Genomic DNA, 56884 nt, shown 5'->3' with positions numbered 1-56884 from the left:
GCAGCGCCGTGTCGATCGCCAGCCCGCGTGCAGACAGGCCATACCACTGGCCCTTGCCAACGATGCGGAAATAGCTCGCACCGAGCAGAGTCATCACCTCGTCCTGCTTGTCCTTCTTGTTCAGCGGATAGAGCACCTTGAAACCGGCGAAGCCCAGACCTTCCAGCGCAGCGGGATCGACCTCGACGCCGTCGAACTGGAACATGGCCGGGTCATAGCGGATCTCGCGGACGTCCGTCGCGGTGATCTCGTTGATGCGTACCGGTGTGTCGAAGTGCATGCCCTGATGGTAGAACTGCAGGTGGAACGGTGTATTGGCATCCTTCCAGTAGGCATGTTCGGGGTCGAAGCGCAGCCGTTGGTAATCGGCAAAGGCCATTCGGCGAAACTCTTCCGGCAGGTTGCTCGCCGGTTCCTCATAGCCGCGGGACGCCAGTTCCTGCGCCTGCTTGGCCACATCATCCAGGCTGAACGCCAGCGCACTGCCGGCCATCAGCATGTACAACCCACCTGCCAGCCCTGCCAGCATGCGCGCCGGATGGGTACCCGTCTTCCGTTGAAAAATGCGTAACACACCGCCTCCGAATTACACGTTTGTACAGAGTTCGCTCTGCTTCGCTGTGGTGAACCACCCGAGCCCAGCCGCTGTGCCGCGCGCGACAGGTGCGACGGCGTTGCCGGACTGCAGGCGTTTCTCCATACAGAAATTTTCTTACAACAGCTCGAAGCGCTCGCTCTGCACGGTCCGCGAATCGAGCCCCAGCTGCACTTCGAATTCACCTGGCTCGGCCACATAGTCGAGCCGGGCGTCGTGGAACCTGAGGTCGTCCTCGCCCAGAGTGAAGCGCACCACCCGCGTCTCGCCCGGCTCGAGCCGGATTTTTTCGAAGCGTTTGAGCTCCTTCACCGGTCGCACACTGGAGCCGACCAGGTCCTGCAGATAAAGCTGCACGACGGTCGCGCCGGCGCGCGCTCCGCTGTTCTTTACCGTTACGCTGACCTCCAGGCGCTGCCCCCGTTTCAATTCGCGCTTGGAAAGTTGCGGTTTGGACAGTTCGAACTCGGTATAGCTCAGGCCGTAGCCGAATGGGTACAGCGCGCCGTTGGGCTCTTCGAAATATTGCGAGGTGTAGTTGCCCGGACGCCCCTCGACATAGGGGCGGCCCAACCGTGGATGGTTGTAGTAGGTGGGAATCTGCCCCACCGAACGCGGAAAGGAGATCGGCAACTTGCCCGAAGGGTTGTGCGCGCCGAACAGCACATCGGCGATGGCATTGCCGCCCTCGGTTCCGGTGAACCAGGTTTCCAGCAGCGCATCGGCATGCTCCCTGACCCACCCCAGCTGCAGCGGGCGACCATTCATCAGCACCACCACCAGTGGCTTGCCGGTGGCGACCAGGGCTTCGAGCAGCGCCTGCTGGCTGGCCGGCAAGGTCAGACTGGTCCGGCTGGACGATTCGTGGGACATGCCACGGGCCTCGCCCAGAGCCGCGACGATCACATCGGCCTCGCGCGCCGCACGCACCGCTTCGTCGATCATCGCCTGCGGCGGACGCGGGTCCTGGACCACCTCCGGGCGGTCCCAGTTGAGGAAGTTCAGGTACTTGATCATGCCGGCATCGTCGGTGACGTTGGCGCCGCGCGCGTGGATGATCCGGCCGTCCTTGCCAAGCGCTCGTTCGAGGCCCTGGCGCAGCGTCACGGCCTGCGCTGCCACGCCGGCTGCCGACCAGCTGCCGAGCATGTCGACGGGGGAATCGGCCAGCGGCCCGACCAGCGCGATGCGTGCATCCCTGCGCAGTGGCAGCGTCTGCCCGCGGTTTTCCAGCAGCACCAGGGACTCGCGCGCGACCTGGCGTGCCGCCTCGCGGTGCAGGCGGCTTTCGGCGTTGACCTCGGCGGGGTCGTCCACCGCCCGGCCGATGCGGCGATAGGGATCATGGAACAGACCCAGGTCGTACTTGGCGCCGAGCACACGGCCGACCGCCTGGTCGATCAGCTCGAGGGGCACTTCGCCGCGTTCGACCAGGCCGGGCAGTTCCTGCAGATAGAGCGAGTCGTGCATGCTCAGGTCGATGCCGGCCTCGATCGCCAGGCGCGCGGCCTCGCGGCCATCACGAGCCACGCCATGGCGCAGCAATTCGTCGATAGCGCCGTGATCGCTGATGGTCAGCCCGCGAAAGCCCCAGTCGTCGCGCAACAGATCACGCAACAGCCAGCGGTTGGCACTGGCCGGCACGCCGTTGACGGTGTTCAGCGCCACCATCACGCCACCGGCGCCGGCGTCCACCGCCGCACGGTAGGGCGGCAGGTAATCCTGGTACATGCGCTGCGGGCTCATGTCGACCACGTTGTAATCACGCCCGCCCTCCACCGCACCGTACAGGGCGAAGTGCTTGACGCTGGCCATCACGCTGTCCGCGGCGCTCAGGCGCTCGCCCTGATAGGCGCGCACCAGCGTGCCGGCGATCTGCGAGACCAGGTACGGATCTTCGCCGAAGCCCTCGGACGTCCGCCCCCAGCGCGGGTCGCGGGTGATGTCCACCATGGGCGCGAAGGTCAGATCGAGGCCGTCGGCACTGGCCTCGATGGCCGAAACCCGACCGCTCAGGGCGATGGCGTCGAGGTCCCAGCTTGAAGCCAGGGCCAGGCTGATGGGGAAGATGGTGCGATGGCCATGAACCACGTCATAGGCGAAGAAGATCGGAATGCCCAGTCGGCTGCGCAAGGCCGCCTCCTGCATGGGGCGGTTGTCGGCTCGGGTCACCGAATTGAAGGTGGCACCGATGCGGCCGGCCGCGATCTCCTCGACGATGCGCTCGCGCGGCATATCGCCACCAATGCTGATCAGCCGCAGCTGGCCGATCTTCTCCGCCAGAGTCATGCGCTCGAGCAGGGTCTCGATCAGTGCCTGTCGGTCGTCCAGCGGCAGGGCCGGCGGCGCCGCGCAGGCGAACGGACTCATCGCGCCGGCAAGCAGGACAAACGGCAACAGCCTTTTCATCATCACAACCCCATTCTCGTTTCAACCGACCAGCCACACACAGGCACACCCATCGCGCAGGTCACGGACCGTACGCAATGCGCCCTTGAATTCGTCTTAGAGTTCGATGGTGCCGTCGAGGTAGAGCACCGCCTGCCCGGCCACCATCACACGGTCCGCTTCGACCCGGCAGTGCAGGATGCCCGTGCGCGCCGATGCCTGCAGCGCCACCAGTTCGTTGCGCCCCAGCCGCTCGGCCCAGTACGGCGCGAGCCCGGCATGGATGGAACCGGTGACCGGGTCCTCGGCGCCGCCATTGGCCGGCCAGAAATAGCGGGAGGCGAAATCCTGCTCGCGCCCTGGCGCGGTCACCACCACATCCAGCGGTGCCAGCGTGCGCAACGCCTGCAGATCTGGCGCCAGCGCGCGCACCTGCTGCTCGTCGCGGTAGACGGCGAACCATGCCTGGCGATTGCGCAGCACCGCTTCCGGCGCGAGCCCGAGCCCCTGCAGCAACGCGGCCGGCGGCTCGGCGACCGGCTCCGGCGCGCGATTGGGAAAACTCATTTCCAGCAGCCCGTCAGCACGCCGCTGCACGGCCAGATCGCCCACGGCAGCGGCACGAAAGGTCAGCGGCGCGCGGGCCAGCCCCTGTTCCAGCAGCACGAAGGCGCTGGCCAGCGTGGCATGGCCACAGAAATCGATTTCGGTGAGCGGCGAGAACCAGCGGATGTGAAAGGCCCCGTCCGCCTCGCGAACGAAAAAGGCCGTCTCGGAAAGGTTGTTTTCGGCGGCGATGGCTTGCATCAGCTCGTCCGGCAGCCAGGCTTGCAAGGGTATCACCGCCGCGGGATTGCCCCGGAAACGTTCAGCGGTGAAAGCATCGACCTGGAACATCCGCAATTTCATGGTTTGCACCCTGTGCACGGTCAAGCGACCGCCGCCTACTCTAACGGGTCTGACGGGGTGCTAGCCAGTGGCGCGTGAGGGTCGCAACGCCGCCACCGCCGCGGCCTGCACGGGAATGCCCGGCAGGCGGCGTCAACCGAGGGCGAATGGCAGCAGCAGCGCGATCAGAATGCCCAGCAGGCTCATGCCCAGCGCAGCGAAGGCGCCGCACTCATCACCCTCCTCCAGCGCCCTTGCGGTACCGATGGCATGGGCGTTGAGGCCGTAACTCAGGCCCCGCGCCGCGGGATGCTCGACCCCGGCCCAGCGCAGCAGCAGCGGTCCCAACGCGGTGCCGATGACGCCGGTCAGCATGACGAACACTGCCGCCAGTGAAGCCAGGCCGCCGAGCCGCTCGGCCACCAGCATGGCGATGGGCATGGTCGCGGACTTTGGCGCCAGGCTCATCAGCACCGGCAGCTCTGCGCCCAATGCCCAGGCGATCGCCAGCGTCAGAACCACACTGAGCACGCCGCCGACCGCCAAGGTGATGACGATCGGCCAGAACAGCTGCTGGATACGCTTGAGATGTCGATGCAGCGGCACCGCCAGCGCCACGGTGGCAGGCCCCAGCGGCATGGCGACCAGCGCAGCGCCGTCGCGGTAGCGCGCATAGTCGAGGTCCACCAGGGTCAGTGTGCCGACCACCAGCAGCATGCCCACCATGACCGGTTGCAGCACCAGCCAGCCGCTGCGGCGATACAGCATCAGCGCCAGCTGAAAGGCGATCAAAGTCAGCGCCACGGCAAACAGCGGATGGACCACCACCGCCGCCCAGGCGGTGCGCCAATCGAATACGGTCATGCCTGATCCTCCCGCTGGCGATCGAGTCGGCGGATCAGCCGCTGCATCAGCCAGCCGCAGAACGGCACCGTGATCAGCAGCGACAAAACCAGGCCGGCGGCGATCGCTGGCAGATCATCCAGCAGTGCGCCAGCGCTGGTCATGATGCCGGCGGCCGGCACGATCAGCAGCAGCGGCAGATACTGCAGCAGCAAGGCCGCGGTCTTCTCCAGAGACTCCGGAATGCTGCGGCGCAGCAGCAGCAGGCCGAACAGCAACAGCATGCCGATGATCGGCCCCGGCAATGCCGGCAGCAGCACCAGGTTGATCAGATTGCCGAGCAGCTGCAGCAGCACGAGCCAGGTCAGGCCTTGGAGAATCATCGGCGATGCTCCCGCGGCAGCATTGGATGAATCATGCGTTGGCTCCTCTTCATTCGGCAAAAGGCCTCGACTATCGCCGGCCTGGCGGCAACAGAACAGCATCAGATGCAGACAAAAAAAGCGGATCAGCCGATCCCGACAGCTTCCGCTGATGCAGGTCAACGCCTAGCGATGCCTACGTTCCGACAGCGCTGCCGCGCCCGATCTGATCCGTATTTAGCCGTCACATCTGAGTCTGTTATGCATGAGCCTCGACGGGGATCATCCGCCTCGCCTGAACTGCCTATGGGGCGAAAGCCAATGACCGACCGCATACCCGCGCGGATCATCGAAACCGTTGATCCCAGCCAGCCGATCCGCCTGACGCCCGCCCAGAGCGGCGGGCCCATCCACACGCGCAGTTTCAGCGGACGTTTCCGCAACCTGCGCCTGTTGGGCGGCGCCCTGCTGATGCTGCTCTACTTCGGCACCGTCTGGCTGAACTGGAACGGGCGCCAGGCGGTGCTGTGGGACCTGGACCGGCAGCAGTTCCACATCTTCGGCGCCACCTTCTGGCCGCAGGATTTCATCCTGCTCTCGGCGATCCTAATCATCGCCGCGTTCGGCCTGTTCTTCATCACCGTGCTGGCCGGGCGCATCTGGTGCGGCTACGCCTGCCCGCAGAGCACCTGGACCTGGATGTTCATGTGGGTGGAAAAGATCACTGAAGGCGACCGCCTGCAGCGCATCAAGCTCGATGCTGCACGCTGGTCCGCCGCCAAGCTGCTGCGCCGTGCCGCCAAGCACACGCTGTGGCTGGCCATCAGCCTGGCCACGGCGCTGGCCTTCGTCGGCTATTTCACCCCGGTACGCGAGCTGGTGGCCGACCTTGCCCGCTTCGAGGTCGGCGCCACCACCGCCTTCTGGCTGCTGTTCTTCACCGCCGCGACCTACATCAATGCCGGCTGGCTGCGTGAGCAGGTGTGCCTGCACATGTGCCCCTACTCGCGCTTCCAGAGCGTGATGTTCGACGCCGACACCCTTCTCGTCTCGTACGACACAGCCCGCGGCGAGAATCGCGGCGCGCGGCGCAAGGGCAGTGATCCGCGAGCCCAGGGCCTCGGTGACTGCGTCGACTGCACGCTGTGCGTGCAGGTCTGCCCCACCGGCATCGACATCCGCGACGGCCTGCAGCTGGACTGCATCAGCTGCGGCGCCTGCATCGACGTCTGCGACAGCGTCATGGACCGGATGGGTTACGCCCGCGGCCTGCTGCGCTACACCTCCGAACGTGCGCTCAAGGGCGGCATCACCCGCCTCTTGCGTCCGCGGCTGGTCGGTTATGCGGTGGCGATGACGGCGATGATCGCCGCCTTCATCTGGGCACTGGATGCGCGGCCGCAGCTGCAGTTGGACGTGACCCGCGACCGCACGCTGTACCGCGAGAACATGCAGGGCCAGATCGAGAACATGTATCGCCTCAAGCTGATCAACAAGACGCAGCAGCCGCGCCGCTACGCGCTGGCATTGGACGGCGGCCCCTTCGAGCTGCAGGGCCCGCGCGAGATCGCGCTGGCTCCGGGCGAAATCGCCGATCTGCCGGTCAGCGTGGCACTGCTCGACAACGCCCGCGACTTCAGCCGCGAGCTGCGCTTCGAGGTCAGCGACCTGGTCAAGCCGGACAGTCGGGTGAGCACACCGAGCACCTTCGTCGCCCCCATCGCGGCGCTACGCCAGTAGACTGGCCATGCCCAACCGCCACGGCCCGGACACGATGAAGCGCTACGAGAAATTCGCCGATGAGATTGCCGAACTGATCCGCAGCGGCGTGCTCGCCCCCGGGGAAAAGGTACCCTCGGTGCGCCACGCCAGCCGCACCTATGGCGTCAGCCCGTCCACCGTGTTCCAGGCCTACTACCTGCTGGAAGACCGCGGGCTGATCCAGGCGCGGGCGCGTTCGGGCTATTTCGTTCGCGAACATGCCAAGCGCCCGCTGCACGAACCAGACATCAGCACCCGCCCGGCGGAAACCACCGAGGTGGGCGTCAGCGAGCTAGTCTTCTCCGTGCTCGCCTCGCTGCGCGATCCGGCCACCGTACCCTTCGGTTCGGCCTTTCCCAGCCCCGAGCTGTTTCCCCTGCAACGGCTCGCACGCTCGATGGCGCAAAGCGTGCGCGACATGCCGGCACGCGAAGTGATCGCCGAGATGACCGCGGGCAACCCGGACCTGCGCCGGCAGATCGCCCTGCGCTACATGGTCAGCGGCGTGATGCTGCCGATGGACGAGCTGGTGATCACCACAGGTGCGATGGAAGCGCTGAACCTCTGCCTGCAGGTGGTGACGGAGCCGGGTGACCTGGTGGCGATCGAGTCGCCGGCGTTCTACGCCACGCTGCAGGTGCTGGAACGGCTCAAGCTCAAAGCGGTGGAGATTCCCGTCCACCCGCGCGAAGGCATCGATCTGGAGATTCTCGCCGATCGCCTGGCGCACCTGCCGATCAAGGCCTGCTGGTTCATGAGCAGCCTGCAGAACCCCCTGGGCGCGAGCATGGGCGAGGCGAAGAAGCAGCAGCTCTACAATCTGCTGCAGCGCCATCAGGTGCCGCTGATCGAGGACGACGTCTACGCCGAGCTGTACTTCACCCGCGAGCCGCCCAAGCCGGTGAAGAGCCATGATCGCGAAGGCCTGGTGATGCATTGCGGTTCGTTTTCCAAGAGCCTGGCGCCCGGCTACCGGGTCGGCTGGGTCGCCGGCGGCCGCTACGCCGAGCAGATCACCCGGCTGAAGCTGATGACCACCATTTCCCCTTCCGTGCCGGCACAAGCCGCCATTGCCGACTATCTGCAGCATGGCGGCTACGACCGCCACTTGCGCAAGCTGCGCCACGCACTGGAGATGCAGCAGGGCGCGATGCTCGCCTCCGCCGCGCGCCATTTCCCGGCGAGCACGCGGGTTACGCGCCCTTCTGGGGGCTACTTTCTCTGGTTCGAATTTCCCGAGCAGGTGGACTCGCTGCAGCTGCTGCAACTGGCGCTGGCCCAGGGCATCAGCCTGGCCCCGGGGCCGATCTTCTCGGCCACCCAGCGCTTTCGCAACTGCGCGCGGCTGAACCATGGCCATCCATGGGACACCCGCAGTGAGCAGGCGATGGAGCTGCTGGGCAGGATGCTGAAGTCCTTCTGAGGGCCTGACTCAGGCGCAATCCACCGGTAGCTGCCCGCGGCCGCTCTTCATCAGGTACATGCGCTCATCGGCCTGCTTGAGCAGCTGCGCCTCCACTTCGCCGTCCTCCGGGTAGAGGGCGATACCAATGCTCATGCCGATCTCCAGGCTGTGTCCGGCAATCGGCAACGGCGCCTCAAAGGCGTCGCGGATCTTGGCCACCACCCGCTGGGCGTCCTCCGCGTCGATGATGCTTTCCAGCAATACCACGAACTCGTCACCGCCCAGCCGCGCCACCGTATCGGTGTCCCGCACGCAACCGCCGAGGCGTTCGGCGACGGTCTGCAGCAGCTGATCACCGCCGCCATGCCCGTAGGTGTCGTTGACCTGCTTGAATCGGTCCAGGTCCAGGTAGAGCAAGGCGATGCGCCCGCCGTTGCGCCGCACCCGTGCCAGCGCCGTGCTCAGTCGATCGCGGAAGCAGGCGCGGTTCGGCAGACCGGTGAGTTCGTCGTACTGCGCCATGCGCTCCAGACGCGCATAGAGCTGCTTGCGCTCGATTGCCGTGACCACCTGGGTGGAAACGAACTGAAACAGCTCCTGATCCTTCTCGGTGTAGGGCGCCGCGGTGCTCTTGAGCAACAGCACGCCGATCACGCCCTCGCTCGAGTTGAGCGGCACACCCAACCACCAGGCGTGGAGATCCCCGTCACCGAGCGGGAGCGCCAGCGCACGCATCGAGTCGGCGTTGAAGCGCAACGCTTGTGCGCCATGCAGAACGGAAAAGCACAGAGACGCCGCGGGCTCCGCCGGCAGAGCAGTCGAGTCGAGAGCCAGCGCCTGGTAGGGATAGGCGAGTTCGCCGCTGGCAGCATTGCGGATGGCGACGATGAAATCGTCCACCGGCAGCAGCTGCGCAATGGTCTGATGAATCTGCTGATACAGCGCGGCCAGATCTTTCGCGCCATGCGCCGCTTCGGAAATGGAATAGAGCGCCGCCTGCATCGCTTCGGATTGCTTGCGCTGGGTGATGTCGCGCGCCACGCCGATGCGCAGTTTGTTATCGGTCGACCAGCAGGCCGACCACATGATGTGCACTACGCCGCCGTCCTTGCGCACGTAACGGTTCTCGAAGTGCAGCAGCGGCTGATCGGCCATGGCCGAGCGGGCCGCGGCCATGGTCCGTTCACGGTCTTCGGGATAGACCATCTCGATCATCCGCTTGCCGAGCATCTCCTGCGGCGTATAGCCGAAGATGCGTTCACACGCGGCGCTGGCGTAAACGAAGTTGCCTTGCGCATCGACGACGCAGATCGCGTCCAGCAGCAGATCGACGACCCTTGCCAGGGGCGCGCAGCTATCTGTCTTCACGGCGGCGAACCTACTCGGCCATTGGGCACGGGCCGGGCGATCGACACTTCGTGAATCGAGTGATCGCCCATTGCCCTGCTTCAAGCATCGCCCATATTTCCCCTGGCCGTGCTGATTTTTTCAGCCCTCCATCTCACTGCACCCAGTGCGGGTAGTAGCCGAGCGATGCCTGGGTGTCGGCATCGCGCAACGTCGCAATGCCTTGCGCACCGCCGACGTCCTGCTCGGGGCGGTCGCCGCGGAAGAAAAAGCGACGACCATTGGCAAGGGTCAGGTACAGGCCAACCGCGCCGTGTCCGGCCAGCGGTACCAGCACCAGCTGTCCGTCGCCGAACAGGTCCAGGCTCTGCGCGTGCCCGAAATAAGGCCGTGGATCGAACTGCAGGGGCTGCCAGTCGATCGGATGGCGGAACTGGCTCGGCAGTACCGCTGGTGGCGTCGCCGTCTGCAGGTAGTCGAGACTGTCCGGACTGGCGAGCACCGGCACGCCCGGAAAGTCGACCAATCCGGAGGCATGCTCCCAGCGCACGCAGCCCAGCACGATGCGGTCGATCGCCAGCCCATCCCGCTCCAGCTGGTCGCGTACCGGCTGTACCTCGCCGTAGCGCTTGGTTCGCCACGGCAGTTCGGCGTCCAGCTGCTCGTCGATCTGCCGCCCCAACCCGGTGCCGAACAGCAGACGGGTACCTCGATGTTCGATCAGGATGGCGATGTGCTGGGTCTGTGGCTGAGGCTGCCAACCGCCGCGGCGCAGCAGGAAGTCGCCACTCTCGCTCTGCGCCGTCCTCACCAGACTGAAGCGCAACCCTTCCGCTACGGCGTTGGCCGACGTCACTGCCGCCAGCAGCGCAAGCAACAGCAATGCGCCGAGCCGCCGGATGCGCCCACCGAGCGTCCACACCTTATGTGCGTTCATGGCGGCTATAACCCCGGCATGCCGGCATAGCCGGGCAACGCGCGAATGCGCGCGAACCACGCCTGCAGCGCCGGATATGCCTGCAGATCGAGCCCGCCATCGCTTCCGAGCGCAACGTTCGGGTAGACGGCGATATCGGCGATGGTCGGCGCGCTCGTCTGCGCCAGCCAGGCGTGCTGCGCGAGATGCCGTTCGAGCAAGCGCAAGGCGCTGGCGGCACGCGCCTGGGCCAGCGACTCGTCGATGGGCCGGCCGAACAGCTTGCCCAGACGCAGGGTAGCCGGACCGTGCTGCACCTCGTTGGCAGCGAAGCTCAGCCAACTGGCGATGCGGCCCTGGGTCTCGGCGTCCTGCGGGTACCAATCAGGGGCATAACGCTGGGCCAGATAGACCAGGATCGCCTGGGAGTCTCCCAGTCGAAATTCGCCGTCTTCGAGCACCGGAATCTGCCCGCGCGGGTTGATCTCGCGAAACGGCGGCTGCTTGTGCTCGCCGGCCAGCAGGTTCACCGGCACCCGCTCGACCGGCTGGCCGATCAGGCTCAGGAACAGGCGAACCTTGTGGCAATTGCCGGACAGCGTCAGGTCATGGAGCTTCATGGTGTTGACCTCTGCGATGGGTGTGACTGGATAATAGACAGACCTGTCTGTACACTGCAAGCACCACGAAGGAACGACAGCTGGAGCGAGCGACGAGCGCTCCCGCATAATGGTCGAACCGCAGGAGGTATCCATGGCATCGAACAAGCGCGACCAGCTGCTCAACACCGCAGAGAATCTGTTCTATCGCGAGGGTTATCACGCCACCGGCATCGACCGCATCCTGGCCGAGTCCGGCGTGGCCAAGATGACCCTGTACAAGCACTTCAAGTCCAAAGACGAGCTGATTCTCGCCGTGCTGGACGCCCGTCACGAACTGATGCTGACGCGCCTGCGGGAACGGGCCGCCAGGCTGCCGCCGCGCGAAGCGCTACTGGGCATTTTCGATGGGCTGCACGGGATGATTCACGGCAACGATGCGTTCTGCGGCTGCCTGTTCATCAACGCTGCGGCGGAGTATCACGATCGGGATCATCCGATCCATCGTCGCTCGTCGGCCTACAAGGCGGAGTTGCTCGACTATCTGCGCGAGCTGCTGGAACGTCTGAACGCACCGCAGCCGCTGCAGCTGGCGCGGCAGCTGCAATACCTGCTCGAAGGGGCGTTGAGCATGGCGCACATCGAGGGGCCCGGCGAGCAGGCCCTGAACGCCAAGGCCGCCGCCGAATGCCTGCTGAACGCAGCAGGCATCTGAGCGCGCCTGTCGGGCGCGCCCGATAGGCGCCGTCAGTGGGCGCTGGCCTCGCCTTCGCGAACTCGGAACCAGGCCGCGTACAGCGCCGGCAGGAAGAGCAGCGTCAGCGCGGTGGCGACGATCAGCCCGCCCATGATCGCCACCGCCATCGGCCCGAAGAAGATGCTGCGCGATAGCGGGATCATCGCCAGTACCGACGCCAGCGCGGTGAGCACGATGGGCCGGAAGCGGCGCACGGTGGCCTCGACGATGGCGCTGAAGCGCGCCTGCCCGGCACCGATGTCCTGCTCGATCTGATCCACCAGGATCACCGAGTTGCGCATGATCATTCCCGACAGCGCGATGGTACCGAGCATCGCCACGAAGCCGAACGGCTGGCCGAACAGCAGCAGGAACAATGCAACACCGATGATGCCCAGCGGCGCGGTGAGAAAGACCATGGCCGAGCGCGAGAAGCTCTTGAGCTGGGCCATCAGCAGGGTCATCACGACGATGACGAACAGCGGCAGGCCGGCGTTCACCGAACGCTGGCCGCGCTCGGAATCCTCCACCGTGCCGCCGACCTCCAACAGATACCCGCCAGGCAACTGCGCACGGACGTCCGCCAGGGTCGGCTCGATCTGCCGCACCAGTGCCGCCGGCTGCTCGTCGCCGTAGACATCGGCGCGTACGGTGACCGTTGGCAGGCGGTTGCGGTGCCAGATCACACCTTCCTCGAAGCCGTACTCCAGCGTCGCCACCTGCGACAGCGGTACGCTGCGGCCGCTCTCGGTGGGAATCGCCAGACTCGGCAGCATGGACAGCTCGAGCCGTTCACGCTCAGTGCCGCGCAAGAGGATCTCGATCAGCTCGTTGTCTTCACGGAACTGGCTGACACTGTTGCCGATGAAGGTTCGCCGCAGGAAGCCGGACAGCTCCGCGGTGCTCACGCCCAGCGCACGGGCGCGATCCTGATCGACGTTCAGGCGCACCATCTTGCTTGGCTCCTGCCAGTCCAGATGGACGTTGGCCACGTGCGGGTTCTCGCCCACCTTGGCGGCGACCTGCCGCGCCAGCCCGCGCACCACATCAATGTGCTCGCCGGTGACACGGAACTGCACCGGGTAACCCACCGGCGGGCCATTCTCCAGCCGCGTCACGCGGCCGCGCAGGCTCGGGAAGTCCTCGCGCATGCGCTCGATCAGCCAGCTGCGCAATGCCTCGCGGGACTCGATGCTGTCGGCCAGCACAACGAACTGGGCGAAGCTGGTCGCCGGTAGCTGCTGATCCAGCGGCAAATAGAAACGCGGCGAGCCGGTGCCGACATAGGCCACGTAGTTGTCGATGCCGGCCCGCTCCTTGAGCATCTGCTCCAGCCGCGCCACCTCCGCTTCGGTCGCCTTCAGCGAGGCGCCTTCGGCCAGCTTGAGGTCCACCATCAGCTCCAGACGGCCCGACGCGGGGAAGAACTGTTGCGGCACCAGGCGGAACAGCACCACGGCGGCGGCAAAGATCACCAGGGTGAGCAGGATGACGGTCTTGCGGCGGCGCACGCAGAACGTCACCACGCGCCGCACGCGCTGGTAGAACGGCGTGGCGTACGGATCGTGGCCGTCGCCGCCGCTCTGCTTGTGCGCCTTGGCCATGTCCGGCAGCAGCTTCTCCCCGATCAGCGGCACGAACATCACTGCAGCGATCCAGGAGGCGATCAGCGAGATCGCCACGACCTGGAAGATCGAACGGGTGTACTCGCCAGTACTGGAGTTGGCGGTGGCGATGGGCAGGAAACCGGCGGCGGTGATCAGCGTGCCGGTCAGCATCGGGAACGCCGTGCTGGTCCAGGCGAAGCTGGCGGCGCGGAGCCGGTCATAGCCCTGCTCCATCTTGATGGCCATCATCTCCACCGCGATGATCGCGTCGTCCACCATCAACCCCAGCGCCAGCACCAGCGCGCCGAGGGAAATCTTGTGCAGGCCGATGTCGAGGTAGTTCATGGCGGCGAAGGTCATGGCCAGCACCAGCGGAATCGACAGCGCCACCACCAGACCGGTGCGCACCCCGAGCGAGAAGAAGCTCACCAGCAGTACGATCACCAGCGCCTCGATCAGCACCTTGACGAACTCGCCGACGCTGGTCTTCACCGCCGCGGGCTGGTCCGAGACCTTGCGCAGCTGCATGCCGGCCGGCAGTTCCTGCTGCAGCCGGGCGAATTCCTGCTGCAGCGCCTCGCCCAGTATCAGGATGTCGCCGCCACTCTTCATCGACACCGCCAGGCCGATGGCCGGCTCGCCCATGAAGCGCATCCGCGGCGCAGGCGGGTCGTTGAAACCGCGATGCACCTCGGCCACATCACCGATGCGGAACGTGCGACCGGCGACGCGAATGGGGAAGTCGCGAATCTCCTTGACCGTCTCGAAACTACCGGTCACGCGCAATTGCACCCGGTCGCTGATGGTCTCGACGAAACCGGCGGCGCTCACCGCGTTCTGGGCCTCCAGCGCCTGACGCACGGCTTCCAGCGGAACGCCGAGGGTGGCCAGCTTGACATTGGAAAGCTCGATCCAGATCTTCTCGTCCTGCAGACCGATCAGCTCGACCTTGCCGACGTTCTTCACCCGCTGCAGTTGCAGCTGAATGCGATCGGCATAGTCCTTGAGGATCGCGTAGTCGAACCCTTCGCCAGTCAACGCGTAGATGTTGCCGAAGGTAGTGCCGAACTCGTCATTGAAGAATGGTCCCTGTACGCCCGGCGGCAGCGTGTGGCGAATGTCGCCGATCTTCTTGCGGATCTGGTACCAGAGGTCGGGGATGTCCTTCGAGCGCATCGAGTCGCGCGCCATGAAGGTGACGTTGGACTCGCCCGGCCGTGAGAAGGAGACAATGCGCTCGTACTCGCCGGTCTCCATCAGCTTCTTCTCGATGCGTTCGGTGACCTGGCGTGAAACCTCTTCGGCCGTCGCGCCCGGCCACTGGGTCTGGATGACCATGGCCTTGAAAGTGAACGGCGGGTCCTCGCTCTGCCCGAGCTTGCTGTAGGACAGCGCACCGACGAGGGCCAGCAGCAGCATCAGGTAGACGACGATCTGTCGGTTCTGCAGCGCCCAGGCGGAAAGATTGAAGCGCATCGCGATTACTCCTGGGCAGCCAGCTCGACGGGGCGGTTGTGGCGATCGACCGGCCGCACCGGCTGGTTGTCGCTGAGCATCTGCCCTCCGGCCAGCACGATCCAGTCATCGGCAGCGAGCCCTTCAAGCACCGGCACCAGCTGCTCGCCGAACGCACCGGTACGGACCTCGACACGCTCCACGGTGGAGTCGGGTCTGAGCCGCCAGACGTACGCCCTGCCCTGCTCGGCGCTGAGTGCGGAGAGCGGCACCGCCAGCGCAACGTCGCCGTCACGGCGGATGCTCACCAGCGCGCTCTGCCCCAGCTCGGCGGGCACTTCCTGTTCGGTAAAGGCGACGCGGGCGGAATAGGTCCGCGACTGCGCGTCCGCCGCCGGCGAAAGCTCGCGAATCTGGCCGCGGTATTGCCGGCCCGGCTGCGACCAGAGTTCGACCTCCACTTCCTGACCGACCCGGTAGCGCTCCAGCGACTGCTCCGGCAGGTCGATGGCGACCTCGCGCTCACCATCGGCCGCCAGCACGAAGGCCGTCTGACCGGCCGCCACCACCTGGCCGACCTCGATGCGGCGCTGGGCGATCAGCCCATCGCGGGTGGCCCGCAGCACCGCATAATCGACCTGGTTGCTGGCCACGTCGAACTCAGCCCGCGCCTGCTGCAGTCGGGCCGTCGCGGCGCGGTAGGCATTGTCGGCATTGTCGAACTGCGACTGGCTGACCAGCTGACGACCGAGCAGCGCCTGATAGCGGTCGTACTCCGCCTTGGCCACCCGCAGGTTGGCTTCCGCTGCGGCCACCTGGGCACGCATGCCGTCCAGCTGCAGGCGCACGTCCTGCGGATCGAGGCGTGCCAGAGGCTGGTCCTTGCGCACACGGTCACCCGCTTCGACCAGGCGTTCGACGACCTTGCCCCCGATGCGGAAGGCCAGTTCAGGCTCGTAGCGCGCGTGCACTTCGCCGGGGTAGCTCTCGCGCGCTTCGCTGGCCGGTTGCGGATGCACGACCATGACCGGCCGCGGCAGTTGCTGCGGCGGCTCGCCGTTACCACAGGCGGTCAGAGTGAGCGCTAAGCCAAGCACGGAGGCGAAGGACAGGACATGTCGGAACACGATGAAGGTCTCTCTGTCGCGAAGCGGATTGGAATACTTATACTGCGCGGTATAGTAAAAATAGCGTACCAGCCAGTCCAGTATTAAAACGCCCATGATAGAGAATCATTCACCCTCGCCCGGCCCCGGCCCCGGCCCCGGCCGCCCGAAGGACCCTGCCAAGCGCGAGGCGATCCTTGCTGCGGCGCAAGTCTTGTTCCTCGGCAACGGCTACGAAGGCAGCAGCATGGAGGCCATCGCCAGCGAAGCCGGTGTCTCCAAGCTCACGCTGTACAGTCATTTCAAGGACAAGGAAGCGCTGTTCTGCGCCGCGGTGAAAGCCACCTGCGAAACGCGACTGCCGAGGCGCCTGTTTCAGGTGGAGGCCGATTGCGACATCGAGAAGCTGCTGCTGGAGATCGGCCGTGCCTTCCATGAGCTGGTCAACAGCCCAGAATCCATTGGCCTGCATCGGGTGATGGTGGCGATGGCGACGCAGAACGCAGGCTTGGTGAAGATGTTCTTCGACGCCGGTCCGCAGCAGCTGCTATTGGATTTGCAGCAGCTGTTCGGCCAGGCCGACAGCCTGGGCCTGCTGCGCATCGACGACCCGCTGCGCGCCGCCGAACACTACTGTTCGCTGATCAAGGGCGCGCAACATTTCCGCCTGCTGATCGGCTATGCCGAGGCACCGAGCCAGGCGGAAAGCGATCAGCATGTGGCGGATGCGGTGGGCCTCTTTCTGCGCGCCTACCGCGGCTGAATCCGGCGCTGCGTCATCTGCCCGCCGGGATCAGGCCTGCAGCTTCTTCTTCGGGTAGATGTCGTAGCGACTGGACTTGCCTTCCAGACTGTAGCCGGGCTTGCTGCCGTCGATGGCCGGCGCCTTGCGTGGTCGCTTGACCACCACCCGATGGCTGGCCAGTTCCAGGGCAGCGGAGAGCAACGCCGGCGCATCCAGATCGTCGCCGACAAAGGGACGGAAAAGGCGCATCTCCTTCTTTACCAGCGCACTCTTGTCGCGGTGCGGGAACATCGGGTCGAGATAGATCACCTGGGGCGGCTCGCCCCGCCACTGCTGCATCAGATCGATGGCGTTGCCCTCGAGCAGCCTCATCCGCGCGGCGATGGCGGCCACGTCGGCGTCCGCCGCCGCGCGGCTGAGGCCGTCGTCCAGCAGCGCCGCGATCAACGGTTGACGCTCGATCAGACTGACCTCGCAGCCCAGCGTCGCCAGTACGAAAGCATCGCGCCCGAGCCCGGCGGTGGCGTCCAGCACCCGCGGTCGGATACCGGGCTGAATGCCCACTGCCTTGGCGATCATCTGCCCGCTGCCCCCACCGAACTGGCGCCGATGCGCCGCCGCACCCTCTACGAAGTCCACCCGCACCGGCCCCGGCGCCTGTGCCTCGAGCAGCTGCAGCTGCAGACCGGCCTCGCCCACCTGCAGCGCGAACTCGGCCTCGGCCAGCTCCTGCGGCAAACCCAGGCGCTGCGCCCATTGGCCAGCGACTGCGGCGAATGACGGCGCGAGCGGCTCGACCCGAACCAGAGGATTGCTTGCGGACATGGGGCACCCGAGATCGATTCAAAGCGGCGCATTGTGCCAGAGCAGGCCTGCGGACGTCCGGGCTGGCACACCTAACGGCACATGCCGAAACCGCCCATATCCACATGGAAGTGATCGTGATGGGCCGCGTTGTATTCCGGCCCCAGCGTCACGTTGAAGGCCTTGCAGGCCGCATCGCGCACCTGACGCAGGAAACGCGCCTTGTCGCCCTCGCCCTGCCAGTCCCTGGCCACCGTGATACGCGTGCCGTCCTGCAGATGAAAGCCAGCCAGGTCAAGCGCATTGGCGCTGGCGTGCTGGCTGCGACGATTGCTGCGGGCTATGTTGCGGCAGGCGAAGCTACCGAAATGATCGATACGCACCACCGGCTGGCCGAACACAGCCTGCGCGGCCGGCTGCAGACCATGCATCTCGAACATCGCATAGGCGGCCGCCAGTGGGCAGGTCGCCAGAAACGGCCCGTTGAAACGCACGCCCGAACCCTGCACCCGCACACTGTTCTCCACCGGGCAGCCAGGTTCCGGCGTGCTGTCCGGCACAGCGGTGTAACGCAGCGGTGCCGTGGCCAGCGCCTGTTCGCAGAGGGAGCGATCCTGTTGCAGGCGGCGAAGCTTGAGCGAGGTCAGCAGGTTCGGCGGCTCGCGAATATCCAGCGGCGCCCAGGGATTCCAGCGCGGCGGGATATCGATCAGTTCCTGCCGCACCGCCAGCACGAAGCCGGCCAGCAGCATCAGCAGAACAAGGAAGAATCGGCCGAAGGTCATACCCTATGGGCAACGACGCAGCGGCGAAGCTGAACGCGGTGTTTTACAAAACTGGTCAGGCGGCCCGTTCAGTCCAACAGCGACAGCTGCGGCGCCTGACGGACGGCGGCAAGCGCTGGCATGCCGGGCAGCCGCTCGCTCAGCAGCTGGTGGAAGCGCATGGCCAGTTCCGGTGCGCGGTGGTTGTCCGGCGTATGCAGATAGACGTGCGGCGTCTTGCCCGCCTCGATCCAGTCCGCCACCTTGTCCAGCCAGGGTGCGAGAAAGGGATCGTTGGCTTCCAGCTGCGGATGCCCCACGAACCGCAGCTGCGGCGAATCGCTGAACGCCACCGGCCGCACCGGCAGACGCGGCTTCTTGCTCTGCGCATGCAACAGCGCCGGATCGCTTGAGCGGCAGCTGAACAGCGCCCGACTGTCGAGACAGATGCGCTCCACGCCACGATCACGCAGCAGCCGATTGAGCGCCCGCTCGCCGTCACCCTTGTCGAAGAAGGCCGGATGGCGCACCTCGATGGCCAGCGGCGCCGCGAAGCCTTCGATGAAGGCGGCCAGTTCTGCAAGCCTGGCCGGACCCACGCTGGCGGGCAGCTGCAGCCAGAACGGCGTCACCCGCCGCCCAAGCGGCTGCAGCAGGCGCTGGAACGCCTGCGCCGCATCCAGCGCCGCGGGCAAATTCTCAGCCTGGCTGATTTCTCTGGGAAACTTGGCGCAGAAGCGAAAGTCGTCCGGCATCTGGCTGGCCCAGCGCTGGACCTTGTCGTCCGATGGCCAGGCATACAGCGTGGTATTGCCTTCGACCGTGTTGAACACCGCGCAGTACTCGGCCAGGAACGCGGACGGCAGGGTGCCCGGCGCGTAGAGCGAGCCGAGCCAGGCGCTCTCGTTCCAGGAAGGGCAACCGAGAAAATAGGGAAACTGCGGCAGAAGAAAGCGCCTCAGGCGTAAAGGTCGAGCCCGAGCACCTCGGTGCCGTCGAGATCCACTGGCATGCTGGCGGTGCTGGTATAGCTCGCCAGGGCCAGGGCAACCCGACTGGAAAGCGGCCGCTCGGGCTGCGGCTCGTCATAGCGGAAGGCGGCGTAGCGCTCCACCAGCGCACTGGAGTTGACCCGCTGTTGCGGGCGATCGGCCTGGGGCTGATAGTCTTGCCCGGTGCGCGAATCGACGCCGCGCTGAGCCTGCGCCAAGCGCTGGGTTTCGCCATAGCTGTCCGCCGCCCTGCCGGTACGGGCAGAACGATCCGTTGCATAGGGGACAGGGAAGAAGCTATCGACGCGCATCATTGGACTCGATCAGAGGCCCGGCGACTCTAACGGGCGGCCATGGCTTTGGCAACGGCTCGCGTCATTTGATCCCTTTCGGCGTCGCGACGTTGTCGCGCAGGTAAACCGGCTGCGCCTGATCGGCCTCCAGTGCCTCGCCGCGCTGCCAGGCAAACGCAGCCAGGCGCAGCAGGTCTTCGGCATGGGGCAACAAGGCGGCGTCGCAGCCCTGCACCGCCACCGGCATGCGCTCGGCATAGCCCCAGCCAGTGCCGGCACCGAACCAGTCGCCGCCGGCAGCGCGCGGCAGAACGACCTGCTCGGGCGGAAGCACGGCCTCGCTACCGACCAGCTGCATCTCACCGCCGTGCTCGCGATAGCAGCCCCAGTAGACCTCGTCCATGCGAGCGTCGATGGCGGCAGCGACCTGCGTCGCGCCCTGCTCGCGCCAGGCCCGCTGCGCGATGGTCGCCAGGGTGGACACCGGCAACACCGGGCGCTGCAGGGCGAACGCCAGCCCTTGCACCACCCCGATGGCAATGCGTACGCCAGTGAAGGCGCCCGGCCCGCGGCCAAAGGCGATGGCATCCACAGCCGACAGCGCGACGCCGGCTTCGCCGAGCAACGCCTGCACCATCGGCAGCAGACGCTGGGCGTGCAGGCGCGGGATCACCTCGTAGTGACTCGCTACCTTGCCGTCATGCAAAAGCGCGACTGAGCAGGCTTCGGTGGCGGTATCCAGGGCCAGCAGAGTGGTCATCAGGGCGTTCCGGTCGGTGAAAAAGGCGCCGATTCTAACGTATTCACGCACCGGGTTGCGTCGCGCAGCCGGAAACGAAAATGCCCGTATCCGGGGATACGGGCATCATCGACGCGTGTCGCTCGAAATGATCAGCTCAGGGCAGCAAAGACCTTGGCGGTGATCTCTTCCACGGAACCGACACCTTCGATACGGCTGTACTTCGGCGTGCCTTCGGCGGCGGCCAGGCTCTGGTAGAAGTCCACCAGCGGCTTGGTCTGCGCATGGTAGACGGACAGGCGATGACGCACGGTCTCTTCCTTGTCGTCTTCGCGCTGGATCAGCTCTTCGCCGGTCTCATCGTCCTTGCCGGCAACCTTCGGCGGGTTGTGCTCGGTGTGATAGACGCGACCCGAGGCCGGGTGTACACGACGACCGGCGATACGGCCGACGATTTCCTCGTCATCGACGGCGATCTCGATCACGTTGTCGATGCGCACGCCCGCTTCCTTCAGCGCCTCGGCCTGGGGAATGGTGCGCGGGAAACCGTCGAAGAGGAAACCGTTGGCGCAATCGGGCTGCGCGATGCGCTCCTTGACCAGGTTGATGATCAGGTCATCGGATACCAGTCCACCTGCATCCATCACGCTCTTGGCCTTGAGGCCGAGTTCGGTGCCAGCCTTGACAGCCGCACGCAGCATGTCGCCCGTGGAGATCTGCGGAATACCGAATTTTTTGGTAATGAAGCCTGCCTGGGTACCTTTGCCGGCACCGGGCGCTCCCAGCAGAATCACACGCATGGATGAATCCTCGAGTTTCTTGGAAGGGGTGATTGCCAGCGGGCCGTTCCGGCTCGTCGCTGGCGAATCAAAAATTCTGGTTTGCCGCCATGCGACAAAAGGTTGAACACGATACACAGCGCACCGGGGCGGCACAAGCCGTCCCGAAAAGGTCTATCGGCCCTCATAAATGCGGCGATTCGACGCGAGTTGCGCACAACGGTGGCGTGCAATGACGCCGCCGCCAGCGCCCCGTGCTGCGCTCAGCCGGTGTTGCGCAGACCGGCCGCTATGCCCGCCACGCTGACCAGCAGGGCCTGCTCGAGGGGGCTCTCCGCCGGGCCTTGCCGCTGCCTGGAACGCGCCAGCAACTCGATCTGCATCAGGTGCAGCGGGTCCAGGTAGGTATTGCGCAAACTGAATGCCTCCTGGGTCTTGGGGCTGTGATCGAGCAGATCCGACTGGCCGGTCAGGCTCAACACCGCCTCGATGACCTGCGACAATCGGTCACGCAAATCGCTACCCAGCGAAAGCAGCTCAGGCTGCACCAGACGCTCGTCGTAGCGCCGCGCGATGTCGGCGTCGGCCTTGGCCAGCACCATCTCCAGCATGTCGATGCGCGTACTGAAGAATGGCCAGCGCGCACGCATCTCAGCCAGCCGCTCGCCCTCCCCGCGCTGCAGCGCCCCGTGCAGCGCCTGCTCCCAGCCCAGCCAGGCCGGCAACATCAGGCGAGTCTGGGTCCAGGCGAAGATCCAGGGGATCGCCCGCAGGCTCTCGACGCCGCCTTCGCGGCGCTTGGCCGGCCGGCTGCCCAGCGGCAGGCGCCCCAACTCCAGCTCCGGCGTCGCCTGCCGGAAGTAGTCGACGAACAGCGGATGCTCGCGCACCACGCCGCGGTAGGCCGCAACACCCTCGGCGGCAAGCCGATCCATCGTCTCGCGCCAGCCGGGTTCAGGGGGCGGTGGCGGCAGCAGCGTCGCTTCGAGCACCGCCGCGAGGTACAGGTTGAGGTTCTGCTCGGCGATATCCGGCAGGCCGAACTTGAAGCGGATCATCTCGCCCTGCTCGGTGGTGCGGAAGCGCCCGGCGACCGAGCCCGGCGGCTGCGACAGGATCGCTGCATGGGCCGGACCACCGCCGCGCCCGACGGTGCCGCCGCGGCCGTGGAACAGCAGCAGTTCGACGCCGTGCTCGCGACAGACCTCCACCAGTTGTTCCTGGGCCCGGTACTGGGCCCAGGCCGCCGCCGTGGTACCGGCGTCCTTCGCTGAATCGGAGTAGCCAATCATCACTTCCTGGGGGCCATGCAGGCGCTGGCGATAGCCCGGCAGGGAAAGCAGACGATCGATGGTCGGTGCCGCGTTGTTCAGGTCATCGAGGGTCTCGAACAGCGGCACCACGCGCATCGGTCGCTGCAGGCCGGCCTCCTTGAGCAACAGTTGCACGGCGAGCACATCGGAGGCCGCGTGAGCCATGGAGATGACGTAGGAACCCAGCGACGCCGCTGGCGCTTCGGCGATCACCGCACAGGTGGCGAGCACTTCGGCGGTATCGGCGGATGGGTGGTAATGCGCCGGCAGCAGCGGGCGCCGATTGGCCAGCTCGTGCTGTAGCCAGTCCAGGCGCTTCTGCTCATCCCACTGCTGATAGTCGCCTAGCCCGAGGTAATCGGTGATCTCGGCCAGCGCGGCGGCATGACGGGCCGCATCCTGGCGAATGTCCAGCCGCACCAGGAACAGGCCGAACACGGCCAGGCGACGCAGGCAGTCGAGCAGAGCGCCGTCGGCGATCACCCCCATGCCGCAAGCGTGCAGGGAGCGGTAGCACAGCTCCAGAGGACGACGCAGCTCGGCGCAATCCTGCAGGACTTCCGCCGGCGCTGGCTGGCCGTGCTCGATGGCCGCGCGGGCCCACTCACGTGTCGCCCGCAGGCGCTGGCGCAGCGGCTTGAGCAAGACGCGATAGGGCTCGGCCGAGTCGCCGCTCTGGCGCAGCAGTTCGTCACTGGCCTCGCGCATGGACAGCGCGGTAATCAGCCCTTCTATCTCGCGCAGGTAGAGATCGGCGGCCACCCAACGGGCGGTCAGCAGCACCTCGCGCGACACCATCGCGGTGACGTTCGGGTTGCCGTCGCGGTCGCCCCCCATCCAGGAGGCGAAGCGGATCGGTGCGGCCTCCAATGGCAGGTGCAGGCCGGTGAGGCGGTGCAGGGTCGCGTCGGTCTGGCGCAGCACGTTGGGCACCGCCTTCCACAGCGAATTCTCGATGGCAGCGAAACCCCATTTGGCCTCCTCCACCGGGGTCGGCCGGTTGCGACGTATCTCCTCGGTGTGCCACACCTCGGCGATCAGGCGCTGCAGGCTCAACTCGATGCTCGCCCGCTCGGCGTCGGAGAGATCGGTGTGATCCCGTGCCGCCAGCTGCTGGGCGATGGCGTCGTACTTCTGGATCAGCGTGCGGCGCGATACCTCGGTGGGATGCGCGGTGAGCACCAGTTCGATTTCCAGGCGGCTGACCTGCCGCGCGATGAACTCGTTGTCGTGCCCGGCCGCCTTGAGACGCTCGATGAGATCGGCGAACACCCCGATCTCGAACGGCGCCGGCTCGCCTGCGGCGCGCCGGCGCACCTGATGATACTGCTCGGCGATATTGGCCAGATTGAGAAACTGGTTGAACGCCCGGGTCATGGGCAGCAGTTCGCTCTCGTCGAGACTGTCGAGCGTTTCGGCCAGCAGCTGTGCGCCCTCTGCCGAGCCCTTGCGCGCAGCCTTGGCGCCCTTGCGGATGCGCTCGATCTTGTCGAAGAACTGATCGCCATGCTGCGCGCGGATGGTATTGCCCAGCAGTTCGCCGAGCAGGTGTACGTTGTCGCGCAGGCGCGCATCGATGATTTTCGCCATGACCTTTGCTCCTCCCGCCAGTAGCCCATGAGTTTCGCGAGCCTCGCCAGGCTTGCACGACCGTTTCGCCGCTATGCATCAGACGCTTCGCTGGGCAAACGATCCTGAACGGCTACGCTGAAATTATCTCCAACCAGAGTGCCCACCGCGCACCGCCATGACAAGGCATCGATGGCTAACGCGCGTGGGCAGCGGCACGCAAGCCACAGTCATCACCGCCATCACCGCTCGTGTGCGCGGGCATTAAGGAGTAACCATGAGAATTTCCGAGCTTGTCAGCCATTGGGAACGCGACGCCAAGGGCCGCATGAGCCATACCACCTACAGCATCCCGCTGGATGTCGAAAGCGCGGCACGGCTGGCCGCCCTGGCCGAGATGTACCCCAAGCGCAGCACCGAGGCGCTGCTCGGCGAACTGGTCGGCGCCGCTCTCGAAGCAGTCGAAACCAGCCTGCCCTACGTGCGCGGCACACACGTGATCGCGACCGACGAACAGGGCGATCCGGTTTATGAAGACGTGGGACCCACCCCGCGCTTTCTCGAGCTGTCGCGCAAGCACCTCAAGCGCATGCTGGACGAGCCAGACGCCGCCAGCTGAGTCATCGCCCGCCACTATCGACCGCGGGCGGGCAGCGCCGACGGTGCCCGCCCTACCCTTATCGTGATGCCGCGCGGAATTCCGCGTGGCACTGCCTTCGCTGCGCCCTCGCTTCCCTCCGTTTCGCTGACGACCGCTCTAGCCCGCCATTTCGACGGAACGTTTGGCGCCGTCCGGCCTCACAAAAATATGTCCCGACATCGGTAGTGCCCTAATCAGCCCACTGCCCGGCCAGGGACGGTAGCTATCCGTTAAGCAATCGAACTGGAGACTGACCATGAACAAAGCTGTCGCAACCCACGCTTCGAGATTCCAGCTACCCAAGCTTGCAGCCATCGCACTGGGCGGCCTGCTGCTGACGGCCTGTGCGGGCAACCCACCGACCGAGCAGTTTGCGGTGACCGAATCGGCTGTGCGCAGCGCAGTCAGCGCGGGCGGCCCCGAGTACGCCGCCGTGGAGATGCGTGCCGCGCAGGAAAAATGGAAAGAGGCCGAACTGGCCATGCAGAAGGAAAACTACGAACAAGCCCGCAAGCTGGCCGAACAGGCCGAATGGGATGCCCGCGTCGCCGAGCGCAAGGCCGAAGCGGCCAAGGCGCAGAAGGCCGTCGAGGACGCACAGCAGGGAATCCGTGAGCTGCGCGAAGAAGGCATGCGCAACGTTCGCTGAGCCCGCATCAGGTTCGACATTCCATTTATTGCACAAAGGATGAATTCGTCATGCACAAGCTCGTAACCCTACCGACTCTTCTGGCTCTGAGCATTGGCCTGGTGGCCTGCGCCAACCAGCCCAATCAGAACCTCGAAGACGCTCGCAGCAGCTACTCCGCACTGCAGGCTGACTCTCGCGCCAGCAAGCTGGCCGCGCTGGAGACCCAGGACGCCGGCAACATGCTGGACAAGGCCAACAAGGCCTATCTGAACGATGCCGACGAGAAGACCGTGGACCAACTGGCCTACCTGACCAAGCGCCGCATCGAGCTGGCCGAACAGACCATTGCCCTGCGCAGCGCCGAAGAGGAACTGGGCAAGACCTCGGCACAGCGCGCCGAGGCGCGTCTGGAAGCGCGCGAGGCGCAGATCCGCAAGTTGCAGGAAGACATGCAGGCCAAGCAGACCGAACGCGGCACCCTGGTGACCTTTGGCGACGTGCTGTTCGACTACGACCGCGCCGAGCTCAAGCCTGGCGGCATGCGCAGCGTGCAGAAGCTCGCCGACTTCCTCAACGACAACCCGGAGCGCAAGGTGATCGTCGAGGGCTACACCGACAGTACCGGTTCGGCCGAGTACAACCAGCGTCTGTCCGAGCGCCGTGCCGATGCGGTTCGCATGGCGCTGGTGAAGATGGGTGTGGACCCGCAGCGCATCGTCTCCCAGGGCTACGGCAAGGAGTATCCGGTGGCCAGCAACAGCGATTCGGCCGGTCGTGCCATGAACCGCCGGGTCGAGGTGACGATCTCCGACGACAACAAGCCGGTGGCGCCCCGCTCGTCGATGCGCTGATCAGCCCCGCGTAACGAACGCTCCCGACGCAGCGCTGCGTCGGGAGCGTTTTCTTATGTCCGCGCCCGCGGGCAGAGCCGTCCGCTCAGCGCAGCAGCCCGCCAGGCACTGGCTCTTCCATGCAGCGCACCGCGCGCTTCTTGTTGTCCACCAGGACGCCGGTAAGCCCCTTCTGCTCGGTATCGAACAGCACCAGCACGCCGTCGATGCACTGCGCCACTTGCGATGCTGGCTGCAACGACACGCGGTAATCCTCACCGGGAACGGTCTTGAGCATGGTGTAGTCGGCGAGCAGCAATGCGTCCTCTGGCTTGGCGATATGCAGATAGCCGTAGTACGACAGCACGGCGACCGTGCCGACGACGCTGCCGATGGCGGTGAGGATGAGCGGAATGGGATTGCGTTCGGACATGGACGATCTCATCAGGGCAAAGAGCGCCATTGTGGCAAATTCGACGGCGACGCAGGCGGCTCATTTGCCGCCGGCACGGGTTTCGCCGCGAGCCTGGTAGGTCGCCTCGTAGACCCGTTCGGCCAGCCGCGAGAACGGCAGGCTCTGGATCCAGACGCTGCCGGTGCCCTTCAGCGTCGTCAACAGCAGTCCTTCGCCGCCGAACAGCATGCTGCGCAGCCCACCCGCCAGCTGGATGTCGTAGTCGATGCCCGGCGTGAAGGCCACCAGGCAGCCGGTATCCAGGCGCAGGGTTTCGTTGTTCAGCTCCTTGCGGATCACCGTGCCGCCGGCATGAATGAAGGCCAGGCCATCGCCCTGCAGGCGCTGCAGAATGAAGCCCTCGCCACCGAAGAAGCCGGCGCCGATACGCTTGCTGAAACTGATGCCGATCCGCGTGCCGTAGGCCGCGCAAAGAAAGGCATCCTTCTGGCAGATCAGCTCGCCGCCCAGCCTGGCAAGGTCCACTGGCACCACGGTACCGGGATAGGGCGCAGCAAAGGCAACCCGCGCGCGGCCCTTGCCCTGGTTGGTGAAATGGGTGAGGAACAGCGATTCGCCGGTGATCATCCGCTTGCCCATGCCCCACAGCTTGCCGAGCACACCGCTCGCCGAGCCATCGCCCATGCGTGCTTCGAAGCGCACGCCATCGGTCATGTAGTTCATCGCGCCGGCCTCGGCGATCACCGTCTCGCCGGGATCGAGGATGATTTCCACGCTCTGCGCGGACTGTCCGAGGATTTCGTATTCGAGTTCGTGACTGGCCACGGCGAGCTCCTGATCCTGTGATTGCAGCGCGGCGACAGCGGCCTCAGCTGCCCTCGCCTACTTGCGCCCGAGAATGCGCAGGATACGCAGGAACAGGTTGATGATGTCCATATAGAGCGCGGCCGCACTGTCGATGGCGTTGTCCAGCGTCTTGGGAATCTGGTTAGCCCGCCCCCAGTCGACGCCCACATAGCCGCAGAAGATCAGCACCACGATCCAGTCGATGACGCCGTGGTGGATGCCGAGGATGAACACCTCGACCAGCTCGACGACGATCACCAGCAGCAACGCGATCGTCAGTGCGCTGGCGATGCTGGCGAAAAAGCGCGGAAACAGCGTGCCGAGCAGCATCATGCCGAGGGTGACCAGCGCGGTGATGCGGATCGCCTCGTACACCAGCGCGCTGTCGTAGCGGCTGACCACCAGGTTGACGATCAGCCCGAACGGCACCACCACCAGGTTGTAGCCGAGAAAGCTCACCCAGGGCTTGTCAGAGCTGTGGAACAGCCAGGCACCGGTCAGGCAGCTGGCAAAGTAGCCGCCAACGAACAACCAGGGATGGATGCTGCGAATGGACTCGACCGGGATGTTTCCCACCATCCACCAGTTGATCCAGAAGCCCCAGCAGAGGGTCAGACCGATGACGAGGTTGTAGACGCCAGCCGAAAGGGTGCGGTCCAGCGGGCTGGACCGGCGGGCAAAGACGGGGTTTTGCATGTCGTTACGCTTCCTTGCGTGATGATTGATTCGGGGCCTGCGTCGAGTCGGCTCAGAGGATGTTGGCGTAGTCCGCCTCGATGCGATCCAGGCTCAGGTGATTGAGGAAGTTGGAGAAGCACATCCAGGCCGACAGCGCGTTGAGGTCCTGGAACTGCGGTGGCAGGTACTTGGGTGGCACCACCATGCCCTCGTCCACCAGCTGGCGCAGCGTGCGCATGTCTTCCAGCGTGGTCTTGCCGCAGAACAGCAGCGGAATCTGCTCGAGCTGGCCCTTGCGCACGGCTAGCTGGATGTAGTTGTAGATCATGATGAAGCCCTTCAGGTAGGACAGGTCCTTGGTGAAGGGCAAACCATCCGGTGTCGAGCCGCGGAACACGCGGCTGGCGTTGCTGTAGCTCTCGTCGTCGCCATAGCCCTGCTCGCGGAAGAAGGCAAACACCTCCAAGAAGTCGGCGCCCTCCTCGGCCATGTGAATGGCGCGGGTGCGGTTGGTCAGCTTGCGCAGACGCGTCGGGTAGGAGGCGAAGGCGATCACCTCCATCAGGATTGCCAGGCCTTCCTGGGTCACCGTGGAGGATGGCGGGCCCTTGGCGAGGAAGGTGCAGATCGGCTGGTTCTGGCCGTTGAGCGTGGTGCCGACGTGCACCAGCCCTTCGTGGACCTCCAGCGCGCGCACGTCACGCTCGTTGAACAGCGCATCGCTGCGGATCTTGATGTAGTCGGCACCGGCGGCCGCATCGGCGAGGATGCCGTCGGACTCGAAGACGCGGATCACGCCCTCGCCTTCGCCAAACACCACGTCCAGGCGCTTTTGCAGCAGCTCGACGGCCTGCGGCGCGGTGAGATTCTTCGGCTCGTCGCGCAGGTCACCGCGATCGGCAATGTTGTTCAGGTAGTCGGAGAGCATCAGGCCAAGGTCGGCCAGGGTTGGGTCGCCGGCATGGAAGGCGTCGGACGCCGCGCCGTAGAGCTCCTGGGAGATCATGCCGAAATCCGGCGTACCACGCGCCTCGAGCATGCGGATGACCATGCGGTATTCCTTGCACATGCGCCGCATGATTTGCCCGACCGGGTTGAACTGGCCGAGCTGACGGGTGATGTCGCGCTCGATGTCTTGGAATTCCTGCTTCTTCGCACTGGAGTCGAAGGCCAGCGGACGGCCTTCGTAGTAGGCGCGGTCGATCTGGGGCAGCTCGCGGCCCTTGGCGGCGAAGAACGCCTGGCGGGTCGCGTCGTCCCACTTCACCGCGTCCAGCACGCGCACCGGCGTCTGCGCCTCGACGATGCGGTCGGACAGCCCGCGTACGATGGTCTGATACTCGTCCAGATTGTTACGGCTGTTCATCAGTCCCTCTTCACGGATGCCCCGTACCCTTGAGGTTATACCCGCAACGGCCGGAGTCGGCACGCCGCGGGTGGGTCGAGGCTCAGTGGATCAGAGTTCCGGGCGCATGTGCGGGAAGAGGATCACGTCGCGGATCGACGGCGAGTTGGTCAGCAGCATCACCAGACGGTCGATGCCGATGCCCTCGCCGGCGGTCGGCGGCATGCCGTATTCCAGCGCACGAACGAAGTCGGCGTCGAAGTGCATGGCCTCGTCATCGCCGGCGTCCTTGTCGGCCACCTGGGCGTGGAAGCGCTCGGCCTGATCCTCGGCATCGTTGAGCTCGGAATAGGCGTTGGCGATCTCGCGGCCACCAATGAACAGCTCGAAGCGGTCGGTGACGTTGGGGTTGCGATCGTTGCGCCGGGCCAGCGGCGAGACCTCGAACGGATACTCGGTGATGAAGGTCGGCTGTTCCAGCTTGTGCTCGACCAGCTCCTCGAAAATCATCACCTGCAGCTTGCCCAGGCCTTCGTGACCGAGCAGCTTGGCGCCCGCCTTCTTGGCGATGGCACGGGCCTTCTCCAGATCATTGAGATCGGCGGCCGAGATTTCCGGGTTGAACTTGAGGATGGAGTCGAACACCGACAGGCGCGCAAAGGGCTCGCCGAAGTGGAACACCTTGTCGCCGTAGGGCACGTCGGTGCTGCCGAGCACGGCCTGGGCCAGCTCGCGGAACAGCTCCTCGGTCAGGTCCATGTTGTCTTCGTAATCGGCATAGGCCTGGTAGAACTCGAGCATGGTGAACTCGGGGTTGTGCCGGGTCGAGACGCCTTCGTTACGGAAGTTGCGGTTGATCTCGAACACGCGCTCGAAGCCACCGACCACCAGACGCTTGAGGTAGAGCTCCGGCGCGATGCGCAGGAACATCGGCATGTCCAGCGCGTTGTGGTGGGTTTCGAACGGCTTGGCCGCGGCGCCGCCAGGGATGGTCTGCAGCATCGGCGTTTCCACTTCGAGGAAGTCACGCTCGGCGAGGAACTTGCGGATGTGGGCGATGACCTTCGAGCGCACGCGGAAGGTTTCGCGCACCTCCTCGTTCACCATCAGGTCGACGTAGCGCTGGCGATAGCGCTGCTCCGTGTCGGTCAGGCCGTGGAACTTGTCCGGCAACGGGCGCAACGACTTGGTCAGCAGGCGCACGTTGCTCATGTAGACGTACAGGTCACCCTTGCCCGAACGCGCCAGGGTGCCCTCGGCGGCGATGATGTCGCCCAGGTCGAAGTGCTTGACCGCCTCGACCTGCTCGGCCGGCAGCATCTTGCGATCGACATAGACCTGAATACGCCCGCTCATGTCCTGCAGCACCATGAATGGCCCGCGGTTGAGCATGATGCGCCCGGCGACCTTGACCGGAATGGCGGCCGCTTCCAGCTCCTCCTTGGTCTTCTCGGCGTACTGTTTCTGCAGGTCGCCTGCATAGCGGTCGCGACGGAAGTCGTTGGGGAAGGCATTGCCCTGCTCGCGCACGGCGGCAAGCTTTTCCTTGCGCTGGGCGATCAGCTTGTTTTCTTCCTCTTGGATGGCGTGCTGGTTCAGCGGTTGTTCGCTCATTGCGGGTCGTCCCGGTCAAATCGGTTCAATAGGGTGCTTGAGGCTTGAGGCGTGCGGCTGCGCTCAGAGCCCCTGTTTGAGGCTGGCTTCGAGGTACCCGTCGAGGTCGCCGTCGAGCACCTTCTGGCAATCGCTGCGTTCCACGCCGGTACGCAGATCCTTGATGCGCGAGTCGTCGAGCACGTAGGAACGGATCTGGTGGCCCCAGCCGATGTCCGACTTGCTGTCTTCCAGCGCCTGAGAGGCGGCGTTGCGCTTCTGCATTTCCAGCTCGTACAACTTGGCCCGCAGCATCTTCATGGCGGTGTCCTTGTTCGCGTGCTGGGAACGTTCGTTCTGGCAGGCCACCACGGTATTGGTCGGCACGTGGGTGATACGCACTGCCGAATCGGTGGTGTTGACGTGCTGACCACCAGCGCCCGAGGAGCGGTAGGTGTCGATGCGCAGGTCGGCCGGGTTGATCTCGATCTCCACCTTGTCGTCGATCTCGGGCGATACGAATACCGCCGAGAACGAGGTGTGGCGACGGGCGCCGGAGTCGAACGGACTCTTGCGCACCAGGCGGTGCACGCCGATCTCGGTGCGCAGCCAGCCGAAGGCGTATTCGCCCTTGATGTGTACGGTGGCGCCCTTGATGCCGGCGACCTCGCCCTCGGACAGCTCGACGATTTCGGCGCTGAAGCCGCGTTTGTCGGCCCAGCGCAGGTACATGCGCAGCAGGATGTTGGCCCAGTCCTGGGCCTCGGTACCGCCGGAGCCAGCCTGGATATCGAGGTAGCAGTTGTTGGGGTCCATCTCGTGGCTGAACATGCGGCGGAACTCGAGCTTCTCGAGAATTTCGCGCAGGCGCTCGACTTCGGCCACGATGTCGTTCACGGCGCCTTCGTCGTTTTCTTCGGCGGCCATTTCCAGCAGGTCGCGCGAATCGGCCAGGCTACCGGTCAGGTCGTCGATGGTTTCGACGATCTGCGCCAGGGTGGCGCGTTCACGGCCCAGGCTCTGGGCGTATTCGGGCTTGTTCCAGACGTTCGGGTCTTCGAGTTCGCGGTTTACTTCGACGAGACGATCATGCTTCTGATCGTAGTCAAAGATACCCCCGAATTGACTGGGTGCGCTCGGACAGGTCCTTGATGCTGTTGAGGATCGGGTTGATTTCCATAGGTAGGCAGCTCTCAATCGGACGGTGCAAAAGCCGGCGATTATAACTCAGCCAACCCGTGCTGACAGCCCGCTGGGCGTGCCGGCGGACGGTCAGGAAACGGATTTGCCCTCATGATGGCTGGTCAGGCACTGACACCACGTACCTGGCTTTCCAGTTCGCCTTTGAGTTGCGGATCGAGCTGCAGGCAGCGAGCCAGTTCGTCGAGGTAGGCACGCTCCATGAAATGTTCCTCGTCCACCATCAGCACGCTGGCCAGGTACATCTCGGCGGCCATCTCCGGGCTCCTCGCGGCACTGGCGACATCCATCGGGTCCAGCGGCTTGTTCAGCTCGGCCTCCAGCCAGTGCTGCAGGTCGGAGTCACCGGCCAGCTTGGCCAGTTCGGCCTCGATCAGTTGGCGCTCGCGGGCGTCGACGTGGCCGTCGGCCTTGGCCGCGGCCACCAGCGCCTTGAGGATACCCTCGCTGTGCACCTCGACCTCGGCCGGCGGCAGCCGATCGATGGTCTGCGGCGTCTGCTGCGCCGCCGCGCCCTGCTGCGCCTGCCAATTGCTGTAAGCCTTGTAGGCGAGCACGCCGAGTGCCGCCAGCCCACCGTAGGTCACCGCCTTGCCGCCCATCTTGCGCATCTTGCGATTGCCCAGCAGCAGGCCCATGGCACCGGCGGCCAGCGCGCTGTTGCCACTACCGGAAAGCGCCTTGCCGAGCGAACCGCCGCCGACACCGGAGAGCAGGTCACTCAAACCCCCACCGCCGGGTTTGCCGCCCATGCCGGATTGCTGCTTCTGCAGCAGGTCCTGTCCTGACTTGAGCAGCTGATCGAGAAGGCCACTGGTTTTCATCGGATTCTCTCCACACGAAGGACGTAAAGGATTGCTAGTCGAACGACTCGGGCACCTGGCGGATCGGTGTGTCGCGATGGGCGGCACGTACGTACTGCGCCGGCCAGGCCACGGACCCGTCGCGCAGGTATTCGGCGGCATGCAGCGGCCAGTACGGGTCGCGCAGCAGTTCGCGGGCGAGCAGGATCAGGTCGGCCTGGCCGGTACGCAGGATGTGTTCGGCCTGCACCGCCTCGGTGATCATCCCGACCGTACCGGTGGCGATACCCGCCTCCTTGCGCACGCGCTCGGCGAACTGCGTCTGGTAGCCCGGCCCGACCGGAATATCGGCGTTGGCCGCAGTGCCACCGGATGAGACGTCGATCAGGTCGACACCGACATCCTTGAGCCGCCGTGCAAGCTCGACCGTTTCGTCTGCATTCCAGCCATCATCGACCCAGTCGGTCGCCGAGAGACGGACGAACAGCGGCAACTCCTCGGGCCAGACCTGGCGCACCGCAGCGGTGACCTCCAGCAGCAGACGGATACGGTTGTCGAACGAGCCGCCATAGCGATCCTGACGCTGGTTGGAGAGCGGTGAAAGAAACTGATGCAGCAGGTAGCCATGGGCCGCATGCACTTCGGCGATCTTGAAACCGGCAGCCAATGAGCGCTCGGCCGCCTCGACGAACGCCTTCACGATGCCCGCGATACCGGCATCGTCCAGTGCAGTGGGCACGGCATGCTCCGGCGAGAAGGCGATGGCGGACGCCCCCACCGGCGTCCAGCCGCCGGCAGCGATCGGCACGCTGCCATGCTTGCCGAGCCAGGGCCGCCAGGTGCTCGCCTTGCGGCCGGCATGGGCCAGCTGCACGCCGGCCACCGAACCCTGCGCCTCGATGAAGCGGGTGATGCGGCGCAGCGGCTCGACATGCTCGTCGGACCAGATGCCCAGGTCTTCCGGCGAGATCCGCCCGTCCGGGCTGACTGCTGTCGCCTCGACGATCACCAGCCCGGCGCCGCCGACGGCGCGGCTGCCCAGGTGCACCAGGTGCCAGTCATTGGCCATTCCGTCCTTGGCCGAGTACTGGCACATCGGCGACACGGCGATGCGGTTGGGCAAGGTGAGCTGGCGCAGGCTGAGCGGCTGGAAGAGCTGGGACATGACGGCCTCTACTGTCGTGGATGCGGGTTGGACACCCGTCAGTAGAGACCGTTTCCGCGCACATGCCCAGCCCGCGGCGGGCAAAGTCGCTGGTCAGGCGGCGCTGACCTGCACCGTCACGCCGTTGAGCGCCGCGTTGCCGGAGACATCCAGCTGGCGCTCGTCGGTCAGGTCGTTGCAACTCGCGCCCGGCTGCTGCCGCGCGATATCCAGCTGCACGCCCGGCCGCGCATGGCCCCAGCCGTGCGGCAGGCTGACCACGCCGGGCATCATCTCCTCGCTGGCCAGCGCCTCCACCTCGACCACGCCGACCCGCGAATGCACCCGCACCCGCTGGCCATCCTGCAGCGCCCGCGCCGCCATGTCGGTTGGGTGCATCAGCAACTGATGACGCGGCTTACCCTTCACCAGGCGCTGGTAGTTGTGCATCCAGGAGTTGTTGCTGCGCACGTGGCGGCGGCCGATCAGCAATAGCTCGTCGGCACCCGCCTGGGGCTGCGCAGCGAAACGCTGCAGATCGTCCAGCATCAGCGCCGGCGTGGCCTGGATGCGCTTGTTCGGCGTTTTCAAGCGCCGCGCCAGATTCGGCTTGAGCGGCCCGAGATCCAGCCCGTGGGGATAATCCTCCAGCGCTGCCAGGCTCAGCTTGCGCTCGGACTTGTCACCGTACGGCCCATGGCGCAGCGCCAGGTCCATCATCTGCTGCGGCGGCATGGTGGGCTTCAGCTCGACGCCCACCCGCGTCGCGTAGGCCTTGGCCAGCCCGATGAAGATCTCCCAGTCGTGCAGCGCGCCCTCGGGCTTGGGCAGCACCGGCTGGTTGAAGCGGGTGACGTTGCGCACGGCGAGCAGATTGAATGTCGCGTCGTAATGGTCGTGCTCCAGCGGTGCGGTCGGCGGCAGGATCACGTCGGCATAGCGGGTCGTCTCGTTGATGTAGAAATCCACGCTGAGCATGAACTCCAGGCCATCCAGCGCCTGCTCCAGCTTGCGGCCGTTGGGGGTGGAGAGCACAGGGTTGCCGGCCACGGTGATCAGCGCACGCACCTGCCCTTCCCCGGGCTCGAGCATCTCCTCGGCCAGCGCCGCTACCGGCAGTTCGCCGCCGTATTCGGGCAGTTGCGAAACCCGGCTGTGCCAGGCAGCGAAATGGCCGCCGGAGGTGGTTTCCACCAGATCCACCGCAGGCTCGGTACACAGCGCGCCGCCGACCCGATCGAGGTTACCGGTGACCAGGTTGATCAGCTGCACCAACCACTGGCAGAGCGTGCCGAAGGCCTGGGTCGAGACGCCCATGCGTCCGTAGCAGACCGCCCTGTCCGCCGCCGCGAAGTCCCGCGCCAACTGGCGGATCTGCTCGGCCGGTACTCCGCAACGGGCACTCATCGCATCGGCCGTAAAGGCGGAAATCGCCGTGCGCACCTCCTCGATACCGTCCAGCGGCAGTTCGCTGGCACGCGTCAGCCCTTCCTCGAACAGGGTGTTGAGCAGACCGAACAACAGCGCGGCGTCCTGTCCGGGGCGCACGAACAGATGTTGATCGGCGATGGCGGCGGTCTCGCTGCGCCGCGGGTCGACCACCACCAGTTTGCCGCCGCGGGCGCGGATCGCCTTCAGCCGCTTCTCCACATCGGGCACGGTCATGATGCTGCCGTTGGAGGCCAAAGGGTTGCCGCCGAGAATCAGCATGAAATCGGTGTGATCGATGTCCGGCACCGGCAGCAGCAGACCATGGCCGTACATCAGGTGGCTGGTCAGGTGGTGCGGCAGCTGGTCGACCGACGTGGCCGAGAAGCGGTTGCGCGTCTTCAGCAGACCGAGGAAGTAATTGCTGTGGGTCGTCAGCCCGTAGTTATGCACACTCGGGTTGCCTTGGTAGATCGCCACGGCATTACTACCGTGGCGCTCGCGGATCTCGGCCAGGCGCTCGGCGACCAGCTCGTAGGCCTCCTCCCAGCTGATGGCCTGCCACTCTTCGCCGCAGCGGCGCATGGGGTGGCGCAGGCGATCGGGGTCGTTCTGGATGTCCTGCAGCGCCACTGCCTTCGGACAGATATGGCCGCGGCTGAAGCTGTCGAGGGGGTCGCCCTTGATCGAGAGGATGCGCTCGCCTTCGGTCTGGATGGTCAGGCCGCAGATGGCCTCACACAGGTGACAGGCACGGTGATGGACGGTCGTGTCGCTCATTTCGGGTTCCCGCATGGCGCTGTTGTTGTCCCGCCACTCTAGGCGCCGCGGCCGCAGGCAACAATCGAACGTTCCGCCGGGGAATGCCAGCCGATTCAGCCGGCCTATCGTCAGCCGGCGTGCATCGGTCAGCGCGGGACGATGTGGGCCACCATCAGCTGCACGCTTTCCTGGCCGCGATACTCGTTGACGTCCAGTTTGTAGGCCAGCTCCGCCCAGCGCACCGTCGGGTTCGGCCAGATCTCGCGGTCGACGTTGAAGGCGATGCCGTCCAGCGTCAGCGATCCGCATTCGCTCTTGAGCACAAGCTTGAGATGGCGCTCACCGACGATACGCTGCTGCACCAACTGGAACACACCGTGGAACATCGGCTCGGGAAAATGCTGGCCCCAGGGCCCGGCATTGCGCAGCGCACGCGCCAGCTCCAGATGGAACTCCTCGACGCTGAGCTGGCCGTCGGTGAGTAGCCGACCGGTGAGATCGTCCTCGCACAGCTGGCGGCGCACTTCGGCATCGAAGGCCGCGGCGAAGGCACCGAAGTTCGCTTGTGGCAGCGACAGCCCGGCCGCCATGGCGTGCCCGCCGAACTTGCTGATCAGGCCGGGATGCTTGGCGGCGACGGCGTCCAGCGCATCGCGGATATGAAAGCCCGGCACCGAGCGCGCCGAGCCCTTGAGCAGCCCGTCGCCAGCATCGGCGAAGGCGATGGTCGGGCGGTGGTAGCGCTCCTTGAGGCGCGAAGCCAGGATGCCGATCACGCCCTGGTGCCAGTCCGCCTCGAACAGACACAGGCCGAACGGCAGGTCCTCCAGTGGCAGGTCCTTGAGCTGCGCCAGCGCCTCGCGTTGCATGCCCTGCTCGATGGCCTTGCGATCCTTGTTCAGCTCGTCGAGCTGGGTCGCCATGTCGCGCGCCAGCGCCTCGTCCTCGCAGAGCAGGCATTCGATGCCCAGCGACATGTCATCCAGTCGACCGGCCGCATTGAGCCGCGGGCCGAGAATGAAGCCCAGATCGGTGGAGGTGATGCGCCGATGATCGCGCCCGGCCACCTCGAGGATCGCCCGCAGCCCCGGCCGAGCCCGCCCCGCGCGAATCCGCGCCAAGCCCTGATGGACCAGGATGCGATTGTTGGCATCCAGCGGTACCACGTCGGCGACACTGCCCAGCGCCACGAGATCCAATAGCTCAGCCAGGTTCGGCTCTGCCCAGCCCTGACGGGTGAACCAGTCCAGCTCGCGCAGCCGTGCGCGCAGGGCCAGCAGCACATAGAAGATAACGCCGACCCCAGCGATGCACTTGCTGGGGAAGGCGCACTCAGGCTGATTGGGGTTGACGATGGCATCGGCCGCCGGCAGTTCGTGACCCGGCAGGTGATGGTCCGTTACCAGCACCTTCAAACCAGCCGCCTTGGCCGCCGCCACGCCGTCGACGCTGGAGATGCCGTTGTCCACGGTCACCAGCAGATCGGGCTCGCGCTGCAAGGCAACGGCAACGATTTCCGGGGTCAGGCCGTAGCCGTACTCGAAGCGATTGGGTACCAGATAATCGACATGCGCGGCGCCCAGCTGACGCAAGCCAAGTACACCCACGGTGCTGGCCGTAGCGCCATCGGCATCGAAATCGCCGACGAACAGGATGCGCTGGCGCTTTTCCAGCGCCTCGACCAGCAGCTCCACCGCCGCATCGATGCCCTTGAGCTGCTTATAAGGAATCAACCGCGCCAGCCCCTTGTCCAGCTCCTCTGCGCAGGTCACGCCGCGAGCCGCGTAGAGGCGCTGCAGCAGCGGCGGCAGCTCGCCAAGGTCGGGCAGCTGCTCGGGCAGGGGGCGGGGTTCGATACGCATGGAATTTTGGGCTCAGTGCAGGTCGTTTACAGGGAGGTGGCGGCGCGAGCGGCCTGGTCGTACAGCCCGGACATGGCACGCAGCATGCCGGCCAGACGGTGAATCTCATCGGGATCGATATTGAGGTTCTCGAACGAGGCGATCAGGCATTCGCGGCGGATGTCGGCGTACTCCTGACAGAGCGCGCGCCCCTTGTCAGTGGTGCGATAGAACATTTCCTTGCCCTGCTTGGCGCCTTCCACCAGACCCAGCTTGCCGAGCTTCTTCAGGGCATAGGTGACCGTGTGAGTATCTTCCACGTTGAGCAGCAGGCAGATATCCGCCTGTCGCTTGGCCCGCCCCCGGCTGGTGAGGTTGTGCAGCACCATGACGTCCAGTGCATTCATTTCCACCGTGCCGCAGGCCTGCATGCAGCGCTCCATCCAGCGCATCAGCGCGGCGCTGGCGACGATGATGCCGTACTCGAGCTCGGACAGCTCCTGGGACTGCTCGGCAAGATGCGCCGAGGCGACGATCGAGGATCGCAACGGACGGGAGCTTTTGGCGTCAACCATTCTGAGTTCCTGATTGAAGAAGCGGCAGTCGATCGTATCGAGGTGGGCGGCAAGGATACAGCAATGTCCGCGCGGTCACTTCGGAGGTCAACAGGAAAAATACGTTGATAATTTATCGATACTTTATCAGTGTATCGACTTCGACCGCCGCACCGGCCCATCTCGAAAGGAGCAGCCATCGTGAGTCGTCTGTTACTCAATTGCGACATAGGGGAAAGCTTCGGCGCCTGGACCATGGGCCTGGACGCCGAGGTGATGCCGTTCATCGACTGCGCCAATATCGCCTGTGGCTTCCATGCCTCCGATCCGCAGATCATGCGGCGCACCGTCGCGCTGGCGCGCCAGCACGACGTACGCATCGGCGCGCACCCGGCCTATCCGGACCTGGTCGGCTTCGGTCGGCGCTCCATGGCCTGCAGCCCGGCCGAAGTGGAGAACATGCTGCTCTATCAGATCGGTGCGCTCGACGGCATCTGCCGCGCCGAAGGCACGCAGGTCCGCTACGTCAAACCCCACGGCGCGCTCTACAACGACATGATGCGCCAGCCACAGCTGCTGCGCGCGGTCATGACCGCCGTAAAGGCCTACAGTGCCAGCCTGCCGCTGATGCTCATGTCTACCCGCGACAACAGCGAAAGCCAGGCGATGGCGGCGGAAATCGGCATCACACTGTGGTTCGAGGTGTTCGCCGACCGCGCCTACGACGCCGCCGGCATGCTGGTCTCGCGCAACCTGCCGGGTGCCGTGCACCACGATGCCGAAACGGTGGCCGACCAGGCCCTGCGCCTGGCCAAGGGGGAAGCATTGACCGCCAGCGATGGCAGCGCGCTGATCCTGCAGGCCGATACGCTCTGCGTGCACGGCGACAACGCCGGCTCCATCGCCGCTGTGCAGCGCATTCGTCAGGCACTGCAGGCGCTTCCCGCATGACGCCGCGGATCGAGGTGGTCGGCATCGATAGCCTGGTGCTGCGCCTGTTCGATCAGATCGACGAGGACAATATGCCGTGGATGCTGGCCGCCGCTCAGCGTGTGCGGGATGCGTTCGGTGCTGCACTCATCGATCTGGTGCCCTCCTACACCACCCTACTGGTGCAGTACGACCTGGCGCAACTGGACGATCACCAGGCCCGCCAGTATGTGCGGCAGGCTCTCGATGGGCTGGAACCGGCGGCAGCGACGAGTGCCCGTCAGCACGACATACCGGTGTGGTACGACCCGAGCGTCGGCCCGGAACTGCAAGCGCTGGGCGAGCGCAGCGGCCTCGGTGTCGCGGGGGTCATCGAGCGACACAGCACGCACATCTATCAAGTCTTCGCCCTCGGCTTCGCACCCGGCTTTGCCTTTCTCGGGCTGGTCGACGAGCGCCTCGCCAGCCCACGCCTGGCGACGCCGCGCAAGCAGGTGCCGGCCGGCAGTCTGGGCATCGCCGACCGCCAGACCGCCATCTATCCGCTGGTGTCACCGGGCGGCTGGAACCTGATCGGCCGCAGCCCGGTTCGCCTGTTCGACCGCGAACTGGACGGCTTCAGCCTCTGGCAACCCGGCGACCGCGTGCGCTTCGTGCCCATCGAGCGGGCCGAGTTCATCCGTCTCGGCGGCGACGACACGCCCTTCCAGGAGGCCTCCGCATGAGCCTGCTGATCGAACAGGCCGGCGCCCTGGCCACTCTGCAGGACGCCGGCCGCAGCGGCGTTCGCCACCTCGGCGTGACCCAGGGCGGTGCCGTTGACTGGCTGTCCCACGGCTGGGCCAACTGGCTGCTGGGCAACCCGCTGCAGGCCCCCACGGTGGAGATCACCCTCGGCAATTTCAGCCTGCGCGCTCAGACCGATGCCTGCCTCGCACTCTGCGGCGCCGATCTCGGCGCGACGCTCGATGGCGAGCCTCTCATGCCCGGGCGCGCCTTTCGCATCCGGGAAGGTCAGACACTGATCTTCAGTCAACCGCGCCAGGGTGTTCGTGCCTATCTCGCCGCACCCGGCGGTTTCAGCGCACCGGCCGTGCTGGGCAGCTGTGCCACGGTACGCCGTGAGCAGCTCGGTGGGCTGAACGGCGACGGCCAGCCGCTGGCCAAGGGCGACCTACTGCACTGGCGCGGCCACGCCACGACGATGCGCAACCTACCCGAGCAGGCGCTGGTGCCGCTGCCCGGCGCCGGGCTATCGGTGGTAATGGGGGCGCAGATCGGCGATTTCACCGGGCAGAGCCTGTTCGATGCGTTCAACAGCGACTGGACCGTCGATCAGCGCGCCGACCGCATGGGTGTTCGCCTGCTGGGACCGACCCTGCGCTGCGCGCGCTCGGCCATGATCTCCGAAGGCGTGCCGCTGGGCGCTATTCAGGTTCCGGCGGACGGTCAGCCGATCATCCTGCTCAATGACCGCCAGACCATCGGTGGTTACCCGCGCCTTGGCGCACTCACGCCATTGGCAGTCGCGCAGCTGGCCCAATGCATGCCCGGCACCGTGTTGCGCCTGAAGCCGGTGGCGTTGGAACGCGCACAACGCGAGCAGCGGCGACTGCTCGCCAGCTGGCAACGGACCACGACGGAGTGATGGATATGAACCTGACCGCCTACCGAGACCTGTCCCCCGCGGCATTGCGCGAGCGGATTCGCCAGGGCGAATTCGACGGCCCGACCGCCGGGCTGGCCAATGGCTATGCCCAGGCCAATCTCATGATCGTGCGGCGTGAGCTGGCCTACGACTTCCTGCTGTTCTGCCAGCGCAACCCCAAACCCTGCCCGCTGCTGGACGTCACCGACCCGGGGAGCTTCGAGCCACGGCACGCGGCGCCAGGCGCCGATATCCGCACGGACTTCCCGCGCTACCGCATCTACCGCAATGGCGAACTCGATCAGGAGGTGCAGGACATCACGCCCTTCTGGGAGGACGACATGGTGGCCTTCCTCATCGGCTGCAGCTTCAGTTTCGAGGCTGCACTGCTGGCCAATGGCGTGCCAGTCAGGCACATCGAGGACGGCCACAACGTCCCGATGTACCGCACCAACATCGCCTGCCAGCCCGCCGGCGGCCTGAGCGGGCCGATGGTGGTGAGCATGCGGCCGATGCCTGCGAACAAGGTGGTGCGCGCCGTGCAGGTCACATCGCGATTTCCCTCCGTGCATGGCGCCCCCGTGCATGTCGGCGACCCGCGACTGCTGGGCATTGCAGACCTGGCCAAACCGGATTTCGGTGAGCCATCCGAGCTGCGCGAAGGCGAGGTCCCGGTGTTCTGGGCCTGTGGCGTGACGCCCCAGGCGGTGGCGATGCAGGCCCGGCCGGAGCTGGTCATCACCCACGCGCCAGGGCACATGTTCATCACCGACCTGCGCGACGAACAGCTGGGGGTGATCTGACCCGACACGGTTTTGCGCTTCACCAAACAACAACAATCTTGCCGGGCACTCGCTGCACGGCTGCATTCCCCTACCTGCCCCAACGCCAAGAAAAAAGAAGGTATCCAATGCAACCTACGCAAGCCGAACGAGCCACACCCTCCCAGCGCAACGTGCTTCGCGGCGCCATCTTCATCATGGCGACCTCGTCCATCGGTCCGGCCTTTCTGACCCAGACCTCGCTGTTCACCGAGAAATACCTGGCGAGCTTCGCCTTTGCCATTCTGGTCTCGCTGCTGATCGATATCGGCGCCCAGCTCAACATCTGGCGGATCATCACCGTCGCCAACCTGCGCGGCCAGGATGTCGCCAACCGGGTGATCCCCGGCGTCGGCCACCTGATCTCGGCCTTCATCGTGCTTGGCGGCATCGCCTTCAACATCGGCAACATCGGCGGTGCCGGGCTGGCCATGAACGTCATCTTCGGCATCCCGCCAGTGATCGGCTCGCTGATCGCCGCGGTGCTGATCATCGGCATCTTCCTGCTGCGCAATGCCAAGGGCGTAATGGATTCGGTGATGCAGGTACTGGGGCTGGTGATGCTCTGCATGATCGGCTACGCCATGCTGCAGTCGAGCCCACCGCTGCTCGAGGCAGTCAATCGCAGCTTCAACCCGGACGATCCGCTGATCCTGTTGCTGCCGATCGTGACCCTGGTGGGCGGTACCGTTGGCGGCTACATCTCGTTCTCCGGCGGGCACCGGCTGGTAGAAGCCGGCATCACTGGCGTCGAGAACGTCAGGCTGGTCACCCGAGCGGCGGTCACCGGCATCGCTACTACCGGCGTTGTGCGCATCTGCCTGTTCCTGGCCGCGCTCGGCGTCGTCAGCCAGGGGCTCAGCCTCGATCCGAGCAACCCTGCCGCTTCGGTGTTCTCCCACTCGATGGGCACGGTCGGCTACAAGATCTTCGGCGTGGTACTGCTGGCCGCCTCGGTGTCATCGGTGATCGGCGCCGCCTACACCAGCGTCACCTTCATGTACTCGTTGCACGACAGCATCCGCCGCCACAACCAGCGTATGGTGATCGGCTTCATCGCCTGCTCGACGCTCATCTACAGCCTGGTCGGACAGCCGGTGAAGGTTCTGGTGGTGGCGGGCACGCTGAATGCCCTGGTGCTGCCGCTGGCGCTGGGCTGCGTGCTGCTGGCGTCACGCAAGCCGGCAATCGTCGGCGACCGGTATCGCCACCCGACCTGGATGCTGGTGTTCGGCCTGCTGGCGATGGTGGCCACGGCGGTTGGGGTGGTGATGTCGCTCAACGCCCTGCTGGAATTCTGGCAGTCCTGACCGCCACGTACGCGAGCGCGATCAGCGCTCGCCGAGCAGCCAGCCGAGCGATACCTCGAACTGGCCGCGTTCGTCGGTGATGAACAAGGTGCCGTCGCTGATCATCACGCCCCACTGCAGGCTACGCGGCAGGTCCTTGACCAGCGCGGCCAGCGCCTCGGAGTCGATGCTGGCGATAGACAGGTTCTTCAGCCCCTTCACCGCATCGATCACCTTGCTCTGCCAGACCCGCAGGTTGCCGTACGCCAGCAGGCTGACGCGCTCGGCACGTCGCGAACACCAGGTCAGACGCTCGGCATCCGGCTGGCCGACCTCGATCCAGTGGAGGATGCGGCCATCCAGGCTCTTCTCCCACAGTGCCGGCTCATCCACATCGGACAACCCGCGGCCGAACGCCAACTGCTCGCTGTACCACAATGCATAGGCGATCAGACGCACACCCAGACGTTCCTCGGTTTCCGAGGGGTGCCTGGCTACCGTGAAGCGCAGGTTTTCATAGACGCCACGGTCCAGGTCCGTGAGATTCAACTCGACTTTGTAGGGTGTCGCTTGCAGGGCCATGAGGCGGGCTTCTTGGTCGGAAAAAAGGCAGGCAGTCTAACTCAAAGCCCGAACCCGGGCGCACCGCGGGTAAGCGCTGCGCCGTCCTGGGCCTCGGCGTCACCATTCGCCAGGCGAGTGCAGTTGCGCCCGGCCGCCTTGGCGGCATAGAGCGCCCGGTCCGCCTGCGCCATCAGCTCGTCGAGTTCGTAGCGGGAGGTGGTGGTCGCCACGCCTATGCTTACACTCAGCTGCCCCTGCTCGGCGAAGGGCATGGCGGCGAACTCGCCGCGAATACGCTCGGCTACCTCGCGGCCGATAAGCGCATCGGCATCAGCCAGCAGACAGGCGAATTCCTCTCCGCCGATCCGCCCGAACACGTCCTGACGTCGCATTCGCCGGGCAATCACCTGGCCGAAGTCGATCAGCGCACGATCGCCGGCCTGATGACCGAAGGTGTCGTTGAGCCGCTTGAAGAAATCCAGATCGCAGAGCAGCAGCGTCACCGGCTCGCCGCGCGCACGACAGCGCTGCAGCAGGGCCTGCCCGGCATCGATGAAAGAGCGTCGGTTGCCGATGCCGGTGAGCGGATCACTGAGCGAGGCGTGCCGATACTGCTGCTCGGCACGCTCGCGAACCATCGCCAGGGTGACGAAGGAAATGCCGATGGCATAGAGCAACGTCTCGAAGATCACGAAGGCAAAGAAGCTCACCTGATCGGCGTCACCGAACGGCTGACCGCGGTCGACCACCACGCGCAGCAGATAGAACGATACGTGAAGCAGCATCAGGCCCATGGCCGGCCGCAGCGAAACCGATAGGCGCTGCCGGCTGCGCCAGAGCTCGGACATCGCAAGCAGGGTGTAGACGACCGTCAGCGCCGAAGCCAGCAATAGCCGCGCGGTCAGGGATGAATAAAACGCAGGCACCAGGCACAGCCCGCCCCATAGCAGCGCCCCGGCCAATATTCCGGGCAGGTGCGGCGGTCGACCGACGAACGTGCGCATCGCCGTCCAGTTCATGGCCAGCGCGAGCTGGAGGGCGATGTTGCCGAGCACGATCGGCACTACGTCGATCCCCATTCCGCGCAGACAGCCGAGCACGGTCGAAACCGTCCCGAACAGCAGCATCAGGCAGGTGAAGCCCAGCGTCGCATCACGCTGCCCGCTGCGCCAGGCGAAGAACATCAGCACGCGAAGCAGGAGCAGCACATATATATCCACCAGCGTCAGGGTGGGAACGCTCAGATGCACAGCGCGGCTCCGTAGGGACGGCCTTGTCCCGCGTCAGGCGCGGGCAACAGGCAGGTTCAGAAAGGCAGGCAGTTTACGTCCCCGCCCTACGCGGAGCCAGCTGACGCCGACGGACGCCGGCCCTCGCAGGGCATGGCAATCGCGGCGGCGGCACATTGTTCGAGTGCCTGTCATCGGCCAGCCGACGAACGATCTTTGACAATTATTCTCATTCTGATTAGCATCACTCCCGTCAACGAATTCAACGGGTAGTGCTCTATGTACGTCTGTCTTTGCCAGGGTGTCACCGACGGCCAGATTCGCGATGCCATCTACGAGGGCTGCTGCAGCTATCGTGAGGTTCGCGAAGCGACCGGCGTCGCCACCCAGTGCGGCAAATGCGCATGCGTCGCCAAGCAGGTCGTTCGCGAAACGCTCAGCGACGTGCAGAACGCCCAGGCGGCCCTGGCCTACCCCGCGAGCTTTGTTCAGGCTTGACAGACTGAAGCCTTGAAGGCCGGGCCCTGCCCGGCTTTTTTTTGGTTCTTCGCGGACTCTGGGGGAAGAGCGAGTTGACAGTCAGGGAAGCAGGTAAATTGGTAGTCGCCAAACCAACCATCCACCTGTCCCTGCTGTCGCCGTGCATCCTATTGATCTTGCCTCGTTCTGGCCAGGCTATGACGCCGTTGCCTGCCGTTCATCCGCCAACAACTCCCTTCTGATTGAGCTTGAGCCTCAAGCCGGTTCAGTGCCCAGGTGCGGGCGTTGTGGTCAGCTCAGCCCGTTGATTCACGAGCGCCGGATTCGTCTGGTGCGCGATCGTGATCTGTTCGATCAGCGCGTCTTGCTTCAACTACCCGTGCGCCGAGTCGATTGCCTGAGTTGTGGGCGGGTGACCGAGCGGATCGACTGGCTGGAGCCTGCATCTCGCCTGACCCGGCGGTTACGGGTCTGGCTCGAAAGCCTGCTGCGGCTGCTGCCGATCAGCCACGTCAGCCAGCTCACCGGCCTGCACTGGCACACCCTCAAAACGCTCGATAAACGACGCCTTCAAGCCGAGGTAGGCACCTTCGATTCAAGCGGTGTCCGCCGGTTGGTGATGGACGAGTTCGCCCTGCACAAGGGGCATCGCTATGCCACGGTCATCATGGACGCCGAGCGAACGCGGGTGTTGTGGGTCGGCCACGGCAACAGCCGTGAGGCGATCCGCCCGTTCTTTGAATTGCTCGGCGAGCACTGCCAGCAGATTGAGGCGGTGGCCATGGACATGAACACGGCTTTCGACCTGGAGGTGAAGAAGCATTGCCCGCAAGCCGAAGTGGTGTACGACCTGTTTCACGTCGTCGCGCGCTACGGTCGGGATGTGATCGACCGTATCCGGGTTGACCAGGCCAACCTCCTGCGCGAAGACAAGCCGGCACGAAAGGCGGTCAAGCAAAGCCGCTGGCTGCTGCTGCGCAATCGCAACAACCTGAAGGACGGACAAGCCGTGCAGCTTCAAGAACTACTCGCGGCCAACCAGCCGCTGGCTACGGTCTATGTCCTCAAGGATGCGCTGAAGGATGTCTGGTTCGCCCCCAGCGTACGAGAGGGCTGGCGCCGCTGGCGAACCTGGTTGCGGCACGCCCGGGACAGCGGCCTCGCGCCGCTACAGCGATTCGCTCGCAACCTGCGCAAATACGCCCGAGGCATCCTCGCCAGTGCCAACTTCCACATGCATACCAGCGTCCTTGAGGGCGTCAACAACCGCATCAAGGTGATCAAGCGTATGGCCTATGGTTTTCGGGACTCGGAATACTTCTTCCTGAAAATCAAGGCTGCCTTCCCCGGGAAAGCGCGATGAACCTTTTTTTTGCCTGCAAATCAGCCAGTTGCCACACCAGGATGCAGAACGCAACCATTCTCACTAGATTTAGGCTTTTGCATTCAAGGACTTAGGTTTGACAGCTCGCCCGACGCTGGCCAGACTGCATCCATCACCACCGTTCCAGGCAGGCTAACTTCATGAAAGGCGACAAGCTGGTCATTCAGCATCTCAACAAGATCCTCGGCAACGAGCTGGTAGCCATCAACCAGTATTTCCTCCATGCGCGCATGTATGAAGACTGGGGTCTCGGCAAGCTCGGCAAGCACGAGTACGACGAATCCATCGACGAGATGAAGCATGCCGACAAGCTGATCAAGCGCATCCTCTTCCTGGAAGGCCTGCCGAACCTGCAGGATCTCGGCAAGCTGCTGATCGGCGAGAATACCCGCGAAATGCTTGAGTGCGACCTCAAGCTGGAACAGGGTGGCGTACAGGACCTGAAGGTGGCCATTGCCTACTGCGAGAGCGTCGGCGACTACGGCAGCCGCGAGCTGCTGGAAGACATCCTCGAGTCCGAGGAAGAGCACATCGACTGGCTGGAAACGCAGCTGGGCCTGATCGACAAGGTGGGCCTGGAGAACTACCTGCAGTCGCAGATGGACGACTGATCCGCCGGAAACCGACGCAAAGCAAAACGCCCCGATCAGATCGGGGCGTTTTCGTTTCCAGCGGTTCCGTTTACTGCTGCTCGGCGGCCTCGGCAGGCTGCTCGGCTTCGTCGCCCTTGATATCCAGCAGCTCGAGATCGAACACCAGCACCGAATTCGCCGGAATCAGCGGGCTCGGGCTCTGCTCGCCGTAAGCCAGCTCGCTCGGGATGTACAGCTTGAACTTTTCACCGACGTGCATCAGCTGCAGGCCTTCGACCCAACCAGGAATCACGCCGCCAACCGGCAGATCGATCGGACTGCCGCGCTTGATCGAACTGTCGAAGACGGTGCCATCGGTCAGACTGCCTTCGTAGTGAACGGTCACCACGTCGTTCTCGGTCGGCTGACGACCTTCGGCCGACTTGACGACTTCGTACTGCAGGCCGGACTCGGTGGTTTTCACGCCTTCGCGCTTGGCGTTCTCCTCGAGGAACTTCTTGCCCGCCTCGACCGCCTTGGCATTCATCTCGGCCATGCGTTCTTCGGCGCGGGTCTGCAGGAAGGTGAAGGCCTCCATCAGCTGCTCGTCGGTCAGCTTCTGCTCCTTGTTACCGATGGCATCTTCGATGCCCTGCGCCACAGCCTTGGAATCGAGATCATCCATGCCCTCCTGCGCAAGGCTCTTGCCCATGTTCAGGCCGATGCCGTAGGACGCCTTCTGCGCCGGAGTGTCCAGTTTGACACTGGTCTGCGAGTCGCAGCCGGCCAGTACCAGGCCGACCAGGGCGATCGCAGGTGCCAAACGTTGATGTCTCAGTCTCATGCTGTTTCCTTAATTACGCAGTTGGGACTTACCGAAAGCGGATGGCCGAGCTTAGCAGCGCATCCAGGCACTGGCTACCGCGCCTCCCGACCAGGATCGTAAAGAGATGGCAAAGAAAGGAAGCGCGTAGCATTTTGCGGCAGGGGGGCATGAACAGGGACGGCGTGGCATCCCGGAAAAGCAGGCAAAAAAAAACGGCCTATAAGGCCGTTTTCTTCGATGCTTCAGGGCGTTCAGTGTTCCCGTGAAGCTAATATGGCGCAGCGGACGGGACTCGAACCCGCGACCCCCGGCGTGACAGGCCGGTATTCTAACCGACTGAACTACCGCTGCGCTAAACCTCGAGTGGTGGGTGATGACGGGATCGAACCGCCGACCCTCTGCTTGTAAGGCAGATGCTCTCCCAGCTGAGCTAATCACCCGTTTGCTCTCGAAGTGGGGCGCATTCTAGAGAGGGTTCCGAACCTTGGCAACCCCCTTTTGAAAAAAAATTTGCAGAAGTTCCAAGGACTTAGGAAAACCCTGGTTTGCCAGCCATTTTATCCGGCCCGCTGCGCATTAACTTGCTTCAGGGTTGGCCTCAGCCAGCCAGGCAGGAATAATGCGCTCCTTTGTTTCCCCGGAGATCTACCCCGCCATGTGGTTTCGCAATCTGCTCGTATACCGTCTCACCCAGAACGTCGCTCTAGATGCCGAGACTCTCGAAGCTGCACTGGCCGCCAAACCCGCCCGCCCCTGCGCCAGCCAGGAACTGAGCACCTATGGTTTCGTCGCGCCGTTCGGCAAGGGTGAAGACGCCCCGCTGGTGCACGCCAGCCAGGGCTTTCTGCTGATCGCCACGCGCAAGGAAGAACGTATCCTGCCCGGCAGCGTGGTCAAGGATGCAGTGAAGGAGAAGGTCGACGAAATCGAGGCCGAGCAGATGCGCAAGGTCTACAAGAAGGAACGCGACCAGATCAAGGACGAGATCATCCAGGCTTTCCTTCCGCGTGCCTTCATCCGCAAGTCCGGCACCTTCGCCGCGATCGATGCCGAGCGCGGTCTGATCCTGGTCAACTCGGCCAGTCCGAAGAAGGCCGAAGACCTGCTGTCCACCCTGCGTGAAGCGATCGGCTCGCTGCCGGTGCGCCCGCTGACGGTGAAGATCGCGCCCAGCGCCACACTTACCGACTGGGTGAAGACTCAGAAGGCGGCGGACGACTTCTTCGTGCTGGACGAATGCGAACTGCGTGACACCCACGAAGACGGCGGTGTGGTGCGCTGCAAGCGTCAGGACCTGACCAGCGACGAGATCCAGCAGCATATGGAAGCCGGCAAGCAGGTCACCCAGCTGTCCCTGGCGTGGCAGGACAAGCTGTCCTTCGTACTGGACGATAAGCTGATCATCAAGCGCCTGCGCTTCGAGGAACTGCTGCAGGACCAGGCCGAACAGGACGGTGGCGACGACGCGCTCGCCCAGCAGGACGCCAGTTTCCTGCTGATGATGATGACCTTCCGCGAGTTCCTGCCGGCGCTGTTCCAGGCCTTCGGCGGCGAAGAGGTTCCGCAGGGCATCTGACCGCACGGGGCGCCGCGCGGCGCCCCTCCCCCCTTCCGCCTCAGCGCAGGCCGATCTGCGTCAGCAGGATCCCGCCCAGCCGCTGGCCCAGCGCCCAGAGCAGGAAGCGCTCGATGAACTCCGGTGCATCGATGAACAGCGCACCGCAGACCAGCACGCTGAGCAGCGAGACGACCAGGAACAGCTGCGGTATCGACAGTTTCAGCACGACCAGCAGCACGATCGCGATGATCGCCGAGCCGACCATGAACAGCGCGTTGAGAATATTGTTCGCCGCCACCACCCGCGAACGCTCGTGCACCACGCTGCGCGACTGAATCAGCGCATACAGCGGGACGATGTACAGGCCGCCGAAGATTCCCAGCCCGAGGATGTCCATCAATACCCACCAGGCCGACGGCTCGCCCAGCAGTGCCAGCCAGTCCACACTGGCTGCAGGCTGCGGATGCGCGCCGGCATGCCACCAGAGCAGCCCACCACACAGGCTCAGGCCGATCGCCCCGAACGGAACCAGGCCGATTTCAACGTGATGCCGTGACAGCCGCTCGCATAGCAGGGAGCCCAGCGCGATGCCTACCGAGAACAGGGTGAGGATCAGCGTCACCACGCTTTCATCGCCACCCAGGTAGTCCTTGGAGAAGGCCGGGATCTGGGTCAGGTAGGTGGCACCGAGAAACCAGAACCAGGAATTGCCCAGCATGGCCCGTGACACGGCGCGCTGCTGGCCGAAGCCCAGCCGCAGAATCCGCCACGACTGGCGCAGCACGCGCCAGTCCATATGTAAGGTTGGCAAGGCGGCCGTCGCGGCGGGAATCGCGAGACTGGCCAGGTACCCGACCAGGGCGATCAGCACCACGCTGAGTGCCACCCACTCGGCATAGGCGTCGCTCGCCATCAGCACACCCGCACCGATGGTGCCGCCGAGAATGGCCAGAAATGTCCCCATTTCAACCAGCGCGTTGCCGCCGACCAGTTCGTCCTCCGTCAGTTGCTGCGGCAGTATCGAATACTTGACCGGGCCGAACAGCGCCGACTGGGTGCCCATGCAGAACAGCACCACCAGCAGCAGCGGCAGGTTGCCCAGCAGCATCCCCAGGGCACCGGCCAGCATGATGAGGATTTCGGCGAACTTGATCCGACGGATCAGCACGGCCTTCTCGAAGCGTTCACCCAACTGCCCGCCCAGCGCGGAAAAGAGAAAGAACGGCAGAATGAACAGCAGAGCACAGAGATTGATCAGCAGGCTCTTGTCGGCGGTCGTACCGAGCTTGAACAGAATCGCCAGGATCAGGGCTTGCTTGAACACGTTGTCGTTGAATGCGCCCAGCAGCTGGGTACAGAAGAACGGCAGAAACCGGCGCTTGCCAAGCAGACGGAACTGCGAGCGTGGCGCCTGGGCACTTCCGACCGGCGCCGTTCGCGCAGCAGTTCTCGACGACTCGCCGCTCATATCGGCAACTGCCCGAGCGCCCAGCGCAGCGCGAAGAAGCTCAGCAGACCGCCGGCAATGGTCGCCAGCAGGTTGCGACTGACCGCGGCGATGGCGATAGCCAGCAGCCCGGCCAGCAGGTAAGCGTTGTCCCAGCTCAGTGCCCACTGCCCGTCCGGCAGCAGCATTCCGGGCACCACGATGGCGGTCAGTACCGCCACCGGCACGTAATGCAGGCCCTGTTCGATGGCGCGCGGAAAGCGCAGATCAGGCCAGGCGAAGAAGCTGTAGCGGATCACGAAGGTGATTGCCAGCATGCCGAGGATCAGCAGCCAGGTATTCATAGCGCCCCCTGCAGTCGCGCAGCGGTTTCGGCCCGGCGCTCCAGCCATACACCGATGACGATTCCCGCCAGCGCGGCGGCAATCAGCCCTAGCTTGTAGGGCAGTTCCCAGGTCAGCAGCGCCACGCCGCCAGCGACCACTGCCGACGCCACCTGTGGGCGCGTTCGCATCATCGGCACAGCGATGCCAATGAAGGTGGCGATCATGGCGAAGTCCAGTCCCCAACGGGCGATATCCGGCACGGCCTGGCCGAAGGCGACGCCGACCAGTGTGGAAAGCTGCCAGTTGAGATACATCGTCAGCGCGGCGCCGAGAAAGTACCAGTGCTTGTACGGCGACGCATCGTCCCTGGCATAGCGGTTCTGCACCACGGCGAACGCTTCGTCCGTCAGCCAGAAGGCCAGGGGCACGCGCCAACGCCCAGGCAGGTGCCTCACGAACGGCTGCAGCGCCGCGCTGTACAGCGCATGCCGCAGGTTCACCACGAAGGTCGTCAGCAGCACCACCGCCGCACCGACCCCACCGGTGATCAGGGTAATGGCGATGAACTGCGCCGAGCCGGCGAAGACCAGCGCCGACATGCCCATGGTCTGCCAGCCGGACAGGCCGGCGCCCACCGCCAGGGTGCCGAAGATGATGCCGAACGGGATCGCACCGAGGATCAAGGGCAATATGTCACGGCAACCATGGACGAACTCTTGCGAGCGGGACATCGGAACTCCTGTAGACCTCATGGCGAGAATCCTACACGCCTCGTCAGACGACGGCATGACAGCCAAGGAACCCCGCATGATTCGAGCCGCTGTGCGGCAAAGCAGCGCACGATAACCGAACTGATGGCGCCAGGCGAAGCTCCGCCCGGGCAGTCAGTCGGCCGCCAGGCGCTGCCGGACCTGCGGCCAGTCGCGGTCGGTGATGCTGTACAGCACGGTGTCATCCAGCCGACCGTCGGCCAGCCGCCGATGGTTGCGCAGCAGCCCCTCGCGCTCGGCACCGAGCTTCTCGATGGCCCGCTGCGAGCGCAGGTTGCTGGCGGCGGTCTTCAGCTGCAGACGCACCAGCTGCCACTCCTCGAAGGCGTGCCGCAGCAGGAGGAACTTGATCGAGGTGTTCAGGCCGGTGCCATGCTCCGCCTGGTCCAGCCAGGTCCAGCCCAGCTCGGCGGCTGGCAGGCCGATGTTGAAGTCGGCGAAGCGCGTGGTGCCGATCAGTCGGTCGGCCATCCGCACGCTGAACACCACCGCCCGCCCCTCACGCTGCTCGGCCAGCGCGTGGCGATACCAGTCCGGGCGCAACGGCCCGTTCATGTAAACCAGCTCTGCACGGTTGCGTTCTGCCAGCGCGACGAGTTCAGGGATATCCGCCTCCATCAGCGGCTCCAGGCGCAGCGCACCACGCTGCAGGGTTACCGGGCGCGGGGTAAGCATGACATTCTCCTGTGATCGGTAGGTACGGACCGGCGATGCCGAGACAGTAACCCAGGGTGGACGCGATGCCGTGGCCGGCGGACAGCCGGTGATGGTGCTGGCAGGCCCGTGCTAGACACATGCGACCTTGGTCGCAACCCTGCACACGGGGCGTGCCATTGCTGCGAAACTTCGCCAATCCTCATATTAAAGAGTCGCCAGAGCTGATTGAATTCGGCGCCTTACCGGCCAACCGAAGCCAGCCTCCTGGCATCTACCTTCGCTTTCTGGAGTTTGCATGACGCTGTCAGGCGGGCTGATCGCCGCGGTCGCCCTCGTCTATATGGCCATTCTGTTCGCCATCGCCTTCTATGGTGACCGTAACAGCGCCTCCATGTCGCCGCGCCTGCGGCCCTGGGTCTACAGCCTCTCTCTGGCGGTGTACTGCACCAGCTGGACCTTCTTCGGTGCCGTCGGCCAGTCCACCGAGCAGCTGTGGGCGTTCCTGCCGATCTATCTGGGTCCGATCCTGCTCATGCTGTTCGCGCCGCACGTGATCCAGAAGATGATCATGATCAGCAAGCAGGAAAACATCACCTCCATCGCCGACTTCATCGCCGCGCGCTACGGCAAGTCGCAGCTGCTGGCGGTGGTGGTCACGCTGATCTGCCTGGTCGGTGTGCTGCCCTACATCGCCCTGCAGCTGAAAGGCATCGTGCTCGGGGTGAACGTGCTGAGCGGTATCAATGTCGAGGCGGCCGGCACCGGCACCCGCGACACCGCATTGATCGTCTCGATCGTCCTGGCGCTGTTCACCATTCTCTTCGGCACGCGCAATCTCGACGTCACCGAGCACCACCGCGGCATGGTCCTGGCGATCGCCTTCGAATCGCTGATCAAGCTGCTGGCCTTTCTCGCGGTCGGCGCATTCGTCACCTTCGGCCTGTACAACGGCTTCGGCGACCTGTTCAACCGCGCCCACGACGCGCCTGAACTCGCCGATTTCTGGAGCGAGAACGTCAACTGGGCAGCGATGCTGGTTCAGACCACCGTGGCGATGATGGCGATCGTCTGCCTGCCGCGGCAGTTCCATGTCGCGGTGGTAGAAAACATCGAGCCGCGCGACTTCCGCCTGGCCCGCTGGGTGTTCCCGCTCTACCTCGTGCTGGCCGCCGTGTTCGTCGTGCCGATCGCGCTCGCCGGTCAGATGCTGCTGCCGGCGGGCGTCACTCCGGACTCGTTCGTCATCAGCCTGCCGCTGGCCGAGCTGCACCCCTGGCTCGCGCTGCTGGCCTTCATCGGCGGTGCTTCGGCGGCGACCGGCATGGTGATCGTCGCCAGCGTGGCGCTTTCCACCATGGTTTCCAACGACATGCTGCTGCCCTGGCTGCTGCGCCGCCAGGAAGCCGAGCGCCCCTTCGAGGCCTTCCGCCACTGGATGCTCTCGGTACGCCGCATCACCATCGTGGCGATCCTCCTGCTGGCCTACGTCAGCTACCGCCTGCTCGGTTCCACCGCCTCCCTGGCCACCATCGGCCAGATCGCCTTCGCCGCCATCACCCAGCTGGCGCCGGCCATCGTCGGCGCGCTGTACTGGAAACAGGCCAACCGCCGTGGCGTGTTCGCCGGCCTCACCGCCGGTGCGGCGATCTGGTTCTACACGCTGATCCTGCCGTTGCTCGGCTGGCCGCTGGACATGTTCCCGGGCCTGAGCTGGATGTACAACGGCGGCCTGGGCTTCGGCCTCAGCGGCCTGACCCTTGGCGTGACACTTTCGCTGGTGGGCAATGCGACGCTGTTCTTCTGGGTGTCGATCCTGAGTCAGACACATGTCGCCGAACACTGGCAGGCAAGCCGCTTCATCGGCCAGGAAATCGCCTCGCCGACTGGCGGCCGCCGCCTGCTTGCCGTGCGCGTCGAGGACCTGCTGACCCTGGCATCGCGCTTCGTCGGCGCCGAGCGCGCCGAGCAGAGCTTCCAGCGCTTCGCCCGCCGCCACGGCCAGGACTTCTCGCCCAAACTGCAGGCCGACGGCCAGTGGATCGCGCATACCGAGCGCCTGCTCGCCGGCGTGCTCGGCGCGTCCTCTACCCGTGCGGTGGTCAAGGCCGCCCTGGAAGGCCGCGACATGCAGGTCGACGACGTGGTGCGTATCGTCGGCGAGGCCTCCGAGGTGCTGCAGTTCAACCGAGCTTTGCTGCAAGGCGCGATCGAAAACATCACCCAGGGCATCAGCGTGGTCGACCAGTCGCTGCGCCTGGTGGCCTGGAACCATCGCTATCTCGAACTCTTCGAGTATCCGGACGGGCTGGTCTACATCGGCCGGCCGATCGCCGACATTATCCGCTACAACGCCGAGCGCGGCCTGTGCGGGCCGGGCGACCCCGATACCCATGTGGCCAAGCGCCTGTACTGGATGCGCCAGGGCCGTGCCCACACCTCCGAGCGGCTGTTCCCCAACGGCCGGGTCGTCGAGCTGATCGGCAACCCGATGCCCGGCGGCGGCTTCGTCATGAGTTTCAGTGACATCACCGCGTACCGCGAGGCCGAACGGGCCCTGAAGGACGCCAACGAAGGCCTGGAACAACGCGTCAGCGAACGCACCCAGGAGCTGTCGCAACTGAATCAGGCACTGATCGAGGCCAAGAGCACCGCCGAGGCGGCGAACCAGTCCAAGACCCGCTTCCTCGCCGCGGTCAGCCATGACCTGATGCAGCCGCTCAACGCGGCTCGCCTTTTCTCCGCCGCGTTGTCGCACCAGCAGAGCGCCCTGCCCAAGGAAGCCCAGGAACTGGTACAGCACCTGGACAGCGCGCTGCGTTCGGCCGAGGACCTCATCACCGACCTGCTGGACATCTCGCGCCTGGAAAGCGGCCGGGTCACCCCGGATCGCAACCCCTTCCCGCTGGCGACGCTGTTCGACACCCTCGGCACCGAGTTCACCGCACTGGCCCGCGAACAGGGCGTCAACTTCCGCGTGCACGGCAGCAAGCTACGCGTGGACAGTGACATCCGCCTGTTGCGCCGGGTACTGCAGAACTTCCTTACCAACGCCTTCCGCTATGCCAAGGGCCGAGTGGTGCTCGGTGTGCGCCGGCAGGGCTCGTCGCTGCGCCTGGAGGTGTGGGACCGCGGCCCGGGCATTCCGCAGGACAAGCTCAAGGTCATCTTCGAAGAGTTCAAGCGCCTGGACAGCCACCAGACCCGCGCCGAAAAGGGCCTGGGGCTAGGCCTGGCCATCGCCGACGGCCTCTGCCACGTCCTCGACCACCCGCTGGAGGTGCGCTCCTGGCCGGGCAAGGGCAGCGTCTTCAGTGTCACCGTGCCGATCGCCCGCGCCGTCAGCCAGCCACGCCCGGCGGTCAAGCGTGGCGAGCCGCAGCACAGCGCTCTGACCGGCACCCAGGTGCTGTGCATCGACAACGAGGACAGCATTCTGGTAGGCATGAACAGCCTGCTCACGCGCTGGGGCTGCCAGGTCTGGACCGCCAGCAACCGCGCCGACTGCGAAGCGCTGCTGGCGGACGACATTCGTCCGCAGCTGGTATTGGTGGACTATCACCTGGACGAAGGCCAGACCGGCACCGAGCTGATGGCCTGGCTGCGTACCCGCCTCGGTGAACCGGTGCCAGGTGTGGTGATCAGCGCCGACGCGCGCCCCGAGCTGGTG

At 65.2% G+C, this 56884-nt stretch carries 52 protein-coding genes and 2 tRNA genes (2 of these 54 cut by a window edge); 17 read left to right on the top strand and 37 right to left on the bottom strand.

Annotated elements, in window-relative coordinates; translation table 11 throughout:
• The 5 genes from P5703_RS06365 to P5703_RS06345 form a co-directional block, all read right to left on the bottom strand.
• Positions 1-529, bottom strand: the beginning of a protein-coding gene (locus P5703_RS06365; protein WP_502989186.1) for a glucan biosynthesis protein G. 998 nt of this gene lie to the left of the window's left edge; only the first 529 of its 1527 coding nucleotides appear in the window; it begins with the start codon at positions 527-529; its stop codon lies beyond the left edge, outside the window.
• Positions 530-712: 183 nt separating this feature from the next.
• Entirely contained in the window at positions 713-3004 is a 2292-nt protein-coding gene (gene bglX / locus P5703_RS06360) for a beta-glucosidase BglX (RefSeq protein ID WP_279947215.1), read from the bottom strand.
• A 96-nt stretch (positions 3005-3100) separates the two neighbouring features.
• Complete coding sequence (locus P5703_RS06355) at positions 3101-3880, bottom strand: PhzF family phenazine biosynthesis protein (protein ID WP_013983338.1); 780 nt, start codon at positions 3878-3880, stop codon at positions 3101-3103.
• A gap of 144 nt (positions 3881-4024) precedes the next feature.
• A complete protein-coding gene (locus P5703_RS06350; RefSeq protein ID WP_125850132.1) occupies positions 4025-4735 on the bottom strand; it encodes an LrgB family protein in 711 nt (236 codons plus the stop codon).
• The gene (locus P5703_RS06345) at positions 4732-5097 is read right to left on the bottom strand and encodes a CidA/LrgA family protein (RefSeq protein ID WP_003300577.1); all 366 of its coding nucleotides are present in this window, start codon (positions 5095-5097) and stop codon (positions 4732-4734) included. Before P5703_RS06345 ends, P5703_RS06350 begins: the two co-directional genes overlap by 4 nt.
• Positions 5098-5397: 300 nt before the next feature.
• Here P5703_RS06345 and ccoG point away from each other — a divergent pair, with 300 nt between their 5' ends.
• Both ccoG and mapR read left to right on the top strand, forming a co-directional pair.
• Entirely contained in the window at positions 5398-6816 is a 1419-nt protein-coding gene (gene ccoG / locus P5703_RS06340; protein WP_020307105.1) for a cytochrome c oxidase accessory protein CcoG, read from the top strand.
• A 34-nt stretch (positions 6817-6850) separates the two neighbouring features.
• Positions 6851-8260 (top strand): GntR family transcriptional regulator MpaR, encoded by a 1410-nt coding sequence (mapR, locus tag P5703_RS06335; protein WP_125850231.1) that lies wholly within the window; start codon positions 6851-6853, stop codon positions 8258-8260.
• A gap of 9 nt (positions 8261-8269) precedes the next feature.
• Here mapR and P5703_RS06330 read toward each other — a convergent pair whose 3' ends face one another.
• The 3 genes from P5703_RS06330 to P5703_RS06320 form a co-directional block, all read right to left on the bottom strand.
• Positions 8270-9610, bottom strand: coding sequence for a sensor domain-containing protein (locus P5703_RS06330; protein WP_285585863.1), 1341 nt, complete (start codon positions 9608-9610; stop codon positions 8270-8272).
• 133 nt (positions 9611-9743) lie between these two features.
• Complete coding sequence (locus P5703_RS06325) at positions 9744-10526, bottom strand: MBL fold metallo-hydrolase (RefSeq protein WP_197860881.1); 783 nt, start codon at positions 10524-10526, stop codon at positions 9744-9746.
• A gap of 5 nt (positions 10527-10531) precedes the next feature.
• Positions 10532-11125 (bottom strand): glutathione S-transferase family protein, encoded by a 594-nt coding sequence (locus tag P5703_RS06320; protein ID WP_197860880.1) that lies wholly within the window; start codon positions 11123-11125, stop codon positions 10532-10534.
• Positions 11126-11258: 133 nt separating this feature from the next.
• On the opposite strand from P5703_RS06320, the gene P5703_RS06315 reads away from it, so the two are divergent.
• On the top strand, positions 11259-11819 hold the full coding sequence (locus tag P5703_RS06315; RefSeq protein WP_049325593.1) for a TetR/AcrR family transcriptional regulator: 561 nt from the start codon (positions 11259-11261) through the stop codon (positions 11817-11819).
• Positions 11820-11851: 32 nt separating this feature from the next.
• Here P5703_RS06315 and P5703_RS06310 read toward each other — a convergent pair whose 3' ends face one another.
• Complete coding sequence (locus P5703_RS06310; protein WP_013983348.1) at positions 11852-14923, bottom strand: efflux RND transporter permease subunit; 3072 nt, start codon at positions 14921-14923, stop codon at positions 11852-11854.
• A gap of 5 nt (positions 14924-14928) precedes the next feature.
• Positions 14929-16029, bottom strand: a complete 1101-nt coding sequence (locus P5703_RS06305) for an efflux RND transporter periplasmic adaptor subunit (RefSeq protein WP_043942336.1) — start codon at positions 16027-16029, stop codon at positions 14929-14931.
• A 94-nt stretch (positions 16030-16123) separates the two neighbouring features.
• Here P5703_RS06305 and P5703_RS06300 point away from each other — a divergent pair, with 94 nt between their 5' ends.
• Positions 16124-16771, top strand: coding sequence for a TetR/AcrR family transcriptional regulator (locus P5703_RS06300; protein ID WP_186416106.1), 648 nt, complete (start codon positions 16124-16126; stop codon positions 16769-16771).
• A 30-nt stretch (positions 16772-16801) separates the two neighbouring features.
• Here P5703_RS06300 and P5703_RS06295 read toward each other — a convergent pair whose 3' ends face one another.
• The 7 genes from P5703_RS06295 to ppc form a co-directional block, all read right to left on the bottom strand.
• The gene (locus tag P5703_RS06295; RefSeq protein ID WP_013983351.1) at positions 16802-17578 is read right to left on the bottom strand and encodes a class I SAM-dependent methyltransferase; all 777 of its coding nucleotides are present in this window, start codon (positions 17576-17578) and stop codon (positions 16802-16804) included.
• A gap of 71 nt (positions 17579-17649) precedes the next feature.
• Complete coding sequence (locus P5703_RS06290) at positions 17650-18342, bottom strand: extensin-like domain-containing protein (protein ID WP_019406642.1); 693 nt, start codon at positions 18340-18342, stop codon at positions 17650-17652.
• Between the two features lie 68 nt (positions 18343-18410).
• Positions 18411-19268, bottom strand: coding sequence for a DUF72 domain-containing protein (locus P5703_RS06285; protein WP_256379701.1), 858 nt, complete (start codon positions 19266-19268; stop codon positions 18411-18413).
• Between the two features lie 11 nt (positions 19269-19279).
• On the bottom strand, positions 19280-19624 hold the full coding sequence (locus P5703_RS06280; protein ID WP_017246084.1) for a hypothetical protein: 345 nt from the start codon (positions 19622-19624) through the stop codon (positions 19280-19282).
• A 64-nt stretch (positions 19625-19688) separates the two neighbouring features.
• The gene (gene tsaB / locus P5703_RS06275; RefSeq protein WP_020307091.1) at positions 19689-20366 is read right to left on the bottom strand and encodes a tRNA (adenosine(37)-N6)-threonylcarbamoyltransferase complex dimerization subunit type 1 TsaB; all 678 of its coding nucleotides are present in this window, start codon (positions 20364-20366) and stop codon (positions 19689-19691) included.
• A gap of 131 nt (positions 20367-20497) precedes the next feature.
• Entirely contained in the window at positions 20498-21145 is a 648-nt protein-coding gene (adk, locus tag P5703_RS06270; protein ID WP_011913851.1) for an adenylate kinase, read from the bottom strand.
• 242 nt (positions 21146-21387) lie between these two features.
• Positions 21388-24027: a phosphoenolpyruvate carboxylase gene (ppc, locus tag P5703_RS06265; protein ID WP_011913852.1), complete on the bottom strand. Its 2640-nt coding sequence runs from the start codon at positions 24025-24027 to the stop codon at positions 21388-21390.
• A 256-nt stretch (positions 24028-24283) separates the two neighbouring features.
• Here ppc and P5703_RS06260 point away from each other — a divergent pair, with 256 nt between their 5' ends.
• The 3 genes from P5703_RS06260 to lptF all read left to right on the top strand — a co-directional run bounded on the left by P5703_RS06260 (position 24284) and on the right by lptF (position 26128).
• The gene (locus P5703_RS06260; protein WP_011913853.1) at positions 24284-24625 is read left to right on the top strand and encodes a hypothetical protein; all 342 of its coding nucleotides are present in this window, start codon (positions 24284-24286) and stop codon (positions 24623-24625) included.
• A 277-nt stretch (positions 24626-24902) separates the two neighbouring features.
• Complete coding sequence (locus tag P5703_RS06255) at positions 24903-25295, top strand: DUF4398 domain-containing protein (protein WP_011913854.1); 393 nt, start codon at positions 24903-24905, stop codon at positions 25293-25295.
• Between the two features lie 50 nt (positions 25296-25345).
• Positions 25346-26128 carry a lipotoxin F family OmpA-related lipoprotein LptF gene (gene lptF, locus P5703_RS06250; RefSeq protein ID WP_011913855.1) on the top strand — a complete coding sequence of 261 codons (783 nt, stop codon included), beginning with the start codon at positions 25346-25348 and terminating at the stop codon, positions 26126-26128.
• 85 nt (positions 26129-26213) lie between these two features.
• Here the strand turns inward: lptF and P5703_RS06245 are convergent, their stop codons facing one another.
• The 11 genes from P5703_RS06245 to P5703_RS06195 form a co-directional block, all read right to left on the bottom strand.
• A complete protein-coding gene (locus P5703_RS06245; protein WP_013983356.1) occupies positions 26214-26540 on the bottom strand; it encodes a PA3694 family proteiin in 327 nt (108 codons plus the stop codon).
• A gap of 60 nt (positions 26541-26600) precedes the next feature.
• Positions 26601-27347 (bottom strand): TIGR00266 family protein, encoded by a 747-nt coding sequence (locus tag P5703_RS06240; RefSeq protein WP_013983357.1) that lies wholly within the window; start codon positions 27345-27347, stop codon positions 26601-26603.
• A 57-nt stretch (positions 27348-27404) separates the two neighbouring features.
• Entirely contained in the window at positions 27405-28064 is a 660-nt protein-coding gene (locus P5703_RS06235; protein ID WP_048329565.1) for a Bax inhibitor-1 family protein, read from the bottom strand.
• A 52-nt stretch (positions 28065-28116) separates the two neighbouring features.
• Positions 28117-29412 carry a flavohemoglobin expression-modulating QEGLA motif protein gene (locus P5703_RS06230; RefSeq protein ID WP_014597185.1) on the bottom strand — a complete coding sequence of 432 codons (1296 nt, stop codon included), beginning with the start codon at positions 29410-29412 and terminating at the stop codon, positions 28117-28119.
• Positions 29413-29502: 90 nt separating this feature from the next.
• Positions 29503-31005: a lysine--tRNA ligase gene (lysS, locus tag P5703_RS06225; protein ID WP_279640997.1), complete on the bottom strand. Its 1503-nt coding sequence runs from the start codon at positions 31003-31005 to the stop codon at positions 29503-29505.
• 63 nt (positions 31006-31068) lie between these two features.
• Positions 31069-32164, bottom strand: a protein-coding gene (prfB, locus tag P5703_RS06220) for a peptide chain release factor 2 (RefSeq protein WP_100218733.1) whose coding sequence is annotated in 2 segments (ribosomal slippage) — positions 31069-32091 and positions 32093-32164 — 1095 coding nt in all. Because the reading frame shifts where the segments join, the coding sequence is not laid out codon by codon here.
• Positions 32165-32288: 124 nt separating this feature from the next.
• Positions 32289-33008 (bottom strand): tellurite resistance TerB family protein, encoded by a 720-nt coding sequence (locus P5703_RS06215; protein ID WP_125850152.1) that lies wholly within the window; start codon positions 33006-33008, stop codon positions 32289-32291.
• A gap of 34 nt (positions 33009-33042) precedes the next feature.
• On the bottom strand, positions 33043-34152 hold the full coding sequence (locus tag P5703_RS06210) for an NADH:flavin oxidoreductase/NADH oxidase (RefSeq protein WP_285585855.1): 1110 nt from the start codon (positions 34150-34152) through the stop codon (positions 33043-33045).
• 93 nt (positions 34153-34245) lie between these two features.
• Complete coding sequence (locus P5703_RS06205) at positions 34246-36339, bottom strand: molybdopterin-dependent oxidoreductase (RefSeq protein ID WP_285585854.1); 2094 nt, start codon at positions 36337-36339, stop codon at positions 34246-34248.
• Between the two features lie 128 nt (positions 36340-36467).
• Positions 36468-38183: a single-stranded-DNA-specific exonuclease RecJ gene (gene recJ, locus P5703_RS06200; protein WP_285585852.1), complete on the bottom strand. Its 1716-nt coding sequence runs from the start codon at positions 38181-38183 to the stop codon at positions 36468-36470.
• A gap of 26 nt (positions 38184-38209) precedes the next feature.
• Positions 38210-38737, bottom strand: a complete 528-nt coding sequence (locus tag P5703_RS06195) for a winged helix DNA-binding protein (RefSeq protein WP_013983365.1) — start codon at positions 38735-38737, stop codon at positions 38210-38212.
• Between the two features lie 180 nt (positions 38738-38917).
• On the opposite strand from P5703_RS06195, the gene P5703_RS06190 reads away from it, so the two are divergent.
• The 5 genes from P5703_RS06190 (at position 38918) to P5703_RS06170 (ending at position 43425) form a co-directional block, all read left to right on the top strand.
• Entirely contained in the window at positions 38918-39667 is a 750-nt protein-coding gene (locus P5703_RS06190) for a 5-oxoprolinase subunit PxpA (RefSeq protein ID WP_020307085.1), read from the top strand.
• Positions 39664-40371, top strand: a complete 708-nt coding sequence (gene pxpB / locus P5703_RS06185) for a 5-oxoprolinase subunit PxpB (RefSeq protein WP_084900487.1) — start codon at positions 39664-39666, stop codon at positions 40369-40371. Before P5703_RS06190 ends, pxpB begins: the two co-directional genes overlap by 4 nt.
• The gene (locus tag P5703_RS06180; RefSeq protein ID WP_285585851.1) at positions 40368-41294 is read left to right on the top strand and encodes a 5-oxoprolinase subunit C family protein; all 927 of its coding nucleotides are present in this window, start codon (positions 40368-40370) and stop codon (positions 41292-41294) included. Before pxpB ends, P5703_RS06180 begins: the two co-directional genes overlap by 4 nt.
• Positions 41295-41299: 5 nt before the next feature.
• Complete coding sequence (locus P5703_RS06175; protein WP_011913871.1) at positions 41300-42097, top strand: putative hydro-lyase; 798 nt, start codon at positions 41300-41302, stop codon at positions 42095-42097.
• A gap of 107 nt (positions 42098-42204) precedes the next feature.
• On the top strand, positions 42205-43425 hold the full coding sequence (locus P5703_RS06170) for an NRAMP family divalent metal transporter (protein WP_014597194.1): 1221 nt from the start codon (positions 42205-42207) through the stop codon (positions 43423-43425).
• A gap of 21 nt (positions 43426-43446) precedes the next feature.
• On the opposite strand, the gene P5703_RS06165 is transcribed toward P5703_RS06170, so the two are convergent.
• Complete coding sequence (locus P5703_RS06165; protein ID WP_011913873.1) at positions 43447-43986, bottom strand: YaeQ family protein; 540 nt, start codon at positions 43984-43986, stop codon at positions 43447-43449.
• Between the two features lie 41 nt (positions 43987-44027).
• On the bottom strand, positions 44028-45218 hold the full coding sequence (locus P5703_RS06160; RefSeq protein WP_279640993.1) for a GGDEF domain-containing protein: 1191 nt from the start codon (positions 45216-45218) through the stop codon (positions 44028-44030).
• A gap of 258 nt (positions 45219-45476) precedes the next feature.
• Here P5703_RS06160 and P5703_RS06155 point away from each other — a divergent pair, with 258 nt between their 5' ends.
• The 3 genes from P5703_RS06155 (at position 45477) to bfr (ending at position 47672) form a co-directional block, all read left to right on the top strand.
• Positions 45477-45695 carry a bacterioferritin-associated ferredoxin gene (locus P5703_RS06155; protein ID WP_014597196.1) on the top strand — a complete coding sequence of 73 codons (219 nt, stop codon included), beginning with the start codon at positions 45477-45479 and terminating at the stop codon, positions 45693-45695.
• 142 nt (positions 45696-45837) lie between these two features.
• The gene (locus P5703_RS06150) at positions 45838-47040 is read left to right on the top strand and encodes an ISL3 family transposase (RefSeq protein ID WP_161612779.1); all 1203 of its coding nucleotides are present in this window, start codon (positions 45838-45840) and stop codon (positions 47038-47040) included.
• A gap of 161 nt (positions 47041-47201) precedes the next feature.
• On the top strand, positions 47202-47672 hold the full coding sequence (gene bfr / locus P5703_RS06145) for a bacterioferritin (protein ID WP_011913876.1): 471 nt from the start codon (positions 47202-47204) through the stop codon (positions 47670-47672).
• Between the two features lie 70 nt (positions 47673-47742).
• On the opposite strand, the gene bamJ is transcribed toward bfr, so the two are convergent.
• The 3 genes from bamJ to P5703_RS06130 all read right to left on the bottom strand — a co-directional run bounded on the left by bamJ (position 47743) and on the right by P5703_RS06130 (position 48899).
• Positions 47743-48477: a BamJ family beta-barrel-assembly machinery protein gene (gene bamJ, locus P5703_RS06140; protein WP_011913877.1), complete on the bottom strand. Its 735-nt coding sequence runs from the start codon at positions 48475-48477 to the stop codon at positions 47743-47745.
• Positions 48478-48733: 256 nt separating this feature from the next.
• Positions 48734-48810: transfer RNA gene (locus P5703_RS06135), tRNA-Asp, on the bottom strand.
• A gap of 13 nt (positions 48811-48823) precedes the next feature.
• Positions 48824-48899 (bottom strand) — tRNA-Val (locus P5703_RS06130).
• 215 nt (positions 48900-49114) lie between these two features.
• Between P5703_RS06130 and rdgC the strand changes: the two genes are divergently transcribed.
• Complete coding sequence (rdgC, locus tag P5703_RS06125) at positions 49115-50035, top strand: recombination-associated protein RdgC (RefSeq protein ID WP_045158807.1); 921 nt, start codon at positions 49115-49117, stop codon at positions 50033-50035.
• A 40-nt stretch (positions 50036-50075) separates the two neighbouring features.
• Here the strand turns inward: rdgC and P5703_RS06120 are convergent, their stop codons facing one another.
• The 4 genes from P5703_RS06120 to P5703_RS06105 all read right to left on the bottom strand — a co-directional run bounded on the left by P5703_RS06120 (position 50076) and on the right by P5703_RS06105 (position 53235).
• On the bottom strand, positions 50076-51485 hold the full coding sequence (locus P5703_RS06120; RefSeq protein WP_068506268.1) for an MFS transporter: 1410 nt from the start codon (positions 51483-51485) through the stop codon (positions 50076-50078).
• Complete coding sequence (locus tag P5703_RS06115) at positions 51482-51808, bottom strand: AzlD domain-containing protein (RefSeq protein WP_011913880.1); 327 nt, start codon at positions 51806-51808, stop codon at positions 51482-51484. Before P5703_RS06115 ends, P5703_RS06120 begins: the two co-directional genes overlap by 4 nt.
• Positions 51805-52521, bottom strand: coding sequence for an AzlC family ABC transporter permease (locus P5703_RS06110; protein WP_011913881.1), 717 nt, complete (start codon positions 52519-52521; stop codon positions 51805-51807). The genes P5703_RS06115 and P5703_RS06110 overlap by 4 nt, the downstream gene beginning before the upstream one ends.
• Before the next feature lie 153 nt (positions 52522-52674).
• Positions 52675-53235: a GNAT family N-acetyltransferase gene (locus tag P5703_RS06105; RefSeq protein ID WP_013983375.1), complete on the bottom strand. Its 561-nt coding sequence runs from the start codon at positions 53233-53235 to the stop codon at positions 52675-52677.
• 277 nt (positions 53236-53512) lie between these two features.
• Between P5703_RS06105 and P5703_RS06100 the strand changes: the two genes are divergently transcribed.
• Positions 53513-56884, top strand: the 5' portion of a protein-coding gene (locus P5703_RS06100; RefSeq protein WP_285585850.1) for a hybrid sensor histidine kinase/response regulator. Its footprint extends 96 nt past the window's final position; only the first 3372 of its 3468 coding nucleotides appear in the window; its start codon is at positions 53513-53515; its stop codon lies beyond the right edge, outside the window.

The sequence above is a fragment of the Stutzerimonas sp. FeSN7 genome, assembly GCF_030263795.1.
GTDB lineage: Bacteria > Pseudomonadota > Gammaproteobacteria > Pseudomonadales > Pseudomonadaceae > Stutzerimonas > Stutzerimonas stutzeri.
Note: the sequence above shows the minus strand (reverse complement) of the source record. Positions and strands in the feature narration are given on the sequence as shown.

Excerpts from the sequence above, each read along its gene's own strand:
- P5703_RS06215 (WP_125850152.1), bottom strand. The coding sequence starts at position 33,008 with ATGAAAACCAGTGGCCTTCTCGATCAGCTGCTCAAGTCAGGACAGGAC.
- P5703_RS06325 (WP_197860881.1), bottom strand. The coding sequence starts at position 10,526 with ATGAACGCACATAAGGTGTGGACGCTCGGTGGGCGCATCCGGCGGCTC.
- pxpB (WP_084900487.1), top strand. The coding sequence starts at position 39,664 with ATGACGCCGCGGATCGAGGTGGTCGGCATCGATAGCCTGGTGCTGCGC.
- P5703_RS06120 (WP_068506268.1), bottom strand. The coding sequence starts at position 51,485 with ATGAGCGGCGAGTCGTCGAGAACTGCTGCGCGAACGGCGCCGGTCGGA.
- P5703_RS06260 (WP_011913853.1), top strand. The coding sequence starts at position 24,284 with ATGAGAATTTCCGAGCTTGTCAGCCATTGGGAACGCGACGCCAAGGGC.
- P5703_RS06310 (WP_013983348.1), bottom strand. The coding sequence starts at position 14,923 with ATGCGCTTCAATCTTTCCGCCTGGGCGCTGCAGAACCGACAGATCGTC.
- P5703_RS06280 (WP_017246084.1), bottom strand. The coding sequence starts at position 19,624 with ATGCGCGTCGATAGCTTCTTCCCTGTCCCCTATGCAACGGATCGTTCT.
- P5703_RS06170 (WP_014597194.1), top strand. The coding sequence starts at position 42,205 with ATGCAACCTACGCAAGCCGAACGAGCCACACCCTCCCAGCGCAACGTG.
- bglX (WP_279947215.1), bottom strand. The coding sequence starts at position 3,004 with ATGAAAAGGCTGTTGCCGTTTGTCCTGCTTGCCGGCGCGATGAGTCCG.
- ccoG (WP_020307105.1), top strand. The coding sequence starts at position 5,398 with ATGACCGACCGCATACCCGCGCGGATCATCGAAACCGTTGATCCCAGC.
- P5703_RS06210 (WP_285585855.1), bottom strand. The coding sequence starts at position 34,152 with ATGTCCCAGCTCTTCCAGCCGCTCAGCCTGCGCCAGCTCACCTTGCCC.
- P5703_RS06300 (WP_186416106.1), top strand. The coding sequence starts at position 16,124 with ATGATAGAGAATCATTCACCCTCGCCCGGCCCCGGCCCCGGCCCCGGC.
- P5703_RS06205 (WP_285585854.1), bottom strand. The coding sequence starts at position 36,339 with ATGAGCGACACGACCGTCCATCACCGTGCCTGTCACCTGTGTGAGGCC.
- P5703_RS06230 (WP_014597185.1), bottom strand. The coding sequence starts at position 29,412 with ATGAACAGCCGTAACAATCTGGACGAGTATCAGACCATCGTACGCGGG.
- tsaB (WP_020307091.1), bottom strand. The coding sequence starts at position 20,366 with ATGACCACTCTGCTGGCCCTGGATACCGCCACCGAAGCCTGCTCAGTC.
- P5703_RS06345 (WP_003300577.1), bottom strand. The coding sequence starts at position 5,097 with ATGATTCTCCAAGGCCTGACCTGGCTCGTGCTGCTGCAGCTGCTCGGC.
- P5703_RS06195 (WP_013983365.1), bottom strand. The coding sequence starts at position 38,737 with ATGGTTGACGCCAAAAGCTCCCGTCCGTTGCGATCCTCGATCGTCGCC.
- P5703_RS06110 (WP_011913881.1), bottom strand. The coding sequence starts at position 52,521 with ATGTCCCGCTCGCAAGAGTTCGTCCATGGTTGCCGTGACATATTGCCC.
- P5703_RS06115 (WP_011913880.1), bottom strand. The coding sequence starts at position 51,808 with ATGAATACCTGGCTGCTGATCCTCGGCATGCTGGCAATCACCTTCGTG.
- lptF (WP_011913855.1), top strand. The coding sequence starts at position 25,346 with ATGCACAAGCTCGTAACCCTACCGACTCTTCTGGCTCTGAGCATTGGC.
- P5703_RS06355 (WP_013983338.1), bottom strand. The coding sequence starts at position 3,880 with ATGTTCCAGGTCGATGCTTTCACCGCTGAACGTTTCCGGGGCAATCCC.
- P5703_RS06350 (WP_125850132.1), bottom strand. The coding sequence starts at position 4,735 with ATGACCGTATTCGATTGGCGCACCGCCTGGGCGGCGGTGGTGGTCCAT.
- P5703_RS06165 (WP_011913873.1), bottom strand. The coding sequence starts at position 43,986 with ATGGCCCTGCAAGCGACACCCTACAAAGTCGAGTTGAATCTCACGGAC.
- P5703_RS06245 (WP_013983356.1), bottom strand. The coding sequence starts at position 26,540 with ATGTCCGAACGCAATCCCATTCCGCTCATCCTCACCGCCATCGGCAGC.
- bamJ (WP_011913877.1), bottom strand. The coding sequence starts at position 48,477 with ATGAGACTGAGACATCAACGTTTGGCACCTGCGATCGCCCTGGTCGGC.
- P5703_RS06235 (WP_048329565.1), bottom strand. The coding sequence starts at position 28,064 with ATGCAAAACCCCGTCTTTGCCCGCCGGTCCAGCCCGCTGGACCGCACC.
- lysS (WP_279640997.1), bottom strand. The coding sequence starts at position 31,005 with ATGAGCGAACAACCGCTGAACCAGCACGCCATCCAAGAGGAAGAAAAC.
- P5703_RS06290 (WP_019406642.1), bottom strand. The coding sequence starts at position 18,342 with ATGACCTTCGGCCGATTCTTCCTTGTTCTGCTGATGCTGCTGGCCGGC.
- P5703_RS06180 (WP_285585851.1), top strand. The coding sequence starts at position 40,368 with ATGAGCCTGCTGATCGAACAGGCCGGCGCCCTGGCCACTCTGCAGGAC.
- mapR (WP_125850231.1), top strand. The coding sequence starts at position 6,851 with ATGAAGCGCTACGAGAAATTCGCCGATGAGATTGCCGAACTGATCCGC.
- P5703_RS06175 (WP_011913871.1), top strand. The coding sequence starts at position 41,300 with ATGAACCTGACCGCCTACCGAGACCTGTCCCCCGCGGCATTGCGCGAG.
- P5703_RS06320 (WP_197860880.1), bottom strand. The coding sequence starts at position 11,125 with ATGAAGCTCCATGACCTGACGCTGTCCGGCAATTGCCACAAGGTTCGC.
- P5703_RS06255 (WP_011913854.1), top strand. The coding sequence starts at position 24,903 with ATGAACAAAGCTGTCGCAACCCACGCTTCGAGATTCCAGCTACCCAAG.
- ppc (WP_011913852.1), bottom strand. The coding sequence starts at position 24,027 with ATGGCGAAAATCATCGATGCGCGCCTGCGCGACAACGTACACCTGCTC.
- bfr (WP_011913876.1), top strand. The coding sequence starts at position 47,202 with ATGAAAGGCGACAAGCTGGTCATTCAGCATCTCAACAAGATCCTCGGC.
- P5703_RS06155 (WP_014597196.1), top strand. The coding sequence starts at position 45,477 with ATGTACGTCTGTCTTTGCCAGGGTGTCACCGACGGCCAGATTCGCGAT.
- adk (WP_011913851.1), bottom strand. The coding sequence starts at position 21,145 with ATGCGTGTGATTCTGCTGGGAGCGCCCGGTGCCGGCAAAGGTACCCAG.
- rdgC (WP_045158807.1), top strand. The coding sequence starts at position 49,115 with ATGTGGTTTCGCAATCTGCTCGTATACCGTCTCACCCAGAACGTCGCT.
- P5703_RS06105 (WP_013983375.1), bottom strand. The coding sequence starts at position 53,235 with ATGCTTACCCCGCGCCCGGTAACCCTGCAGCGTGGTGCGCTGCGCCTG.
- recJ (WP_285585852.1), bottom strand. The coding sequence starts at position 38,183 with ATGCGTATCGAACCCCGCCCCCTGCCCGAGCAGCTGCCCGACCTTGGC.
- P5703_RS06295 (WP_013983351.1), bottom strand. The coding sequence starts at position 17,578 with ATGTCCGCAAGCAATCCTCTGGTTCGGGTCGAGCCGCTCGCGCCGTCA.
- P5703_RS06315 (WP_049325593.1), top strand. The coding sequence starts at position 11,259 with ATGGCATCGAACAAGCGCGACCAGCTGCTCAACACCGCAGAGAATCTG.